The organism is Streptomyces flaveolus, assembly GCF_000716535.1.
GTDB lineage: Bacteria > Actinomycetota > Actinomycetes > Streptomycetales > Streptomycetaceae > Streptomyces > Streptomyces flaveolus_A.
The window spans coordinates 57,295-113,820 of the sequence record NZ_JNWV01000017.1 but is presented as its reverse complement, the minus strand read 5'-3'; the positions used below and the strand labels follow the sequence as shown (position 1 = coordinate 113,820).

At 69.5% G+C, this 56,526-nt stretch carries 52 protein-coding genes and 4 pseudogenes (2 of these 56 cut by a window edge); 30 read left to right on the top strand and 26 right to left on the bottom strand.

From position 1 onward, the window contains the following. Positions 1-189, bottom strand: the start of a protein-coding gene (locus OO52_RS19660; protein ID WP_030647894.1) for a glycoside hydrolase family 43 protein. The gene continues 1,422 nt to the left of window position 1, outside the view; only the first 189 of its 1,611 coding nucleotides appear in the window; its start codon is at positions 187-189; the stop codon falls past the left edge of the window. A 383-nt stretch (positions 190-572) separates the two neighbouring features. Between OO52_RS19660 and OO52_RS19655 the strand changes: the two genes are divergently transcribed. From OO52_RS19655 to OO52_RS19645, 3 genes and pseudogenes are all read left to right on the top strand, one after another. After that, positions 573-2,219, top strand: coding sequence for a glycoside hydrolase family 27 protein (locus tag OO52_RS19655; RefSeq protein WP_030647890.1), 1,647 nt, complete (start codon positions 573-575; stop codon positions 2,217-2,219). Positions 2,220-2,530: 311 nt separating this feature from the next. Beyond that, positions 2,531-3,679: pseudogene (locus OO52_RS19650) on the top strand (cellulose binding domain-containing protein); the annotation flags it as partial. Between the two features lie 486 nt (positions 3,680-4,165). Then, the gene (locus OO52_RS19645) at positions 4,166-4,378 is read left to right on the top strand and encodes a hypothetical protein (protein WP_234317215.1); all 213 of its coding nucleotides are present in this window, start codon (positions 4,166-4,168) and stop codon (positions 4,376-4,378) included. A gap of 481 nt (positions 4,379-4,859) precedes the next feature. Here OO52_RS19645 and OO52_RS19640 read toward each other — a convergent pair whose 3' ends face one another. After that, on the bottom strand, positions 4,860-7,127 hold the full coding sequence (locus OO52_RS19640; protein WP_030647877.1) for an N-acetylmuramoyl-L-alanine amidase: 2,268 nt from the start codon (positions 7,125-7,127) through the stop codon (positions 4,860-4,862). A gap of 426 nt (positions 7,128-7,553) precedes the next feature. Continuing rightward, positions 7,554-8,120, bottom strand: a complete 567-nt coding sequence (locus OO52_RS19635) for a TetR/AcrR family transcriptional regulator (protein ID WP_030647874.1) — start codon at positions 8,118-8,120, stop codon at positions 7,554-7,556. A 149-nt stretch (positions 8,121-8,269) separates the two neighbouring features. Here OO52_RS19635 and OO52_RS19630 point away from each other — a divergent pair, with 149 nt between their 5' ends. From OO52_RS19630 to OO52_RS19620, 3 genes are all read left to right on the top strand, one after another. Then, positions 8,270-9,736 carry an MFS transporter gene (locus OO52_RS19630; protein WP_030647871.1) on the top strand — a complete coding sequence of 489 codons (1,467 nt, stop codon included), beginning with the start codon at positions 8,270-8,272 and terminating at the stop codon, positions 9,734-9,736. A gap of 492 nt (positions 9,737-10,228) precedes the next feature. Further along, positions 10,229-11,005 (top strand): SAM-dependent methyltransferase, encoded by a 777-nt coding sequence (locus OO52_RS19625; RefSeq protein WP_030647868.1) that lies wholly within the window; start codon positions 10,229-10,231, stop codon positions 11,003-11,005. A gap of 448 nt (positions 11,006-11,453) precedes the next feature. Continuing rightward, entirely contained in the window at positions 11,454-11,807 is a 354-nt protein-coding gene (locus OO52_RS19620) for an antibiotic biosynthesis monooxygenase family protein (RefSeq protein ID WP_030647865.1), read from the top strand. A gap of 243 nt (positions 11,808-12,050) precedes the next feature. Here the strand turns inward: OO52_RS19620 and OO52_RS19615 are convergent, their stop codons facing one another. After that, entirely contained in the window at positions 12,051-12,272 is a 222-nt protein-coding gene (locus tag OO52_RS19615; RefSeq protein ID WP_030647862.1) for a helix-turn-helix domain-containing protein, read from the bottom strand. After that, entirely contained in the window at positions 12,272-12,763 is a 492-nt protein-coding gene (locus OO52_RS19610) for a DUF2975 domain-containing protein (RefSeq protein ID WP_030647859.1), read from the bottom strand. The genes OO52_RS19615 and OO52_RS19610 overlap by 1 nt, the downstream gene beginning before the upstream one ends. 962 nt (positions 12,764-13,725) lie before the next feature. Here OO52_RS19610 and OO52_RS19605 point away from each other — a divergent pair. From OO52_RS19605 to OO52_RS19590, 4 genes and pseudogenes are all read left to right on the top strand, one after another. Beyond that, on the top strand, positions 13,726-14,364 hold the full coding sequence (locus OO52_RS19605) for an RNA polymerase sigma factor (protein WP_030647856.1): 639 nt from the start codon (positions 13,726-13,728) through the stop codon (positions 14,362-14,364). Then, positions 14,361-15,425, top strand: coding sequence for a CU044_5270 family protein (locus tag OO52_RS19600; RefSeq protein ID WP_051818649.1), 1,065 nt, complete (start codon positions 14,361-14,363; stop codon positions 15,423-15,425). Before OO52_RS19605 ends, OO52_RS19600 begins: the two co-directional genes overlap by 4 nt. 97 nt (positions 15,426-15,522) lie before the next feature. After that, positions 15,523-15,930 (top strand): annotated as a pseudogene (locus tag OO52_RS47485) (transposase); the annotation flags it as partial. A gap of 405 nt (positions 15,931-16,335) precedes the next feature. After that, a pseudogene (locus OO52_RS19590) lies at positions 16,336-16,643 on the top strand (transposase); the annotation flags it as partial. 78 nt (positions 16,644-16,721) lie between these two features. Here OO52_RS19590 and OO52_RS19585 read toward each other — a convergent pair. Continuing rightward, a complete protein-coding gene (locus tag OO52_RS19585) occupies positions 16,722-16,937 on the bottom strand; it encodes a tautomerase family protein (protein ID WP_030647847.1) in 216 nt (71 codons plus the stop codon). Between the two features lie 425 nt (positions 16,938-17,362). Continuing rightward, positions 17,363-18,550, bottom strand: a complete 1,188-nt coding sequence (locus OO52_RS19580; protein WP_030647844.1) for an MFS transporter — start codon at positions 18,548-18,550, stop codon at positions 17,363-17,365. A gap of 88 nt (positions 18,551-18,638) precedes the next feature. Between OO52_RS19580 and OO52_RS19575 the strand changes: the two genes are divergently transcribed. Next, on the top strand, positions 18,639-19,400 hold the full coding sequence (locus OO52_RS19575) for a DeoR/GlpR family DNA-binding transcription regulator (protein ID WP_030647841.1): 762 nt from the start codon (positions 18,639-18,641) through the stop codon (positions 19,398-19,400). A gap of 47 nt (positions 19,401-19,447) precedes the next feature. Here the strand turns inward: OO52_RS19575 and OO52_RS19570 are convergent, their stop codons facing one another. Together OO52_RS19570 and OO52_RS53985 are read right to left on the bottom strand one after the other, a co-directional pair. Beyond that, positions 19,448-20,101 (bottom strand): NAD(P)H-binding protein, encoded by a 654-nt coding sequence (locus OO52_RS19570; RefSeq protein ID WP_030647838.1) that lies wholly within the window; start codon positions 20,099-20,101, stop codon positions 19,448-19,450. 565 nt (positions 20,102-20,666) lie between these two features. Further along, positions 20,667-20,789, bottom strand: coding sequence for a hypothetical protein (locus OO52_RS53985; RefSeq protein ID WP_267885026.1), 123 nt, complete (start codon positions 20,787-20,789; stop codon positions 20,667-20,669). 176 nt (positions 20,790-20,965) lie between these two features. On the opposite strand from OO52_RS53985, the gene OO52_RS19565 reads away from it, so the two are divergent. Together OO52_RS19565 and OO52_RS19560 are read left to right on the top strand one after the other, a co-directional pair. Then, a complete protein-coding gene (locus OO52_RS19565) occupies positions 20,966-21,361 on the top strand; it encodes a hypothetical protein (protein WP_158712526.1) in 396 nt (131 codons plus the stop codon). Positions 21,362-21,833: 472 nt separating this feature from the next. Then, entirely contained in the window at positions 21,834-22,457 is a 624-nt protein-coding gene (locus tag OO52_RS19560; RefSeq protein WP_030647833.1) for a histidine phosphatase family protein, read from the top strand. Positions 22,458-22,620: 163 nt separating this feature from the next. Here the strand turns inward: OO52_RS19560 and sigJ are convergent, their stop codons facing one another. After that, on the bottom strand, positions 22,621-23,535 hold the full coding sequence (gene sigJ / locus OO52_RS19555) for an RNA polymerase sigma factor SigJ (RefSeq protein ID WP_030647827.1): 915 nt from the start codon (positions 23,533-23,535) through the stop codon (positions 22,621-22,623). Between the two features lie 179 nt (positions 23,536-23,714). On the opposite strand from sigJ, the gene OO52_RS19550 reads away from it, so the two are divergent. Further along, positions 23,715-24,125: a cupin domain-containing protein gene (locus OO52_RS19550; protein ID WP_030647824.1), complete on the top strand. Its 411-nt coding sequence runs from the start codon at positions 23,715-23,717 to the stop codon at positions 24,123-24,125. A gap of 528 nt (positions 24,126-24,653) precedes the next feature. Further along, positions 24,654-25,124 (top strand): DUF4240 domain-containing protein, encoded by a 471-nt coding sequence (locus OO52_RS47480; RefSeq protein ID WP_078877031.1) that lies wholly within the window; start codon positions 24,654-24,656, stop codon positions 25,122-25,124. A gap of 146 nt (positions 25,125-25,270) precedes the next feature. On the opposite strand, the gene OO52_RS19545 is transcribed toward OO52_RS47480, so the two are convergent. The 3 genes from OO52_RS19545 to OO52_RS50885 all read right to left on the bottom strand — a co-directional run bounded on the left by OO52_RS19545 (position 25,271) and on the right by OO52_RS50885 (position 26,548). Next, the gene (locus tag OO52_RS19545; RefSeq protein ID WP_030647822.1) at positions 25,271-25,915 is read right to left on the bottom strand and encodes a LysE family translocator; all 645 of its coding nucleotides are present in this window, start codon (positions 25,913-25,915) and stop codon (positions 25,271-25,273) included. A 167-nt stretch (positions 25,916-26,082) separates the two neighbouring features. Continuing rightward, positions 26,083-26,325 carry a hypothetical protein gene (locus OO52_RS50890; protein WP_158712525.1) on the bottom strand — a complete coding sequence of 81 codons (243 nt, stop codon included), beginning with the start codon at positions 26,323-26,325 and terminating at the stop codon, positions 26,083-26,085. Positions 26,326-26,404: 79 nt separating this feature from the next. Further along, positions 26,405-26,548 (bottom strand): hypothetical protein, encoded by a 144-nt coding sequence (locus tag OO52_RS50885; RefSeq protein ID WP_158712524.1) that lies wholly within the window; start codon positions 26,546-26,548, stop codon positions 26,405-26,407. A 317-nt stretch (positions 26,549-26,865) separates the two neighbouring features. Here OO52_RS50885 and OO52_RS19540 point away from each other — a divergent pair, with 317 nt between their 5' ends. Further along, complete coding sequence (locus tag OO52_RS19540) at positions 26,866-27,402, top strand: SMI1/KNR4 family protein (protein WP_158712523.1); 537 nt, start codon at positions 26,866-26,868, stop codon at positions 27,400-27,402. A 258-nt stretch (positions 27,403-27,660) separates the two neighbouring features. Here OO52_RS19540 and OO52_RS19535 read toward each other — a convergent pair whose 3' ends face one another. The 3 genes from OO52_RS19535 to OO52_RS19525 all read right to left on the bottom strand — a co-directional run bounded on the left by OO52_RS19535 (position 27,661) and on the right by OO52_RS19525 (position 31,759). Next, on the bottom strand, positions 27,661-27,963 hold the full coding sequence (locus tag OO52_RS19535) for a putative quinol monooxygenase (protein ID WP_030647816.1): 303 nt from the start codon (positions 27,961-27,963) through the stop codon (positions 27,661-27,663). Positions 27,964-28,009: 46 nt separating this feature from the next. After that, complete coding sequence (locus tag OO52_RS19530) at positions 28,010-30,571, bottom strand: glycoside hydrolase family 32 protein (protein ID WP_030647813.1); 2,562 nt, start codon at positions 30,569-30,571, stop codon at positions 28,010-28,012. A 225-nt stretch (positions 30,572-30,796) separates the two neighbouring features. Next, the gene (locus tag OO52_RS19525) at positions 30,797-31,759 is read right to left on the bottom strand and encodes a carbohydrate kinase family protein (RefSeq protein WP_030647810.1); all 963 of its coding nucleotides are present in this window, start codon (positions 31,757-31,759) and stop codon (positions 30,797-30,799) included. 247 nt (positions 31,760-32,006) lie between these two features. On the opposite strand from OO52_RS19525, the gene OO52_RS19520 reads away from it, so the two are divergent. From OO52_RS19520 to OO52_RS19505, 4 genes are all read left to right on the top strand, one after another. Beyond that, a complete protein-coding gene (locus OO52_RS19520) occupies positions 32,007-33,029 on the top strand; it encodes a sugar ABC transporter substrate-binding protein (protein ID WP_030647807.1) in 1,023 nt (340 codons plus the stop codon). Between the two features lie 128 nt (positions 33,030-33,157). Further along, positions 33,158-34,171, top strand: coding sequence for an ABC transporter permease (locus tag OO52_RS19515; RefSeq protein ID WP_030647805.1), 1,014 nt, complete (start codon positions 33,158-33,160; stop codon positions 34,169-34,171). Continuing rightward, the gene (locus tag OO52_RS19510) at positions 34,168-35,001 is read left to right on the top strand and encodes an ATP-binding cassette domain-containing protein (protein WP_030647802.1); all 834 of its coding nucleotides are present in this window, start codon (positions 34,168-34,170) and stop codon (positions 34,999-35,001) included. Before OO52_RS19515 ends, OO52_RS19510 begins: the two co-directional genes overlap by 4 nt. Positions 35,002-35,074: 73 nt before the next feature. Then, complete coding sequence (locus OO52_RS19505; protein WP_030647799.1) at positions 35,075-36,106, top strand: LacI family DNA-binding transcriptional regulator; 1,032 nt, start codon at positions 35,075-35,077, stop codon at positions 36,104-36,106. A gap of 610 nt (positions 36,107-36,716) precedes the next feature. Here OO52_RS19505 and OO52_RS19500 read toward each other — a convergent pair. After that, positions 36,717-37,679: a zinc-dependent alcohol dehydrogenase family protein gene (locus tag OO52_RS19500; RefSeq protein ID WP_030647796.1), complete on the bottom strand. Its 963-nt coding sequence runs from the start codon at positions 37,677-37,679 to the stop codon at positions 36,717-36,719. Positions 37,680-37,845: 166 nt separating this feature from the next. On the opposite strand from OO52_RS19500, the gene OO52_RS19495 reads away from it, so the two are divergent. Then, complete coding sequence (locus tag OO52_RS19495) at positions 37,846-38,490, top strand: TetR/AcrR family transcriptional regulator (protein WP_030647792.1); 645 nt, start codon at positions 37,846-37,848, stop codon at positions 38,488-38,490. A 252-nt stretch (positions 38,491-38,742) separates the two neighbouring features. Here the strand turns inward: OO52_RS19495 and OO52_RS19490 are convergent, their stop codons facing one another. Beyond that, complete coding sequence (locus OO52_RS19490; protein WP_030647789.1) at positions 38,743-39,021, bottom strand: hypothetical protein; 279 nt, start codon at positions 39,019-39,021, stop codon at positions 38,743-38,745. A gap of 15 nt (positions 39,022-39,036) precedes the next feature. On the opposite strand from OO52_RS19490, the gene OO52_RS52780 reads away from it, so the two are divergent. Beyond that, the gene (locus tag OO52_RS52780) at positions 39,037-39,348 is read left to right on the top strand and encodes a DUF6233 domain-containing protein (protein WP_234338000.1); all 312 of its coding nucleotides are present in this window, start codon (positions 39,037-39,039) and stop codon (positions 39,346-39,348) included. Positions 39,349-39,674: 326 nt separating this feature from the next. Here the strand turns inward: OO52_RS52780 and OO52_RS19480 are convergent, their stop codons facing one another. After that, entirely contained in the window at positions 39,675-40,763 is a 1,089-nt protein-coding gene (locus OO52_RS19480) for a Ku protein (RefSeq protein ID WP_030647786.1), read from the bottom strand. Positions 40,764-41,412: 649 nt separating this feature from the next. On the opposite strand from OO52_RS19480, the gene OO52_RS19475 reads away from it, so the two are divergent. Both OO52_RS19475 and OO52_RS19470 read left to right on the top strand, forming a co-directional pair. Further along, complete coding sequence (locus OO52_RS19475) at positions 41,413-43,302, top strand: ABC transporter ATP-binding protein (protein ID WP_030647783.1); 1,890 nt, start codon at positions 41,413-41,415, stop codon at positions 43,300-43,302. Positions 43,303-43,539: 237 nt separating this feature from the next. Then, on the top strand, positions 43,540-44,742 hold the full coding sequence (locus OO52_RS19470) for a cysteine desulfurase-like protein (protein ID WP_030647780.1): 1,203 nt from the start codon (positions 43,540-43,542) through the stop codon (positions 44,740-44,742). A 203-nt stretch (positions 44,743-44,945) separates the two neighbouring features. Here the strand turns inward: OO52_RS19470 and OO52_RS52100 are convergent, their stop codons facing one another. Together OO52_RS52100 and OO52_RS19460 are read right to left on the bottom strand one after the other, a co-directional pair. Next, positions 44,946-45,305 (bottom strand): Lsr2 family DNA-binding protein, encoded by a 360-nt coding sequence (locus tag OO52_RS52100; RefSeq protein WP_234339794.1) that lies wholly within the window; start codon positions 45,303-45,305, stop codon positions 44,946-44,948. 485 nt (positions 45,306-45,790) lie between these two features. After that, the gene (locus tag OO52_RS19460) at positions 45,791-46,138 is read right to left on the bottom strand and encodes a MerR family transcriptional regulator (RefSeq protein WP_030647773.1); all 348 of its coding nucleotides are present in this window, start codon (positions 46,136-46,138) and stop codon (positions 45,791-45,793) included. A 1,065-nt stretch (positions 46,139-47,203) separates the two neighbouring features. Here OO52_RS19460 and OO52_RS19455 point away from each other — a divergent pair. Continuing rightward, positions 47,204-47,779 (top strand): AMIN-like domain-containing (lipo)protein, encoded by a 576-nt coding sequence (locus tag OO52_RS19455; RefSeq protein WP_030647770.1) that lies wholly within the window; start codon positions 47,204-47,206, stop codon positions 47,777-47,779. Positions 47,780-47,969: 190 nt separating this feature from the next. Here OO52_RS19455 and OO52_RS19450 read toward each other — a convergent pair whose 3' ends face one another. After that, on the bottom strand, positions 47,970-48,593 hold the full coding sequence (locus OO52_RS19450) for an NADPH-dependent F420 reductase (RefSeq protein WP_030647767.1): 624 nt from the start codon (positions 48,591-48,593) through the stop codon (positions 47,970-47,972). A 33-nt stretch (positions 48,594-48,626) separates the two neighbouring features. Further along, complete coding sequence (locus OO52_RS19445; RefSeq protein ID WP_030647764.1) at positions 48,627-49,361, bottom strand: SDR family NAD(P)-dependent oxidoreductase; 735 nt, start codon at positions 49,359-49,361, stop codon at positions 48,627-48,629. 144 nt (positions 49,362-49,505) lie between these two features. Here OO52_RS19445 and OO52_RS19440 point away from each other — a divergent pair, with 144 nt between their 5' ends. From OO52_RS19440 to OO52_RS19430, 3 genes and pseudogenes are all read left to right on the top strand, one after another. Further along, a complete protein-coding gene (locus tag OO52_RS19440) occupies positions 49,506-50,117 on the top strand; it encodes a TetR/AcrR family transcriptional regulator (protein ID WP_030647761.1) in 612 nt (203 codons plus the stop codon). Between the two features lie 125 nt (positions 50,118-50,242). Beyond that, a pseudogene (locus tag OO52_RS19435) lies at positions 50,243-51,012 on the top strand (transposase). A gap of 194 nt (positions 51,013-51,206) precedes the next feature. Beyond that, positions 51,207-51,866, top strand: a complete 660-nt coding sequence (locus OO52_RS19430) for a transposase (RefSeq protein WP_324608300.1) — start codon at positions 51,207-51,209, stop codon at positions 51,864-51,866. 68 nt (positions 51,867-51,934) lie between these two features. On the opposite strand, the gene OO52_RS19425 is transcribed toward OO52_RS19430, so the two are convergent. The 3 genes from OO52_RS19425 to OO52_RS19410 form a co-directional block, all read right to left on the bottom strand. After that, positions 51,935-52,369: a VOC family protein gene (locus tag OO52_RS19425; RefSeq protein WP_030647755.1), complete on the bottom strand. Its 435-nt coding sequence runs from the start codon at positions 52,367-52,369 to the stop codon at positions 51,935-51,937. Positions 52,370-52,497: 128 nt separating this feature from the next. Further along, complete coding sequence (locus OO52_RS52775) at positions 52,498-52,995, bottom strand: DUF6193 family natural product biosynthesis protein (protein ID WP_234339793.1); 498 nt, start codon at positions 52,993-52,995, stop codon at positions 52,498-52,500. A 450-nt stretch (positions 52,996-53,445) separates the two neighbouring features. Next, positions 53,446-53,667, bottom strand: coding sequence for a hypothetical protein (locus OO52_RS19410; protein WP_030647746.1), 222 nt, complete (start codon positions 53,665-53,667; stop codon positions 53,446-53,448). A 654-nt stretch (positions 53,668-54,321) separates the two neighbouring features. On the opposite strand from OO52_RS19410, the gene OO52_RS54585 reads away from it, so the two are divergent. Beyond that, on the top strand, positions 54,322-54,480 hold the full coding sequence (locus tag OO52_RS54585) for a hypothetical protein (protein ID WP_158712522.1): 159 nt from the start codon (positions 54,322-54,324) through the stop codon (positions 54,478-54,480). 259 nt (positions 54,481-54,739) lie between these two features. Next, a protein-coding gene (locus OO52_RS19400) for a glycosyl hydrolase (protein ID WP_030647740.1) crosses the window boundary here: on the top strand, positions 54,740-56,526 show its 5' portion. The gene runs 1,222 nt beyond the window's last position; only the first 1,787 of its 3,009 coding nucleotides appear in the window; it begins with the start codon at positions 54,740-54,742; its stop codon lies off the right edge, out of view.

The window sequence follows — 56,526 nt, the reverse complement described above, 5'->3', positions numbered from 1 at the left end:
GGCGTAGTACGTGTCGCCGACCCGGATGACGTCGATGTCCGCGAAGTCCTGCCAGATCACCGGGTTCGTGTACGTGGAGGCGGCCGCGAGGGCGGCGCCACGGGGCAGGAGGGCGCCGGCGGCCAGGCCGGTGGCGGCCGTCAGCGCACGCCGACGCGATAAATATTGTTGCGGCCATGACATATCCATCTACGGCCCTCTCCTTGGCTTCATTGGGGGTGGAGCGGCTCTACTGCGTTCGGCAGGTGCGTTCGATATGCCGAATGTGGGTCGGCTTATCGAGCATGCTGGATGATAGGAGACCGACCACGCTCGTCAAGGCCTCTCGCAATTTCGGCAAGTCGACCGACACATTCGGCACCGGCTGGCCCGCGCTGCCGCCCGCCACTTCGCCGTTGACCCAGGTAGCGGCCCCGCGACGGCCGTCCATCCGAAGCACAGTTGGCTGGTTCGCGTGATGTTGACATGTTCAGGCTCCTCTCTAGTATCCGTGAAAGCATCAGGTTTCCGAATGGCGATCGAAATTTCGAACCCCCAGCCGTCCCTTCCTCGCCGTGCCGAAGGAGCCCCACGTGCTCAGACGATCAGGCGGACGACTGCTCCGCCTCCTCGCGGCCGCCGCGTTGACCATCACCGCGACCGTGACGGCCTCCGCCCACTCCACCGCCTCGGCCGCGCCGGGCAGCCCCGCGCTCACGCCACCGCTGGGGTGGAACAGCTGGAACAGCTTCGGATGCGGAATCACCGAGGCACAGGTGCGCCAGGCCGCCGACGCGATGGTGTCCTCGGGCATGCGGGACGCCGGCTACCGGTACGTCGTGGTCGACGACTGCTGGTTCGACCCGCAGCGTGACGCGGCAGGCAACCTGCGGGCCGATCCGGCCAAGTTCCCGAGCGGGATGAAGGCGCTCGGGGACTACATCCACGGCAAGGGCCTGAAGTTCGGGATCTACCAGGTGCCGGGCGAACGCACCTGCGCGCAGACCAGCGGCGCCTATCCGGGCTCGACCGGCAGCAGGGGGCACGAGGCCCAGGACGCCGCCACGTTCGCCTCCTGGGGCGTCGACTACCTCAAGTACGACTGGTGTTCCTCCAGCGGCACCCGCGACGAGCAGGTCGCGCGGTTCACGCTGATGCGTGACGCCCTGCGCGCCACCGGCCGGCCGATCGTCTACTCCATCAACCCCAACAGCTTCCACGCCATCACCGGCTCGACGTACAACTGGGGCGAGGTCGCCGACCTGTGGCGGACGACCGAGGACCTGCTCGACATCTGGCAGAACGGCAACACCAACAGCTACCCGATGGGTGTCGGCAACGTCCTGGACGTCACCGCGCCGCTGGCGGCGCAGTCGGGGCCGGGACACTGGAACGACCCGGACATGCTGGTCGTCGGCCGTCCCGGCCTGACACTGACCGAGTCCCGCTCCCACTTCGCCCTCTGGGCACTGCTGAGCGCCCCGCTCATGGCCGGCAACGACATCCGCACCATGTCCGCCGACGTGAGCGCGATCCTGCGCAACCCGCGTCTGATCGCCGTGAACCAGGATCCGCTGGGCGCGGGCGGGCGCAGGGTGCGCGACGACGGCGCCACCGAGGTGTTCGCCAAACCCCTGTCGGACGGCTCGGTCGCGGTGGGCCTGTTCAACCGGGGAGGCGGCACCGCCACGGTCACCACGACCGCCGCGCAAGTCGGCCTCACCGGCGGCCCCTTCACCCTCACCGACCTGTGGACCGGCGGCACGTCGAGCACGTCCGGGCAGATCTCGGCGAGCGTCCCCGCCCACGGCGTGGCCGTGTTCCGGGTGACCGGCGGCAGCCCCCTGGCCGCCACCACCTCACGTCTGCGGGGCAACGCGTCCGGCCGCTGCGCGGACGTGGACAACGCCTCCACCGCCGCCGGTGCCACGGTACTGCTCTGGGACTGCCACACGGCCGCCAACCAGCTGTGGACCACATGGGCCGGCGGAGAGATCCGCGTCTACGGCGACAAGTGCCTGGACGCCTACAACCAGGGCACCGCCAACGGCACCCGCGTCATCACCTGGCCCTGCAACGGCCAGGACAACCAGAAGTGGACCCTCGGCCCGGACGGGTCGGTCCGCAACGTCCACGCGGGCCTGTGCCTCGACGTCGACGGGGCCGGCACCGCCAACGGAACGCCGCTGGTCCTGTGGACCTGCAACGGCCAGGCCGGCCAGAAGTGGACCCGCGCCTGAGCGAACGCCACCCACCGGCCGACCGGCTTTGCCCGCACCGACGTTCCCGACACCACGTGCGACGCCGCCGAGACCGCCGTGGCGGCCTCGGCGGCGGGGGACGGACGCCCGCGCTGCCCCGCACCCGCACGTCGACCCCTCGTTCCATGCCATGCCGGTCCGCAAACCGAAGGCGAGTCACATGATGACAAGGACAAGATCCCTCTTATGGCCCGCCGTGGTCGCGGTGCTGGTCGTCCTGAGCATGGGCGGCACAGCACTGGGCCAGGGCGACGACACCTCGCGCGGCCTCCTGGACCGCTGCCGCACCGGCTGGCGGCGCCGCGAGCTCCGGATGCGGCAAGACCCCCACGCTGACGAGCGGGACACACACGATCCAGACCAACGGCAAGAGCCGCGCCTTCATCCTGCGGATCCCCGACGGCTACGACCGGAACCGCCCCTACCGGCTGGTCTTCGGGTTCCACTGGCTGGGCGGCACCGCGACCGACGTCGCCACCGGCCGCACCGTGGAGACGGGCACCTGGGCCTACTACGGGCTCCAGCGGCTGGCGGACAACAGCGCTGTCTTCGTCGCGCCGCAGGGCCTGAACAACGGCTGGGCCAATGCCGGGGGAGAGGACGTCACGTTCGTCGACGACCTGCTCAGGCGGATCGAGGCGGACCTGTGTGTCGACACCACCCAGCGCTTCGCCCTCGGCTTCAGCTACGGCGCCGCGATGTCGTACGCCCTGGCGTGTTCCCGCGCGACGGTCTTCCGCGCGGTCGCGGTCCAGAGCGGCGGGCTGCTCAGCGGATGCAGCGGCGGCACCCAGCCCATCGCCTACCTCGGAGTGCACGGCCTCCGGGACAACGTCCTCGGCATCTCCGGTGGACGGGCGCTGCGGGACAGGTTCGTCACGAACAACGGCTGCACGCCCCAGAACCCGCCGGAGCCGGCACCGGGCAGCCTGACCCACCGGGTCACCGCATACTCGGGCTGCTCGGCCGGGCATCCGGTCGTCTGGGCCGCGTTCGACGAAGGGCACATCGCCGCTCCCCAGGACGGGGCTCCGGGTGACAGCGGTACCAGGACCTGGCTGCCGGCGGAGGTGTGGAAGTTCTTCACCCAGTTCCAGACCTCCGAGCCGCCACCGGGGACGGCGACCTGCCGGGTCACCGGCACCGTCAACGCCTGGAACACCGGGCTCACCTCGGCCATCACCATCACCAACACCGGCACCACGGCGGTCGACGGCTGGTCCCTCGGGTTCACCCTCCCCGACGGCCAGACCATCACCTCCGGCTGGAACGCGGACTACTCCCCCGTCTCCGGCCGGGTGACCGCCAGGAACGTAGCGCACAACGCCACCATCGCCCCCGGTGCCTCCGTCGAGATCGGCTTCCAGGCCGTCCACGACGGCAACACCGCGCCGCCCAGTGCCTACACCCTCAACGGCACTGCCTGCACGGCGTCCTGACCCCCTTCTTCGGCCACCTCACGTCGTCGCGATCTCCGGCTCGATCTGTGGCACCGCCTCGCCCGGCCAGGGCCAGGGCGAGTCCGGTGTTGAGCACTGGCTGTCGCGTGGCCCGAATCTGCCACGCCGGCCATCGGCTTCGGGGAGAGATGAGGCAGGCATCGCAGTCGGAGACCGTCATCTCCGGCACGAACCGCTGCTTGATCACGGAACCGCCTTGGCTAGAGCCGGCTCGGCACCTACACGGCACACGAGCAACGACGCATGAGCGTCGGCGACACCCGCGCCAGGGTCCTTGTCGCCGAGGCGGTCGAGACCTCGGCAGCGGTGCCGGCCCTTTGACCGTACCTTGGCGGCCTGACCTGGCCCTGGCAGGATGCCTGAATGCAGATCCGGAGCGTGGTGGGGTGCGTTGGCCTGCTGGTCGCGCTCGTGGGATGCGGTGGTTCCGGAGACGGCGCCGGCACCCCGCGTGAAGGAGAACGTGTGGGGGCGACAGCTTCGATGGACCCGAACTCGATCACGGTCCTGGTGACCTTCGTCGGCGGGCCGGCCGACGGTCGGTCCGAGCGTCTGCCTCTGCCCGAGGCGACGGGCGAGGTCACCATCGACGGTGTGACGTATCGGGGCGACCCGGGGCCGCCGCCGGAGGTGAAGGACACTCCGGAGGGCCTGGCCCAGGTGATGCGGCCCGTCTGAGGCAGGCGGGCCGTCCCGCCCGAGGGCCGGGGCTGGGGATCGCGGTGGCGAGGACCTCGTCTCCGAAGACCTGGCCCCACTCGCTGAAGCCCGCGTCTCCAGCCCGTGTCGTACCGCCCGGCATCGGCCCGCGCCGCCGGCTGGACCGCACGGTCGCATCCGGACACGTCCCGCGATCCCTGCCTGGGGGCGCGCAGTCCCGAGTAGGCTGGGTGTTGCCGTCCCGGTGGTCTCCCCCGTACCACCGGGACGCCGCATTCCGACCTCATCCCGGATCGGTGGATGCCGTCGGCCAGGTCGGCAGCCGGTCCCGGCAACCTTCCGGTCCCACCGCCGGCCAGGAGAGTCCCTGGAGCCGTCCCTGTCTGCTGTCGCTTTTTCCCTGGCTTCCCCGTTCCCGTCACCGTAGCGAGCGCACATGCTGATCGGCGCATGCGGTCCCGCATGCGCCGATCGGTTCGGCTCGGCTCAGCTCAGATGGCTACTTGATGTAGACGAGGCCATCAGTGGTGATGGTGGGGCGGCCGCTGGTGCCCACGACGACGATCTTGATCGTGTGCTTGGCGCTGCTGGACCAGCTCTTGGTCCAGATCGCCTGGCGGTACAAGGTGGTTGCCGACTTGAGGTCGACAGTGGCCACCTTGGTGCCGTCGACGTAGACGTACGCCTGGCCGGAGCTGGAGGCCCGGGACACCACCCAGCCCGCGGAGCGGCCGGTGAAGGTCCAGGTGAGGCTGGCGCCCTTGGAGGAGCTGGAGTAGGACTTGCCGCCGAGGTAGCTGGTGGAGGACCGGGTGGTCCAACTGCCGGTCTTCGTGGCGGAGCTCTCCTGGAGGATCACAGGGGTGTAGGCCGCGGAGGAGGTGCGGTAGTTGCCGGCGTAGTCGTAGGCCCGCATCGACCAGGTCGTGGCGGTCCCGGAGTTGGCGGTGCGGCTGGAGCTGGTGGTGGTCGCGTTGAACGTCGCCGTCGTCGGGGACAGCAGCTTCACGCTCTGCAGCGCCTTGTCGTCGGTGGCCTTCCAACCGAGAGTGACAGGTACGGCGGACGTGTTGACGGTGCCGGAACGCAAGGAGAGCTTCGGGGTGGTGGTGAAGGTCGGTGCGGTCGTCTCCGCCACGACGTTCAGCGCGGAGCTGGTCGCGGTCTTGCCGGACTGGTGTACGGCCCGAACGGCGATGGTGTGGCTGCCCAGGGGCAGGGTGGCGCCGACGGAGGTGGCGCTGCCGGAGGTGGTGGCCACGGTCTTGCCGTCGACGAGCAGTTGGAAGTTCTTGATGAGCGAGGCAGGTGTGGTGGCTGTCCAGTGCGCGGTGATCGCGCCCTTGGTGTAGTAGGTCGTCGATCCGGACGCGGTCGCGCCGCCCAGTGAGCTGATCTTCAGGCCCTGTACCGGTCCGGCCGCCCAGGCCCGGATGGTCGGCAGCTGAGGATAGAGGGAATTTCCGGGGCATTGCGTGTTGTAGCCGTCGCGGTGGCCGGAGATCCGCTGGAAGGTGTAGGCGCTTCCTGTGGTGAAACTGGTGCCGAAGTAGTTCTTCTGGGTGGCGCCGGCGGTGAGCTGGGTGGTGCCGGCCGGGTCGGCGCCGTACTGGCCGAGCTTCCAGGCCGCCAGACGGGCGATCGAGGCCAGCGCGGCGTTGGAGGCGCCGGTGGTGGTGTAGTCGCCGAGGACCGCGATGCCCGCTGCCTCCCGGTTCCAGCCGTAGGTGTGGGCGCCCAGCACGGGCAGTCCTACGCCGCCCTTGCGGCCCTCGAAGATGGTGCCGCACTTGTCGACGAGGAAGTTGTAGCCGATGTCCTTCCAGCCCTCGACCTGTACGTGGTAGGCGTAGATGCCCCGCACGATCGACGGGGATTCGGCGCAGGAGTAGTCGTTGGCGCCGTCGGTGTGATGGACGAACACGGCTTTCACGTCCGCGTTGTACTCCGGCGCCTGTGGGCTGATCGACTCGTCCGCGCCCCAGCCGGCGCGGTCGACGATCGGCGGTTCGGGCACCGTGGACGGCGGCGCGGTCGGCCCGGTGGGCGAGGGGTCGGCGGACGCGCTCGCCGTGGCGGAGGCGGAGCTCGAGTCGGTGGGAGTGGCCGTGGACGTAGTGGTGTCGGTCGGGGCCGGGGACGTGGCGGTTTGCGCCGCCGTGGGCGTCACGGCGGTGCCGTCGCCGGGAGAGGCGGGATCGGCGGGGGTGCCGCTGCTCGTGGCGCCGGGGCTTCCCTCTTCGACGAACGCGGCCGGCTCGCTGCCGTGCGCCTTGGCCTCGGCGTCTGTCACCACACCGGGATCGACCAGGTTGACCTCGAGTCCCTTGGGCAGGGAGGTCGTGGTGCCGTTCTTGCGGACGACCTGTACCTGAACACCGTTGGAGGACCCCACCCACAGCGGCTCGGACGCGCCGCGCACGCGGCGGCCCGGCTTCTCCAGCGGATCCACGTTCAGTTCCAGGTCGCGCCAGGCGCTCCACTCGCCGGTCGCAGTGCTGCGGGTGCGCACCTGCGCCGTGCCGTCCAGCCGCGTGGTGGCACCCGTCCAGGAGACGCCGAGCATCGAGAACTGCGAGGTGTCCGTGCGCGCCAGGTCCTGCCGGTCGGCAGCGGTGCCTTTCAGCGCGAGGTCGAAGACCTTGACCGGCCGCTTGGCCCGGCCAGTCGCGCCGGGATCGTCCGCCGGGCTGGCGACGGCGTAGGTCACCACCCCTCCGCCTCCCAGAACCACGGCACCCAGCGTCAGCCACACCCGGCGTTTCAGGTTCAGCGGTCTGTACGCATGCGACGTACGACGGCTCACGACGTATCCACCCCACACAGGGCCCGTAAAAGGCCGTTAGAAGAACACAGGAAGCACACCCGTCACACGGGGTGGCCCTCCGTCCAGCGCATCCCGGCCGTCAAACATCACGGGAACCGAGGATGGTGTGGTGTAGATCACTGCGACTTGTGCGGGTGCCACAGACGGCCGGTCGGGGCCTTGACGTCAGGAGGTGGGCGGTCGGCGTGTGGCCAGGCCAGGGGCAGGGAGCGTCTGGCTCCGGCGACGCGGACCACTGACCGAACGCATGCGGTGCTTCGCCCGACGCCTACGACCCGCACCCGGACACCGAGTTCACCCCGATCCGCGGCGACGGCCCGCAGACCTACGGATTCAGCCAGGCCGGTCCCGGGCGCCGGGTCGAGGTCACAGCAACCGGTCGACCAGATCGTCGATGTAGTCCGGGGTGAGCCGGCCAATGCCGAACAGGACGCGGATGTACATCGGGGCCAGGACGTGGTCCAGCACGTCGAGCGCGTCGGGTGCGGGCTCGCCGCGTTCGCGGGCGCGATCGAGCATGGACTGGAGTTGCCGGGTGCGTTCGACGCGGAGTGCGTCACGAGCCTCCAGGCCCTGCTGACCGTTGCCGGACAGGGCGACGGCCAGGTGCAGCACCGCCGGACCGTCGGGCCCGGTGATCTCGCGGGCCACTTGGGCCGCGTACGTGCGCAGGTCGCCGGCGAGGCTCCCGGTGTCCGGCATCGGTGACCGCGTGTTGAGGCGGGTGAGCGCCACGTCGGTGAGCAGGGTTTCCAGGTTGCCCCACCGGCGGTAGATGCTGCTGTCGGCTACCCCCGCGCGGGCTGCGACGTCGCGGACGGTGAAGTTGCCGTAGCCGCGTTCGCCGATCAGGTCGGTGACGGCCTGGTGCACCTCGGCGGCGACGCGGGCGCTGCGCCCGCCTGGCCGTCGCGCTCGCTGTCCCTCGTTCATGCCCTCACCTTAACGCAGTCGATACTTGCGTTTGTGGGGCCACCACCTTACAGTCACCTAACGCAGTCGCTGGCCGCGTTAGAGCGTTCCGGTGTATTGCCACCCGCGTCGACCGCGGCCGGGCGCAACTACCGATCGAGGGGGTAACCATGGCTGCGTCGCATGCGACCGCAGGCAGTCGATCAAACCGAACCGTGCTGCTCACAGTGGCCTGCCTGGGCCAATTCATGGTCCTGCTCGACAACACGATCGTTGGAGCGGCGCTGCCCGATATGCAGCGCCGGCTGCACACTCAACTGACCGGCCTGCAATGGATCGTCGACGCGTACGTACTGCTGGTCGCCATGCTGCTGCTGTCCGGCGGTGTCTTCGCCGACCGGTTCGGCCGGAAGCGGGTGTACCTGACCGGCGTGGCGGTGTTCACCGCCGCGTCGCTGCTGTGCAGCCTCGCGCCCTCGGTCGGCTGGCTGGTCGTCGGCCGGGTGCTCCAGGGCATCGGGGCCGCGGCGCTGAGCCCCGCCTCGCTCGCTCTGCTCGCCGCCGCCTACCCCGTGCCGCGAGAACGCGTCAAGGCGATCGGGCTGTGGGCCGGACTCAGCGGAATCGGTCTGGCCGCAGGCCCCGTGGCCGGCGGCGTGCTGACGGAAGCCTTCGGCTGGCCCGCCATCTTCCTGGTCAATCTGCCCATCGGCGTGGTCCTGCTGCTGGTCGGCCTGCGCCACCTCGGCGAGTCCCGCAATCCGAACGCCCCCGCGATCGACATCCCCGGCACGGTGCTGTCCGTACTGGCGGTGGGGGTGCTCACCTACGGGCTGATCGAGGGTGGTGCCCGCGGCTGGACCTCACCGGTCATCCTGAGCGGCTTCGCCGCCGCGGTGATCCTCCTCGCCGCCTTCGTCGCAGTCGAAGCGCGTCGTTCCGCTCCCATGCTGCCGCTGCGGCTGTTCGAGCGGCGCCTGTTCACCGTGTCCAACACCGCCATGGTCGTGGTGGGGTTCGCGCTCATGGGTTCGTCGTTCTTCTTCTCCCAGTTCTTCGTGTACGTCCAGGGCAGCTCGATCCTGCGCGCCGGCCTGCAGACCCTGCCGGTGTCCCTCGCCATGGTGATCGTCAGCCCGTACGCGGGCCGCCTCGCCGCCCGGTACGGCTTCCGCATCGTCGTCACGACCGGCCTGACCCTGGCCGGCCTGGGGCTGCTGGCGCTCGGCATGGTGCACGCCGACACCGGTTACGGCGACGTGTGGTGGCGGCTGGGACTCGCCGGCATCGGCTTCGCCCTGGCCATGTCCCCACTGACGGGCGCCGCCATCCAAGCGGTCAGCCCGCACGAAGGCGGCCTCGCATCAGGCATCAGCAGCACCACCCGGCAGATCGGCGCGGTGCTCGGCGTGGCGGTACTCGGAGCCATCGTCCGCACCCGGCAATCCGGCGGCGCCTCCTTCGAGACCGGACTCGACAGCGCCTTCCTCGCCGCCGGCACCGTCACTCTGGCCACCGCCGTGTTCAGCGGCCTGTGGCTGGCGAGGTCCAGGCCCGCGGAAGGCTCCGCGGCACCGCGTCGTTCCACCGGTCCGGACGCGGTCACCGCCTCGAACGAGGCATCCGTGAACAGCTAAGGGTATGTGGGGTCCCGCGCCGGCCGTGCGGAGGTGCCGGTGGATCAGAGGCTGGTGAACGGGCGGTGGTTCGGCGAGGCGAGCGCCTTGACGCCTGCGGCGAGGCGGACGGCGCGGCGGGCGAGGCAGCGGCAGGGGGAGGCTGTGACCGGTATGCGGCCGCCCAGAGGGCCGGCATGCGATTCATGGGCGCATGGCCACGGCGCGCTGGACCCGTGGGGCGGATCGTGGACGAACCTGGACGAGCTCGCGCCGGCGGGGGCTGTCCCGCACTGTGCCTGTGGGCCGGTGCCCGGCTGGCTTCCGTCCCTCCGCCATGTCCGTCTTCCGGGGTGCCGTCGATCTGTTCGGCGCCTACGGCCAGGCCCTTGGCCGCCGCTACTGAAATGGAACTCGTCATGTCGGGTGGTACGAGGCCGCGCCGTCACCGGCTCGGCTGCCCATCGGAAAACCGGTGGCATCGACAGCTGGGCCGTCCTTACTGTCCGGCCCATGGACGACACCGTTGCCCCGCCGCGACTGACCCGACTCACTTTCCACGGTCCTCTGTCAGAGGACCGGGCCGACAGAATGATCCGTCGGCTCGCCGATGGGGTCGGCCCGACCGCTCCGACTGCCGTCCTCGACATAGGTTGCGGCTGGGGAGAGTTCATGCTCCGTCTCCTGGAGGCCACGCCCGGCGCGACCGGCGTCGGAATCGACCTCAATGAGGACGACCTCGCACGCGGACGCGCCAACGCCGAGGCCCGGGGGCTGGCCGAGCGCGTCGACTTCGTCCGTGAGTCCGCCGTCGACACCGCCCGAGGCCCCGCCGACATCGTGCTGTGCCTTGGCGCCGGCCACGCGCTCAGCGATGCCCAGCCACCGGAACACACCACCGCCGCACTGCACGCCCTTCGCCGCCTGGTGAAGCCGGGCGGCCGTGTCCTTCTCGGCGAGGGCTTCTGGCAGCGCCCACCTGCTCCGAACGAGCTGTCGGCCATGTGGCCGGGAGCCTCGGCCTCCGAGTTCCACGACCTCTGCGGCCTCGTCGACCTCGCCATCGCCGCGGGCTTTCGCCCTGCCTGGATCGAGTCCGCGAACCATGATGAATGGGATCACTTCGAGTCCGCCTACCAGTCCGACGTCGAAGAATGGCTCGCCGCCCATCCCGATCACCCCCTGGCAAAGGAGACCCGCGACCGCGTGGATCACCACCGCAGCATGTGGCTCCGGGGTTATCGCGGTGTCATGGGCCTGGCCTACTTGACCCTCGTCCCCGTGAAGTAGGGAGCCAGGACCTCTGGGTTTCCCAGCGTCGTGGTCATGGCCAGCCGTCCGGAAGCAGGACGGTCGCGCCCGTCACGGCCGCCGGGGGCGCCAGCCCTGGCCGCGCGGGCGTTCGCGGAGCTTTCCGGTACCGCCCAGGCAAGACGGCCGGCTCCGTGCCGGCGTGCACACCGAGGTCGGCCATCGTGGCGAGGCGGGCAGCGTCGAGCCGGTCGCGGCTGGTGACCGGGCGGGGTCCTTCGTCCGAGCACCAGCGTCCGTAGGTCTCGTAGAGGAGTTTCCGCTCGACCGGAGTTCGGGGTTGGGCTGCCCGCCTCCCCCCTCCTGGTGCCCCGGCCGTGCACACCAATCGGGTGGGAACTCACCCGCGATCGCCTTCCATGCCATGGCGCGACATCAGCTGCCGACAGGTGGTCACAAATTCGGGGCGTCGTCGGTCACTGTGAGCATGAGTCAATCCCTGGAATCGAAGACGGGCACGGACGGGCCGGTCACTGTCATCAAGCGCTACACCGTGCCGGCGGACGAAGCCGACTATTTCGTCGAGGTGTACCAGGAGAACGCGCGGATCATGTCGACCCAGCCCGGCTTCCTCCGCTCCCGCCTGCACAGGCCGCTCGCCGACGCCCCTGAGGTGCGGTTCGTCCACATCGCCGAGTGGACCTCAGGAACCGCGCTCGACAAAGCAACCGGCAACCCCGAGTGGCATGCCTCGCTGCAGCGCATGTTCGACGACCCGGGCCTTCACATCACCTCAGAGCCTGCCAGCTACCGCGTCGTTGTCGAACTCCGCCCCTCATGACGCGGCGATTGCTGCCCGAGGCACAACCCAGCAATGGCCCAGTGATGGATGCATGTAAGGGCAAGCCTTGGGTCACCGACTCCTACTACCAGGCCATGTTCCTCACCACGAGGGACGCCGTCGTACTCGTCCGACACCCCACCCACCCCCGGGCACAGCCTGCTGCGGGCCATCCAGGAGGTGACCCGTGCCGGGCGGCAAGCCCTCCAAGGTCACGCACCTGGTGCCCTGCGGAAGGGCACGTCACGTGCCTGTGGCGTCCTCGGCCTCCCAGCGCAGCAGGTCGCCGGGCTGGCACTTGAGCACCTCGCAGAGCGCGGCGAGCGTCGCGAAACGCACCGCCTTGGCGCGGCCGTTCTTGAGCACCGCCAAGTTGGCGGGGGTGATCCCTACGCGGTCCGCGAGCTCCCCCACGGACATCTTCCGCCTGGCCAGCATCACGTCGATGTCGACGACGATCGGCATCAGATCACCTCGTCCAACTCGGCCTGCATCTGCGCCGCTTCGACGTCGCGCGCGACGGCCTGGGCGAGCAGCATCCGCAGCACGAGCACGATGAGGGCGACCCCCAGGATGGCCACGCCAACCCCGCCCATGATGACGGTGACGCCCGGGTCGTCCCGCTGGCCCGGCGCATTGATGGCCGTGACCGCGAACCACACGAGGGCAGCCGCCACGATCGCGCCGATCACGCCGTCCACGTAGCGGAAGGCGGCGTGGGAGAACACGGTTCCGCGTCGGACCATCGTCACCAGCCGCCATACGCAGACCAGGGCGACCTGGACCGACACCATGCCCAGGATCGTGATCAGGCGCAGCGCGGTCAGCGGGAGCGACCCGTCCTCCGGATCGCTTCCGCTGACCAACGTCCACACCATCAGTACCTGCACGAACACGGTGCCGGCGAGCACCACCCCGAGCACGGCGCGCAGTGCACGCACGGTCAGCTTTCCCATAACCCATCCTTCCATCGAATAGCGATGGGAATCTATCGATATTCGATAGGTGAAGCAAGGGCTGCGATGGAGACATGGCATGGCGGTTGCGCCAGGCCCCTGCTCCGGGCGATCCTCTCGGTCGGGTAGCCGAGCAGGTGGGCGCAGGTCGATCACGGTGAACTGGCAGGTGGGCAACTGCAGGATCGCCTCGTACACGTCACCGGCACTGGCGTTGAGGGCCGGCTGGCTGCGGACCGCCGGCCAACCGTGACCGACCGGAGCAACGGGCGTCGGACACGACAAGGCGTCAGGAACACCCCCCGTTATGTTTTCCGCGGCCCTGAAAGAAGACCGCTGGCCTCGGCAACGGGAGCGTGCGGGTTGTGCGTCAGCTGCGCAACGGCCCGGACGCCGGGGCGGTGTACGGCCAGCCTGCGAGCATGGACAAGTTGATCGAGCCGTTCAGCACGCTCGCCTCCGGGACGGTCATCGCCGTTCTGTCGTCGTGGCTGACCAACCGAGCCCGCAACCGCCAAGAGCAGCAGGCCGAGATCCGGGCCTTGCGGGTGCAGGTGGATGCAATGGCGGTGGTGAAACCGCACCGCACGGCCGCCGCCAACCGGCTGCTGTGGGAGGGGCCGGCCGAGCGCAGCCGGATGTTCCTGCTGACCGTGCTCGCCTTCGCTGATGGTGCCGTCCACGCGCCGATCGCCGGCGGAACAGACGTGCAGAGCGGGCCCGTGGGCTTCGGGCGCGCGGCCGAGCTGCTGAGCCGGGAACGGCTGACGAGCAGGCAGACAGCGCCCGCCGTGCGGGAGACGCTCAGCCGGGCCGCCACCGCCGCCACCCCCGCTGATGTGCTGTTCCTACCCGGCCGTCGTCACCGCCACCGAGCAGCTGCTGAACGCCCTGTCGGATACGGATGGGCGCCTGTGACGCACGCCACAGGAACCTGCACAGCCGCGTGGACAAGGCTGGACGTGGATTACTCATTGCACACCCGGATACGGGCAGGCGACCCCGAGGCGTTCCGCGAGCTCTTCCGTGACCACGCGCGACTGGTCCACCGGCACGCGGTCCGAGTGACCGGGGACTGGACCGTCGCCGAGGACGTCGTCTCGCTGACCTTCTTGGAGGCGTGGCGACTGCGCACCAAGCTGCGGGACGAGGGCGACAGTCCGCGCCCCTGGCTGATGGGCATCGCCGTGAACGTACTGCGCAACACCACCCGCGCCGCGCGCCGCCACCAGCGGGCTCTGCTGCGTCTGCCGGTCAAGGAAACGGTCCCGGACTTCGCCGACGAACTCGTCGGTCGGATAGCCGATGCAGACGAACTGGCCGCCGCCCAGCAGGCGCTGAAGAAGTTGCGCCGGAGTGAGCGAGAGGTCTTCACACTCTGCGTGTGGTCCGGGCTCAGCTACGCGGAGGCAGCGGCCGTGCTCGGCGTCCCGGTCGGCACGGTGCGCTCGCGTCTGTCCCGCGCCCGCAGACGGCTGAGCAAGCTGGCTGAGGAAGAACTGGAAAATCGCAGGGAACCACTGCCGCGCAACGGACAAGGACAGGGCGGCCGCACTCCTGCGGCCCGGTCACACGAGTCGTACGAGGAGAGGTCCGAATGATCCGCAAGAAGTCGCGGCGTGAGGAATCGCTCGACCACGCGGAGCTGGCCCGTTTGCTGCCGGCACCCGGAGACCCGCACCTGTCGCTCGACCGTCACCTGCTTCTCGAGGAGCACCTGATGAACGAGATTCGGCGAGCAACACCCGCCCCCGCGCCGTCCCGCCGCCCGGCACGCCGTGTCCTGCTGATCGGTGTCCCGGTCACCGCCGCCGCACTGGCCGGCGCGTTCGCCCTCGCCGCGCTGACCAATTCCGGGGGCAGCGACACGAACGCGACCACCCCGCTGCCGGTCGAAGCCCCGGTCGTCCGCATCGAACCCGGCAACACGGCCCGGCTCGCCTCCACCGTCGAGCACATCGCCGCCGCCGCCTCGGCCCGCAAGACGCCCGAACCCGGCCCGGGCCAGTTCATCTACATCAAGAGCAAGGTCTCCTACCTCACCGTCTCGCACACCGACACAGACAGGTCCAAGACCTTGGTCCAGCCCCTGCACATCCGTGAGGTCTGGCATTCCCCCGACGGCAAGCAGGGTTGGCTGGACGAGCCCGGCTACCAGCCCAAGGGCGGTGTCACCCTCGACAGCGACACCGAGCGCGACGTGAACTCCCCTTCCTACGACTACCTCAAGACGCTGCCCACCGACCCGGACGCCCTGCTGAAGAAGATCTACAAGGAGACCAAGGGCCGGGGAAACTCCCCGGACCAGCAGGCATTCACCACGGTCGGCGACCTGCTCGGTGAGCAGCTCGCACCGGCGAAGCTGAATGCAGCGCTGTACCGGGCCGCGGCCAAGATCCCCGGGGTCGTGGTGGTGGAGCATGTGAAGGACGCCGCGGGACGCGAGGGCATCGCCCTGGCCCACGTCGACCAGCAGAGCGGCGATCGCACCGAGTGGATCTTCGACCACAGGACATATGCCTATCTCGGCAGCCGCGCTGTGCAGGTCAAGGAGGCCAACGGCATCAAGCCCGGCACGGTCCTCGAGAACACCGCCGTGCTGGAGCGGGCCGTCGTCGACGCCCAGAAGCAGCGCCCCGGCGCGCAAGGTACGGATGCGTGAGGACGCGATCGTCCCGCTGGTACTGCAACGGTGCTTGCCTTGGCTGACGGCCAGGTCGGTCGTTGGTGTGGTTGCGGCTGGGGACCTTGCTGATGTCATGTCGTGGTCGGGTGCGCTGGAATCTGCTCATATGCGGTTCGTGCACCGTTTCAGCAGGTCGGAGCCGCGGGAGTCGGCGCCGGCTTGTACGCGGGGCTTGGTCGCTCCGCTGCAGCGGAGGAACGGCTGGACGCTGGCGGAGGAGGGCCGGCCATGCGGGCCGACACGGGCTTTCTGAAGAAGGGACGCGGTGGGCCGGGTGCAGCGGCAGCACTCCGGCACCGCCGGGCGGACGGAGAACCGCCAGGTCGGCGTCTTCCTCGCCTCTGCCACCGATCGCCGGCGGACACTGATCGACCGGCGCCTGTATCTGCCCACGTCCTGGGCCGACGACCGTGAGCGGTGCCGCCGGACCGGCATCGACGACGAGGTCGGCTTCGAGACGAAGGTGGCCCTGCCCAAGGCCGAGCCGAACAGCCCCGAGCGGGCCCACGAGGTCGCCGAGGCCGTGGCGAGAACATGGCTGGGGGGACCGTGAGCAGCCGCTCCCGTACCGCCCAACGGTCCTGGCCAGTGGCGCCCTGGGCATCGGGTGCCACCGCGCCGAGGAGTCCGACCGCCGCGCAGGGGTCGACCGGCAACGCCCGGCCCCGACGGCCCCCCTCCCGGACCCGTTCGTCACCCGGCTGCCCCGGTGACCACCTGACCCATCGGGTCCGGGCGGCCGACTCGGCGACGGCGCGGTCATCACCGCACAAAACCCGTGATCAGACAACAGACGAGTCGGCGCAACGCTTCATTGATGCCTGCTCTTCGCTCGCCGGTCGCCCCGAGGGACGCACCTGGGGCCGACGCGTGTGTCCGCAGGTGAGGGCGGCGCGCGGGACGCCGGTCAGTGGCCGGACTCACGGCGATGCGGCCCGACTCCCGTAACCGACTGTGCCACCGCCTGCCCATCCACCCCGCAGGCAAGGGCAAGCGCCGCGGTATGGGCGAAGGCGGCTTCGTCGCGCTGATCGACGGCGTCCACCAACTGGTCAAGGCACCGGTCGTGCTGGTGCGGGTCCGCGCGGGCACCACGTCTCCCACGCCATGCGTGAGCTGATCGCCGCCCGTGAACGGCTGACGGCGTTCCTGCTGCCCGCCTACTCGCCCGACCTCAGTCCCGTCGAGTGGGTGGGGAACGTACGTCTGGCGCAGCCTTCCCGAACTACGGCCGGACCCTCGACGATCCCGCGTCCCGTCGACAGGTCGAGGTCAGGAACCCCGCATGGCCTTGACGTCTTCGGCCTTCTTCGCCGTGCCACCGATCGCCCACTCGGCACTCGGGGTCTCGGTGATGAACGCGTGGGTGGCCTGGCGCATCGGCTCGCCCGCGACCTCGATGAGTGTTTCTGAAAGGCGTTCCACCAGTTGGCGCTTCTCCTCGTGAGTGAAGACGCCCTCAATGACCTTGATCTCCACGACAGGCATAGGGCCATTCCTTTCCTAGTGATCGTGCCTATCGGTGAGGCTAAACAGCGCATATGACCGCCGCGCGATGTACGGAGCCATTCAGCGCACCGGAGCATGTCCGGTCCATCGGTTCCTGGCACTCGCCCGGCTCACCGTTCCCGATGGCCGCCTCGCAGGCTGTCGTCCGGCAGCGCTCAGCCCGCCCCCATCGACGCGCCTCACACCACCGGACACAGCCACCGCACCGGGCGATCAGGGACCTCACGAGGATTCACCCTGACGAGCCAAGTCAGCAGCCGACGTCGCGGCCGAACCCGGGCGTGCGGGCGTCGGTGAAGCATGGCAAGCGCGGAGACAGTGACCGCGGCCAGGCCGAGTGCAGCACGTGCGGCAGGGGAGGAAGCCTGCGCGGCGCGGGGTCAGGCGGCGCGCCGCGCAGGCGGTCAGGGGGTCAGCTCGACCACGCGCGACCGCTCCGGCGAGGGGCGCAGGACGCCGGCCGCCGCGGCAGCCGTCACGCAGAACAGCGTGAGGAGCAGGAAGGTGTGGTTGAGGGCCATGAGATGGGTCATCCAGCCGATGACAGCGGGGCCCGCGAGCATGCCGATGTAGCCGAGTCCGGCGACCCGGGACACGTTGGTGCCCGCGGCCGCGGGGTCGGCGTGTCCCGCCGCGCTGAACAGTTGCGGGATACAGCCGGACAGGCCCAGGCCGAACAGCGCCCAGCCGGTCAGGGCAGCCGAGATCCATGGTGAGAGGGTCACGACCGTGATGCCGACGGCGGCCAGGGCCGAGCCGTACCGCAGGACGGCGACCGGCCCGAACCGGGCGGATATCCGGTCCGCCAGGAGCCTGCCGATGGTCATCGTCGCCGCGTACGTGCCATAGGCGAAGGCGGCGGTGCTCTCCGGCGCGCCCAGAACGGTCTTGAGATGCAGGACGCTCCAGTCGTTGGCGGCTCCCTCACACAGCATGATCAGCAGAGCCAGAACGGCCAGGAGCCAGATCCGCGTGGGAACGGAGCGGCCCCTCCCCTCGGGCTCAGCCTCCGTATCAGTCACGGGGGCGGCCGGCTCGGCGGGCAGTAGACCACGAGCCGATACCAGGGCAGTGATGACGCCGATGCCCGCGGCGGCGCCCAGCGTCGTGGCCGGGTTCCACCCGAGGTCGATGGCCACGGCGCCGGCGAGCGCGGCCAGGACGCCGCCGACGGAGAACGTGGCATGGAAGGCGGACATGACGGGCCGTTCGTACGCCTTCTCCACCTGCACGGCGTGCGCGTTCATGCTCACGTCGAGGGTGCCGTTGCCGAAACCGAAGACCAGCAGGGCCGCCGCGAGGGCCCACGGCTCCTGGGCGAGACCGGGCAGCACCAGGGTCACGCTGCACAGCACTCCGGCCGCCGGAACGACGGTGCGCGTGCCGAGCCGGTCGGACAGACGCCCGCCGACCTGCATGCCGGCGAAGGCCCCGGCCCCCAGCAACACGAGGAACCCGCCCAGGGCCGCGTGACTGATGCCCACGCGTTCCTCGACGGCAGGGATCTGTACCACCCACATGCCCAGCAACACGCCATTGAGGACGAAATAGACAAACGTCACGACGCGGGAGACGCGCAGCGCTCTTTTCATGTGGACACCATAACGAACACGTAGCCCGTTCGGAACATCAGCTTTCGATCATAAGGAATGTTCGCTCGGAGTGGTGTTGAATCACGGTATGAGCACCGTGGAACGTCATCGACTGATCGCCCAGGCCGTCCAGGAGGCAGGAACGGCCACGGTCGCCGAGCTGTCCGACCTGACGGGCGCCTCGGAAATGACCGTCCGTCGCGATCTGGACCACTTGGCCGCGCAAGGCGTCCTCGAACGGTTCCGCGGCGGGGCTCGCACCCTGCTCCTGCGAGGGGACGAACCGCCCTTCGCACTGCGCTCCCATGAAGCCGTCGACGCCAAACGTCGGATCGCGGCAGAGGTGGCTTCGCTCATCACCGACGGTGAGACCGTCCTGCTGGACAGCGGCACGACCTGTCTGGAAGTGGCGCGCCTGCTGCGCGGACGGCAGATCACCGTGATGCCCCTGTCGCTGCAGGCGATCGACGTCCTCAGTGGCGCCCCCGAACCGACTGCGCTGCTCGTGCCCGGGGGCCGGCCCCGCGCCGGCGAAGGCGCCCTCACCGGGCCGCTCACCCTCGCCTCACTGTCGGCGTTGCGGTTCGACACCGCCGTCCTGGGCTGCTGCGGTCTGACCTCCGGCGACGGCATGACCGCCTACGACCTCGACGAAGCAGCGGTGAAGAAGGCGGTCATCACATCGGCACGGCGCATCATCGCCGCCGCCGACGGCAGCAAGCTCGGCCGGACCGCACACGCCTACGTCGGGCCCTCCACCTTGGTCGACGTCCTCGTCACCGACACCACCGCGCCCGCCGACGAGACCACCGCACTCGAGAACAGCGGCACCACCGTCAAGATCGTCTGAATCCGGCCACCGCTTCCCGGCTCCCAGGCGGACAGCCAACCGGGCGGTCAGAAGCGGACGTTCGCCCGGACCGCCTCCTGGATGGGTGTCGATCCCGTGTTGAGTTCGAGGATCTGCCGGCCGATCCGGGGCTCGTGAAGCAGTTCAGCGAGCGTGGCGGCCACGTCCTCGCGAGCGATCTGGCCGTGGAACTCCGCCGGCCCGAGGGATACGGTGCCGATTCCCGGGTCGTCGACGAGGAGGGACGGACGGAGAATCAGCCAGTTCAGGTCGCTGCGGCTGACAGCGACATCCGCACCCTTCTTCACGGCGAAGTAGTACTCGACCTCGTCGCCGAGGTCACGTTCCCGCCAGGACTCCGGAAGCACCGACACCAGCACGAAACGCTCCACACCGGCGAGGCGCGCCGCGTCGATCGCCTTGACGACCCCGTCACCGTCGATGGCTTTCGTGACCTCCCTGCTGCCCCCGTTCGAGCCGGCACTGAAGACGATCACGTCAATACCGCCGAATGCTGCCGCCAGTTCTTCCACGGTCATGCCGGCGAGGTCGCCGACGGTTGCCTGCACGCCTTGTGCGGCGAGGGCGGCCTGCTGCTCGTCCCGGCGCACGAGCCCGCGGACGGTGTCTCCCCGGGAGCGCAGCTTCCGCGCCAGCAAATCGCCGATGCCGCCGGTGATGCCGATGATGAAGACGTCCACGTCGGATGCTCCGTTCTCCCGATGCAACTCTTCGGCTCCGCCACGAGACCGATCCCAGCGATCAACGACGCGTGTCCGCACGGGTATTCCGACCATTCCGGTCCTGGGTCTCGGCGCGAGTTTGGCCGACATTCGGGTCACGCCGTACAGGCCCCGGCTGTGGCGCGTTGCGGTGCTGCGAGGGTTCACCGCTGCCGATGGCGTCCCGCGGTGGCGCCCACTTGCTGATGCCGAGCTTGGGGAAGACATGGTCGTCATGCCGGACGCGGCCAGTCGCGCGATCTCGAGGGATCCAGGTTTCGGGCTCGGTCCCTGGGTCCCTGGGTCCCTCGGTCCCTGGGTCCCGCACACTGGCGATGACACGGATCGTGCCCTGGTTCCGTACTCTGCCCCCTCCGAGTGGTCACCGTCGGCGGATCTGGTCCCGCTTGCTCCCCTCGTGGCCTCCGAGCCCGCCTGGGGCAGAGCATCACGGGTGCTCAGCCTTCGCCTGGCGCGAGCGGACAGACGACTTCGCTGGGGAAGCCTCATCGGGGTAAGAGCCGGCTGGGTTCGACCCCACGCCTTACCGGCCGGTCTCCAGGTTGATCGCGCCGATCTGCTCCTCGGTGAAATGGGACCCGACCTCGTCCCAGATCTCGTCGGTGACACCCTGCGCACCGTCCCGCAACCAAGTGGCGGCCAGCACCTGGCCTATGAGAAAACCTCACCGGCTCCCGGACGTCTCAGCCGACGGGTGACCGGCCAGGTGGACGGTGCGGGGTGCTGCGTGCGCGGGAACCTGGCTGCCCTGGTCGCAACAGTCCTGCCTTCCGGTCGTTGTCAGTGTGATCACGTACCCGACATCCCGGAAGGAAGGATCACATGCTCCCTTCGGCTATGAGCCGCCTCGCAGCTGTTGTGCTGTGTGCCGCGTCCCTCACCGCCGCTCAAGCAAGTCCGGCGAGTGCCGCCGGCCGCGTCGACAAGAAGATCTCCTTCAGTTTCCTCAGGGAGATGGAGACCAGCACCTGGAACCAGAAACGCGGGTCGACCTCGTTCACACTGACTCGGTGCCGGTCACAGCAGACGTTCTACGCCGAACTGCGGCGCTCGGTGTTCGGGCCGGACATCAAGCTGGAAGGCCACACACTGAAGTGCGTGAAGGGGAAGCGGGCCTTCTTCACCGCGCCGGACCCCGGCACCTACTACTTCTACCTGAACAAGCTGCACGACGGTGAACTGGTCGAGGGCAACGCGACGATCGGCTACCCGAACTGACACACGCGAGCCGGACCACCCAGATTGGCAGTCCGGCTCGCGCCCCAGGGGCCTCTGGGCGGGCACATGCCGTCTTTGCGGGCCGGGGTGTCCCGTGGCGGTGCGGTGATCCGCGTGTTGTCCGGGGTGGGGATCAGGGGGCGATCGGTTCGGACGGTGGGTTTCCTCGGACGTGGCTCCCCGATCGCCGGCAGTGTCCTGACGAGCGTCGGGGTCTACCTGGGCACAAGTGCGTTCGGTCCCGGCTGTGTGGGGTGTTGCAGCCGGACGCGTGGTCGGACCTCCGTGCGGTGCTGTCCTAGACAGCTCCACCACACCGGATGTCTTCGTCATGATCAAGCCTGGCGATTGTCAACAACGCTCGTGGTCAATCAGCTACGGCTTGTCTCTGCGATACGTGCAGGGAACCAGCACCAGGGCGGACACCGTCCGTTGATGCACAAGATCGCCGCCACACCCAGAGGAGCCTGAAATGACCGGCATAGCCACCCGATACCTCTATCTTGTCCGGCACGGGGAGGCATCACCGGACGAAAGCGAGCTGACAGAGGCGGGTCGAAGGCAAGCCGCACTGCTAGGCCAACGCCTCCGGGACATCCCCTTCACTGCTGTTCACCATGGTCCCCTGCCGCGGGCGAAGCAGACGGCACACCTGATCGGCGACCAGCACAAGGGCGTACCTCTGCACGTTACGGAAGTCGCTGGTGACTATGTGCCCTACATACCGGAGAAGGACGAACTCCCGGCGGAATCAGCAGACTTCTATCTCCGCTTCCTTGCTGGTGCCACCGAGGAGGAGCGGAAGCATGGACCTGTGCTGGCCCGTCAGGCGCTGGATCTGTTCACCGGGCCGGTGGACGGTGAAGAGGACCGGCATGAACTGGTCGTCACCCACAACTTCCTGGTCGCCTGGCTCGTCCGGGACGCCATGCATGCGCCGAAGTGGCGTTGGCTCGGCCTCAACCACTGCAACGCGGCACTCACGGTCATCCGCTACGCACCCGGTCGGCCCGCCTCCGTCCTCGTCTCCAACGACATGCGGCATCTGCCCACCGAGCTGCGCTGGACGGGCTTTCCCCCCGAGCTGCACATCTGAAGTCGACCGTCAGGCCATCGCCGTGGCCCATAGCGCCGTGCGAAGGCGTCTACCGGCGTGTCCCTTCAGAGCGCATTTTGCGTACGGTTCGAAACCCCCGCAGGCCACGTCAATCCCCAGTCGCCGTCTCCCGAGCATCGGATGGCCATGTGCCGGACCGCTCTCAGGGGCGCCCCGTGAGCCTGCGACTCGACCGCTCGTAAGCCCTCAGCTTGTCGGGTGCCAGGACCCAGTACAGCCCGTCCACACCGTCCGGTCCCACCGTGACGCTCACCAGAGCCACCGTGACCCCGTTCTGGACGAGCAGCAGGCTGGGCAGGCCGTTCGCCTCGGCCACGCTGTACTCGGCGACGGGGAAGAACTTCTTGGCGAAGGCAGTGACCCTGGCCACGTGCTCGGCTCCCACGATCGCCACCCGTGCCACACCGCGCATGCCGTTCCCGTCCGCGTAGGCGACGACGTCCGCCGAGAGCACGCTCTCGAGCGCGGCGACGTCACCGTGCTGCGCGGCGGCGACGAAGGCCTCGGCCAGCCGTCGGTGCTGGGCCGCCTCGACGGGTTCCCGGCGCTCGGCGGACAGGCGTTTGCGGGCCCGGCTCAAAATTTGCCGCGTATTGGCCTGGCTCAGCTGGAGCATGCCCGCGATGTCGTCATACGCGTAGCCGAACGCCTCCCGCAGCACGTAGGCCGCCCGTTCCACGGGGTTCAGCTTCTGGAGGACCAGCAGCACGGCCAGCTCCAGCGCCTCGCCGCGCTCCGCGCCGACCTGCGGATCCACACTGGTGTCCACGGGCTCCGGCAGCCACGGCCCAACGTACGCCTCGCGGCGAACCCGCGCCGACTGAGCCACGTTGATCGCCAGACGTGTGGTGATCTTCGCCAGGAACGCCCTGGGATTCCGCACCGCGCTCCGGTCGGCGCCCTGCCAGCGCGGCCACACGTCCTGCACCACGTCCTCGGCCTCGGACACGCTGCCCAGGATGCGGTACGCGATACCGAACAGCTGTGGACGCAGTCGCTCGAACGCGTTCGCCGCTTCGTCGAGGGAGCCTTCGGTGAGCTGCTGATGCTCGTCCATGGTGCCGATGCCTCCGCGGTTCAACCGTCGTGCCCCCAGGCGGGCGTACCTCCGGCGCGAGGACGGCCCACCCGCTGCGATTCTACGGCGTTCGCATTTGCGGCTTCGCCACGTGGGCTGTCACAAACAGGGAGGCCGTCTTGTCCTTCCAGTGGAACAGTCCCTGCTTGGAGGAGAACATGAGCGCTGAGCACGCACACCTGCCCCCGGGCGTCGAGGTGATCGCGGCCCTGCCGGAAGCGGCGGCCCGGATCCCGGCCGGCGCCGAGGCCAGGACCATCCGGGTCACCCTGGCACCCGGTGACCCCGGTGCGCCGCCGCACCGGCACCCCGGGCCCGTCTTCGGCTACGTGACCCAGGGCGAGATCCTCTTCGAGCTGGAGGGACAGCCGCCCCGGGTGCTCAAAGCCGGTGACGCCCTCTTCGAGCCCGGGGGCGACGTGATCCACTACCAGGGCGCCAACAACCTTCCGGACGCGCAGTCACAACTGGTGGTGACCATGTTCGCGCCGCCTGGTACCCCGGTTCTGACCGTGGTCGGCGCGGAGGAGCTGGCCGAACGACAGCACCTACGGGTTGCCCGGCCCTGATGACCACGCCCAGAAGTCGATGTTCGCATTCGCGAAGGTGACGTACAGCCGGGCGACAGTGGCGGCCCGGGTCTCATGGGTGCCGAGGAGGGCCTCCGCCGACCAGAGCCGCCGCTTCCCATGTGACGGTCCCGCCCATGAACAGGGACACCCACCACCTGCCCCCGTTCTTGATTCGCGACCGGCTCACCGCGCGCCCATCGGGTGAAGCTGTACGCCTGGCTGCTCGTAAACCCCCTCGTCGACTGCGGCGGCCACGACAGGTCGACGCCGGGGTCCTTCCCCCTGGGGGCGGGACGGGAAAGGAGCTACACGTCCAGGAAGCGCCTACGACGGAGCCTTGCACGGAGATCGGCTGCACACACGGCCACACGAGGCGCTGTAGGCAGCTGTGAGCGCTGGGGAAGCCACTCGATCGTCGCCTCGTTCCTCGCTTCGTCGCCCTCGCGGCCACCTTGATCTGCCAACGTCGCCTGGTGAGCTGCCCCGCGGGCGCTGCCAGTATGCGACGGCAGTCATGCTCCGAACATGAACGAGAACGCCTTCTGGCAGCTCATCGGCGACTGCACGCCATCCATGCCCGACCCCGACGCCGAGCAACTGGCCGCAGCGGTGACCAACCGTCTGGCCGCAGGACCGCTGGCCACGGTGATGGGGTTCGCCGAACAGTTGTCGTGGGCGCTGTACCGACTGGACCGCAAGGAGTACGGGCACGACCTGTCGAGTGACAGCTTCCTCTACGCGCGGGCAGCCGTCGTCGCCGCCGGCCGTGAAACCTACGAAGCAGTGCTCCGCGACCCGCAGCTTTTCGTCCCTTATGTCGCCGATCTCACTTGGCAGAGAACCTGCTCTACGTGCCAGACGAGGCATACAGACGCATCACCGGTGAGGAGTGGGATCGCAACACCCGCTACTCCTACGAGTCCTACTCGAACACTGCTGGATGGACCGGCGCATAGCTCCTGCCGCTTCAACCGCCTTGAAGGAACGACCGCTTAGGACAGAGGTAGTCGGGCACGGTGCCGCACGGCATGGTGTCGTCGCCGTGGTCCGCGGGGCCGGGCCATCCTCCAGGTCCACGGTGATACACGGGGCACAGGAACGCGCGCCGGGACGCGCGGGTGTCACAGGCGCGCGGGCATGGCTCAGGCCGAGACGGGCGTACGGGACAGGGCGGTGCGCAGCGCGAAGACGCCGAGCAGGCCGCCCGACGCGAACCGCTGAGCGGTCATCGCGCGGGGTCGGGCGGCCAGAAACCCGGACACCCGTGCCGCGCACAGCATGACCAGAGCGTTCACGGAGAGACCCACGATGATCTGTACAGCACCGAGCTGGAGCAGTTGCGCCCAGTCCGGGCCCGCCTGCGGATCCATGAACTGGGGTAGAAGCGCGGCGTACATGAGAGCGATTTTGGGGTTGAGCAGGTTGGTGAGGAGCCCCATCGAGAACAGGCGGGCGTCAGACACCGGAGGCAGGTCCTGGGCCGGAGCGAAGGGCGAGCGGCCACCGGGCTTGAGCATCCCCCAGGCCAGGTGAGCCAGGTAGGCGGCCCCGGCGAGCTTGACCACCATGAACGCCAGCGGCACGGCGGCGAACAACGCGGACAGGCCCGCGGCGGCGGCCAGCAGGTAGCACAGGAATCCCACGGCGGTCCCGCTCAGGCTGACCAGGCCCGCCCTGCGGCCTTGGGTGATCACGCGGGAGGCGAGGTGGATCATGTTCGGTCCCGGAGTCAGGGCCATGCCCAGTTCGACCAGGGCCACTCCCCCCACCGCGGCCAGACTGATCACCGGTCAACTCCCGATCGTTTGCCGGGTACCTGCTACCCGGAGTGGGGCGCCGCCCGGCTGCGCCCGGCGGCTGCGACGCATCGGCAGTGCCTGCGTTCACCTGCCTCAGGATACGGCCCTGCGGTTCGGTGTCTCCGTGCACCCTGCCTCCAGCCGACCGATGAACATCAAGGACTCCAGCCGGGTGGCCCGCGGAGTCGTAACCCAGTGCAGGAGGGCCCGGGACGTACCGACTTGGGGATGGTGATGGCGCTGCCCTGGATCAGCCAGCGCAGGACGACCTGGGCGGCGGACTTGTCGTACGCCTTGCCGATTTCAGTGAGGGCGGGGTGGGGTGGGGTGGGTGAACAGGTGGTTCTTGCTTCGGTGAAGCCGCCCCAGGACGGGTGCTGGACGCCATGTTCTCGCATGAGGTCGTGGTCGGCGGGGCGCTGGAAGTAGGAAAGGGTGGGCCTCGCGGTTGGCGGCTTCCAAGACGCGCCAATGGCCTCACCGGATGCACGCCGCCGTCAGAAGGTTTCCGGTGCGCATCCGGCACGGCACGCCGGCCCGCTCCGGCAGGCCGGCGTCGGGCTTCATGACCTCCCATGCGGTCCGGTCGGCGTAGGCGGCGAATTCGGCTGTGCCGGCCACATGGTTGAGGATCCGTGCCCTGGCCGGCCGGATGTCGGCCGGGCTGACGTAAGCGAGAGCCGGGCCCTGCCAGGAGCTGTCCTGTTCGCCGTGGAAAGGTCCGTACGGCGCCGCCCGCCTCCCGGTCGCCGTGGGCGACGCCGCCGTAGAGCAGGCCGGACAGGTATGCGGCGACGCTTTCGACGTCCAGCCTTGGCCTGCCGCCGAACCAGGCGCTCAGGTCGGCGTGCTGCCGATCTCCACGAGAGCGACGAGGGGGTTGAGGGACATCGGAACGAGAACCGGTGCTAAAAGATTGTCGCATGTGGGTGCACCGAGTGATCGAACTGACCGGGTGGGAGCCGCTCGGGATCTCCGTCGACTGGGCGGCGATCGAGGGAGAGCTGGGGGTTCCGCTGCCGACGGACTACAAGGAGCTCTACGAAGCGTTCAGCGGCGGCGTCTTCAGCGATTCCCTCTACTTTCTGGGGCGCGACGAAGGCCGCGCGTTCGACTTCCTGACCCAGTGGCGGGTCGACCTGTCGGTCGATCAGGACAGCAGGCTCGGAAACGTCTCCGCCGTCGAGCCCTATGCGATCTACGCGCCGGGCGGCAAGGGGCTGGTCGAGTGGGGCTCCACCGAATGGGCCGACGAGTACTTCTGGCTGATCGACGCCGAGCGGCCGGGCGAGTACCCCGTCCTCGCGCGGTCCAATGACGTCGGTGCGTGGCACCGGTACGACATGTCCACCTCGGAGTTCCTCTACCGCGTCCTCGCCGATGCCGATTTTCGACCTTTCGGGTTCGCGCAGTACGACCTCGGCACGACGTTCACGCCCGGCTCCGGCGACCCCTTCGACGGCCGGCCACTCTGACGAGAGCCCGGCCGCCCCACGTTCGTTGACACGCCAGTGCCGTCGTTACTCATGGGCCATGCCCGGGGTGCGGTGAGAACCCTGTCACCAGCCGCAACCGGTGGTCCTCCGCGGCCTCCTTCACCGACCGTTCCCACTCCCCCTCCCGCAGGGTCACCCTGCAGATGATCTACGCCCCGGACTGCCGCCCAGCACGAGCACCCGGAAACGGGGGTCCCGTACGGCGATGGCCGGGCCCAAGGGGCGGGCCCGGCTGCGTCAGGCCGCTGGATCGAGTGGATCGAGGAACGTGAGCACAGAGGCGTCCTCCTCGATCGACGGCGTGAGGGCGGTGTTGAACGGGCCGCCGTACGGGGCGTTCAGGTGGGTCTGGAAAGCTTCCTCGTCGCGGTACACCTCGAAGATCCAGAAGGCGCGTGGGCTGGATGCCTTGGTGTAGACGTCGAAGACGAGGTTGCCTTCCTCCTCGCGCACCTTCCGGGCGTACTCCCGCAGCAGGCGGGCGACCTCGTCCTCAGTTCCCCTACGGGCGGTGAACTCGGCGAGCAGGGTCTTCTTCACTGTGTCGTGTCCTTGCGTCGTGGCCTGTGGTTGTCCGGTCGATCGCTCAGTCGCGGTAGGAGCCGAGGTGCCGGACGCGGGCCTGCTCCAGCTCCACCGAACCGTTCTCGGCGAAGACCCGCACTCCCTGGCCGGCCGGATCGGGGAAGATCTGGTCGGTGATCACGGTCTCGCCGCTGCCGCCGAAGACCTCGACGGACGACCGGTCGACGAGGATCCGCAGCTTCACCTTGCCGTTCCTGGCCTGGAGCGGCGCCCGCTGGACGCCGGGGAAGGCGCTGCTGAAGTCCACGGCTCCGGAATGGGTACGGTCCACGTACAGCTCCCGCGTCGTGGTGTCGTATCCGATGACGGTCTCCTGTCCCCCGGCGCCGGTGCGCACCTTCAGACCGAACCGTTCGGCGTCCTTCAGGGAGAAGGTCGCCTCGATGTCGAGTGCCTTGCCCTCGGCCTTGGGGCCGATCAGCGGCTGTGAGGTGTTCGTGACCATGACGCCGGTGGTGGTCGACGCATCCCCCTGGCGCAGGGAGGCCAGGCTGGTCACGGGCTTGCTGACCAGCCGGATCCTGCCGTCGATGGTGCGCAGGGCCATCTCCCGGGGGACACTCTGCGCGCTGCGCCAGGGTGAGGTGGGGATGGAGCCGCCGTACTCCCAGTCGTTCATCCAGCCGATCATGTACCGCTTGTCACCGGGGGCGTTCTCCCAGGACACGGCCGCGTAGTAGTCCTTGCCGTAGTCGGCCCAGTCGGCGCGCTGCACCACGGACCTGGCGGGGGCGTCGGCGGCGGTGAACTGATCGGCCAGTACATGGCCCCAGCCGCCGGAGTTCATGTCGGCGATCTGGATCTGCGCCTTCTTGCCCGCGTAGGGGCGCAGGTCGAAGGAGGCCCAGTCCAGGCCCTCGCTGTTGGAGCCGGTCGCGCTGCGCACCACCTTGCCGTCGACCAGCAGATTGACCGACGTCTCCCGGGAGACCGGCTGGGCCCGGGTGTCGGACAGCACGATGTGGTCGACGTTGATGTGGCCCCAGCCGCCGGTGTTCTCGTCGACGGTCCTGATCTGCGCCTCCTTGCCCGCGAGGTCGCGCACGTCCCAGGAGTCCCAGTCGAGGGCCTCGGCCTCGTCTCCGGTGGCGCTGCGCACCACCTTGCCGTCGACGAGGAGTTCGACGGCGGTGGGATCCGCGTCGCCGGCGGGGTGGTGGCCGCCGCCGATGAGGAAGTCGATGTAGTCCTTGTCGATGGTGAACCGGGGGGAGGTGAGCGTGCCGGTGGTGGAGTCGCCGTTCAGATAGGTGTTGACCAGGCCGTCGCCCAGCCATCCGGAGACCTCCTGCTGGTCAGGGAGGGTGCCGGTGGCCGGTGCGGTGCCGAAGGCGTCGCCGGTCTTCGTCCAGTCGCCGTAGGTGCCGCCTTCGAAATCGGCGAGCAGCGTCCCCTCGGGGGGAGTTCCCCGCTCCATGACGGTTCCGTCCACGTGCGGATGCCGTCCTCCGCCGACCTTGAAGTTCAGGTACGGGCTGTCGACGGTGAAGGAGGGTGAGGTGAGGGTCCCGGTGGCAAAGTCGCCGCCGTGGAAGCTGTTGGCGAGACGCCGTCCGTCGAATCCGTCGACGGTCCCCTGCCCGTCGACCGCACCGGCTGCCGGGCCCTGGCCGAAGGCGGTGCCGGCGGTCGTCCACGTGCCGTAGTCGGTGCCTTCGAAGTTCTGCACGACCGTACCTGCGGGCGGGGTGTACGTGCCCTTGTCCTCGGCCGTGAACTTCTTGCCGTCGAAGTCACCGATGAAGTACTGGGCGCCCGAACCACCGGTGATGCCACCGGGGTTGATGTTGACGACCAGGACCCACTTGACATGGTCCTTGTCCCCGTCGACCGCGAGGGGGAACAGGTCGGGGCACTCCCACACACCGCCCGTGGCGCCGGCCGGCCCGAACTCGCTGAGCAGTTCCCAGTCCTTGAGGTTCTTCGACGAGTAGAACCGCACCTTGTGCTCGGTGGACAGCGACACGGTCATCAACCAGCTCTTGGTCGGCTCGTACCACTGGACCTTGGGGTCACGGAACTCCTTGGACCCGATGTCGAGCACCGGATTGCCCTGGTACTTGGTCCAGGTGCGGCCGCGGTCGAGGCTGTAGGCCAGTGACTGCGCCTGCTTGCCCGTGTCCTTGTAGGCGCTGGTGTAGATCGCCACCATCGGCGGGTTCGACTTGGTGCCGAAGCCGGTGGTGTTGTTCCTGTCGACGACCGCACTGCCGGAGAACACCATCTCCTTGTCGTCGTACGGCAGGGCGAGCGGCAGGTCCTTCCAGTGCACGAGGTCCGTGCTCACCGCGTGCCCCCAGGACATGTCTCCCCATGAGTTGCCGTTGGGGTTGTACTGGTAGAAGAGGTGGTATTCGCCCTTGTAGTACACGAGACCGTTGGGGTCGTTCATCCAGTTCTTCTGCGGGGTGAAGTGGAACTGGGGACGATAGGTCTCGGAGTACGGCGGGGTGTCGGCGGCGACGGCCTGGGGGACGAGCGGGGTGGCGGAGAGGGCGCAGACGGTGGCCACCGCCGCGATCAGCCTCGTGCGGGCGGGCCGGGTTGTGCGTCCAGAGCTCATCGAGGTCTCCTGTGATGCGGCCGTCCGCGCGGCGATGCCGGCAGCCCGGGCACGGACGGACCGAGAAGTAGGCGACCTGGCCCGCGCCGTCGTCCACGTCGCCGGGCCAGGAATGTCATCGATGACTTGTGTCATCGATGACACCGAGTGGCCAGATGATGGGCACCATTCGATCGGCGCGTCAACCGTTCGGACGTGATTGCCCCGGCACGGGTCGTGTGCTCCTCATGCGGCGTGCGACGTCACGAGCTGCCCCGGGCGGCTCTGCCACGGCGGGTTGGGGCCGGCCACCGAGCAGGTCAGGGCCGCGACCTGGATGGCGAACGCAGCGGCTTCCGCGACCTCGTCCAGACGGAGGGCCGCCAGCCGGCCGCCGAGGAGTCCGCGGCCACCGAGGTGATGCAGCAGGCCGGCGGTGAAGGAGTCCCCCGCTCCCACCGTGTCGACGACCCGTGTCGCCATGGCGGGCAGTCGCAGCCGTTCACCGTCGAGTGAGACCAGCGCGCCGTCGGCACCACGCGTGATCACGACGAGCCGCGTCCCCGCGGCGTGCCAGGTGTCGCACGCCTGCTCGGGCGGGGTTCCCGGCAACAGGAGTTCCAGGTCGTCCTCGCTCAGGCGCAGCACGTCGGCGAGGCCGCACCAGCGCCGGAGTCTCGCGCGGTAGACCGCGGGGCGCACCAGCAGGGGCCGGACGTTGGGGTCGATGCTGACGGTGGCCAGGGAAGAGGCCGTCGCCAGGAACTCCTCCACCGCAGCCGCCCCGGGCTCCCGGACCAGGGCCAGCGAACCGGTGTGCACGCAGGCCGTCTCGGACAGGTCCACCCCGGCCAACTCCTCGTTCGTCCACTGCCAGTCGGCGGTGGCCTCCGCGTGGAAGGAGAACGCGGCCTGGCCCCGCGCATCCAGTTCGGCGACCGCGAGCGTGCTGGACTCCGCGGCCGGGACCGCATACGACAGGTCCACCCCGGATGCCTCCAGACGGGCCCGGAACATCCGGCCGAAGACGTCGCCGGACAGCCGCGCGAGGAAGCGGGCCGGGGTGCCGAGCCGGGCCAGGGCCACGGCCGTGTTGGCGGGCCCGCCACCGGGCAGCACCCGCAGGGCGAGTTCGCTCGACGCGCTCGCGGATTCGACGAAGGCGTCGGCGACGCACTCACCCAGGACGGTGATCTGACGCTGACTCATGGGCTGCTCTTCTCTGCGATCGTGTGGGCAAACCGGGGCGGCCTGACACAGGCCGCTGATCAGCCGCGTTCCGGAAACAAGCGTGTGCGTTGCCGATTTGTGACAGCTGCAAGGCATTGACGTTGCCGGAGCGGGAGTCCATCATCCTCGGCAAGCAGTGTCAACGATGACATAAGTCAACGATGACATCACCCGGACGGCACGCCTCGATGCCGGCCGCGCCGCCGCACTTCCGCAGGAGACAGTCATGCCTCGCACCCTTCGTCTGCCCCTCTCCCTCGTCAGAGCCGCCGCGTGCACGGGCATCGCGGCCCTCACCCTGACGGCCTGCGGGTCCGGCTCCGGATCGAGCGCCGGCGACGCCGGCTCGGGCGGCGTCAAGGTCGGTCTGATCACCAAGACCGACACCAACCCGTTCTTCGTGAAGATGAAGGAGGGCGCGGAGAAGGCCGCCAAGGACAACGGCGCCCAACTGGTCACGGCTGCCGGCAAGTTCGACGGTGACAACGCCGGTCAGGTCACCGCCATCGAGAACATGGTCGCCTCGGGCGTGAAGGGCATCCTGATCACTCCCAGCGACTCGAAGGCGATCGTGCCCGCGATCCAGAAGGCCCGCGCCAAGGGGGTCCTGGTCATCGCCCTGGACACCCCGACCGAGCCGCAGAGCGCGGTCGACGCCCTCTTCGCCACCGACAACCTCAAGGCCGGCGAGCTGATCGGCGCGTACGCCAAGAGCGCCATGAAGGGCAAGACCGCCAAGATAGCCACCCTCGACCTCGCGCCGGGCGTCTCCGTCGGAGTCCAGCGGCACAACGGCTTCCTCAAGGGCTTCGGCATCGGCGAGAAGGACCCCGCGGTCGTCTGCTCCCAGGACACGGGCGGCGATCAGGCCAAGGGGCAGACGGCGATGGAGAACTGCCTGCAGAAGGCGCCCGACATCAACGTCGTCTACACCATCAACGAACCCGCGGCTCTCGGCGCGTACACCGCCCTCAAGGCCAAGGGCCGGGAGAAGGACGTCCTGATCGTGTCCGTCGACGGCGGCTGCACGGGTACCCAGGCGGTCAAGGACGGCAAGATCGCCGCGACCTCGCAGCAGTACCCGCTGAAGATGGCCGCCGAGGGCGTCAAGGCCGTCGTGACGTACGCCAAGGACGGCAAGAAGGCGTCGGGTTACACCGACACCGGCGCCACGCTCATCGCCGACAAGACCCAGCCGGGGGCCGCCTCCAAGGACACCGCCTACGGCCTGGAGAACTGCTGGGGCTGAGCCGCCCGCCACCGAGCCGTCACCGTTCGAAACCCAGCAGCGGGGCGGCCGGCCCCCAACTCCCGACCCGGGACGGCCGCTTCCCTCGTCCTTCCTCAAGGACCTCTGTCTTCCGACAAGGACTTCGCATGACCGCCACGTCCACGCCACCCTCCGCATCGACGCCGTACGCCGAGCTCAAAGCACCGACCTGGGCCCGCAGGCTGCTCACCCAACCGACCACCGGACCGCTGCTCGCCCTCGTGCTGGCCTGCGTCTTCTTCTCCGTCTCGAGCGACCAGTTCCTCACGGGCGGGAACTTCTCGCTGATCGTGCAACAGGTCATGGTGGTCGGCACGCTGGCCATCGGCCAGACGCTGATCATCCTCACGGCGGGCATCGACCTGTCGTGCGGTGCCGTGATGGCGTTCGGCAGCATCGTGATCGCCAAGATGGCGGCCGAGGGCTCCCTGCCGCCGCTGGTCGCCATCGCTCTGGGCCTGGTCGTCTGCGGCGGCTTCGGCCTGCTCAACGGGCTGCTGGTGCAGAAGATCCCGCTGCCGCCGTTCATCGTCACCCTCGGCATGCTCAATGTGGCGTTCGCGCTGACCCACATCTACTCGGAGGAGCAGACGGTCACCAGTCTGCCCGGCCCGCTGACGGCCCTCGGCCAGACCTTCCCGCTCGGCCACACCGACATCACCTACGGCTCCCTGGTCACCATCGCGCTCTTCCTCCTCTTCACCTACGCGTTGAGCAGCACCGGCTGGGGCCGGCACGTCTACGCCCTGGGCAACAGCCAAGAGGCGGCCCGGCTGAACGGCATCCGCACGTCCCGGCTGACCATCGGCGTCTACACCGTGGCCGGAGTGCTCTACGGCATCGCCGCCCTGCTGCTCATCTCCCGCACCGGAGTCGGCGACCCCCAGGCCGGGCAGACCGACAACCTCGACAGCATCACCGCCGTGGTCCTGGGCGGCACCAGCCTCTTCGGCGGACGCGGGTCGGTCCTGGGCACCTTCATCGGCGTCCTCATCGTCGGTGTGTTCCGCAACGGCCTGCAACTGGTGGGCGTCGCCTCCATCTACCAGACCCTGATCACCGGCGTCCTGGTGATCCTCGCGGTGACCGTCGACCAGATCTCCCGGAAGAAGGCCCGATGACCGCCGTCACCCCCACCCCCGTCCTGCAGGCCCGCGGTCTGGTCAAGCGCTACGGCCACGTCACCGCCATCGACGGCGCCGACTTCGACCTGCTGCCCGGCGAGGTGCTCGCCGTCATCGGAGACAACGGAGCCGGCAAGACCAGCCTCATCAAGGCCCTCACCGGCGCCGTCGTCCCCGACGCGGGCGAGATCCGCCTGAACGGCGAACCCGTCCGTTTCTCCGGCCCGCAGAGTGCGCGCGCCCACGGCATCGAGACGGTCTACCAGGACCTCGCCGTGGCCGCTTCCATGGACATCGCCTCGAACATGTTCCTCGGCCGCGAGCTTCGCCGGCCGGGCGTCCTCGGCAGCGTCTTCCGCATGCTGGACAAGAAGCGCATGCGTCACGAAGCCGCCGAGCACATGGCGGATCTGAAGATCGGGCTGCGTTCGCTCACCCAGCCGGTCGAGACCCTCTCCGGCGGCCAGCGACAGGCAGTGGCGGTGGCCCGTTCCGTCGCCTGGGCGCGCAGCGTCGTCGTCATGGACGAACCCACCGCCGCCCTCGGCGTGCGGGAGTCCGGCCAGGTCCTGGACCTCATCCGCCGCGTCCGCGACAAGGGCATGCCGGTCGTGCTGATCAGCCACAACATGCCCCACGTGTTCGAGATCGCCGACCGGATCCACGTCCACCGGCTGGGCAGGCGGGCCGCCCTGATCAAACCCTCCGACTACTCCATGGCGGAGGTCGTGGCAATCATGACCGGGGCACTCACCGTGGACGAGGCCGGAGGTACTGTCGTAGCGGATTCCGAAGCGGCGAAGGCCGCCGGAGTCCAGGCCACCTGACTGACGACGAAGCACTCGCGGATTCCGGCCGAGGCCGAGGCCGGAACCGACGAGCACAGGAGACGTTTGCTCCATGGCAGCGAACCGCCGTCCCACCCTGGCCGACGTCGCACGCGAAGTGGGCGTCAGCGCCAAGACAGTCTCCCGCGTCCTCAACGAGGACGGTCCCGCCTCGGCGCAGACCAGGAAGCGGGTGCTCGCCGCCGTGGCCAGACTCGGCTTCCAGCCGAACCTCATGGCACGCAACATCCGCGTCGGCGGACCCGACACCACCATCGGACTGGTCGTGCCGGACCTCGGCAACCCCTTCTTCGGAGCCGTGGCCCGCAGCATCGAGGACACCGTCGGCGACCGCGGACTGACCCTCCTCATGGGCTCCTCCGCCGATGACCCCGACCGCGAACGCAACCTGACGGACAAATTCCTCGCTCGCCGCGTCAGCATCCTGATGATCACTCCGACGGTGGGCGCCGACCACGCCTACCTCCGGTCCCACCGCGCCGCCGGGATGCCCGTGGTCTTCCTCGACCGGCCGGGAGTGGGCCTGTCCACGGACAGCGTCGTCAGCTCCAACCGTGCGGGGACCCACGAGGGCGTCGCCCACCTGATCGCCCACGGCCACCGCCGCATCGGCTTCATCGCCGACCTCCCCACCAACCTCTACACCCGCCGCGAGCGCCTGGCCGGTTACCGCTCGGCCCTCCAGGAAGCGGGCCTCCCGTACGACCGCTCGCTGGTCGCCAACGCCCACGACCAGCACACGGCCGCCACCGCCACCTCCCAACTGCTCGCCCTGCCGAATCCCCCCACCGCGCTGTTCGCCGGCAACAACATCGTCGCCCTGGGCATCGTCACCGAACTCTCGCGCACCCGGCGCAAGGACGTCGCCGTGGTCGCCTTCGACGACGTACCGCTCGCCGAGGCACTCGAACCGGCTCTGACCGTCGTCGCCCAGGACCCCGAGGAGATCGGCAGGATGGCCGCGACCACCGCCCTCGCACGCCTCGACGGCGACCGCACCCGTGCCCGCACCCTCACCGTGCCCACCCGTCTGATCGTCCGCGGCTCGGCGGAGCGCCCTGCCCCGGTGGGACAGGAAGCGTGACCTGAGGCAGCCGGTTCTGGAGCACGTCTACGACGGCACGAACGCAGCAGACCCCGGTCCACAACGGTGCTGTCAGATCCCGGGCCTCACCCGCGGATCGGTCAGCCGGTGACCGGGGCTGGTGGAAGTCGGGGGCGACGTCGCCCGCAACCCGCCGACCGCCGGCCGCATCATCCCGCGCGCCGGCAGCGCGCCCGGACCGGCCTCTCCCCCGTCGACGTTCCCCGTCTGACGGTGCCGCCACGCTGACGATGCCGCCGCGCTGACGGCGGGACGGCGCGGAGGCCACGGCTGGTGCGCGACCGGCCGCCCGCGCGTCCCGGTTCCTGGCCGCGACGGGGATGTCTGCACCCCGACCAGCCGGAATCCGGTGGTGACCTGCGTGAACGCCCAGCGGCTGTGAGGGGTGGGGCGACGTGCATACGGGACGTCAGGGCGGGCGAGGCGTTCAGCGCGGTCATGAGGTCCGGCACCTGTACCGGCCGCTCGGGCTCCGGCGTCTCCGGCTCCGGCGTCTCCGACAGCGGCGTCTTCGGCAGCAGCGCGGAAACTCCTTCATCGGCTCTTCGCCATCTGCGCGCGCGCCGCAGGCGTAGCGTCCCCGCCCGGCTCAGGGCGCCAGCACGACCCTGCCGAAGACCTCTCCCGCGTCCATCGCGCGGTGGGCCAGCACGGCCCGGTCCAGGGGCAACACCTCGTGCACGACGGTGCGCAGGTTCCCGTGCGCGGCGTCGGCGAACTGGGACGACCGCACGGCCTGCCGGTCGGGGCCGGGCACGGTGTCGGAGCTGAAAGTGGCGAACGACAACGACCTGCGGAAGGCGTCCATCAACCGCATGCCGAAGTCCGCGGGCGGCTGCCCGCCGACCACGCCGACAGCCACGTACCGCCCGTTGGAGTTCAACCTGTCCAAGAAATAGGGCAGTTGGGGGCCTCCCACCACATCGATCACCACGTCGAAGCCCGCCGGCGCGTCCGGGCCGCCCTCGCCGGCGCGATCAAGGACATGGGTCGCGCCCAGGTCTCGCATGCGGGCGCCACGCTCCACCGAGGAGGTGGTCACCGCCACCGCGCTCGCGCCACCCCTGGCCGCGAGTTGGACCGCCGTGATCCCGATGCTGCCCGCCGCACCGCGCACTAGCACCGTCTCGCCGGGCGTGCAACGGGCCCGGTCCAGGGCGAAGTGGGCGACCACGCCGGAGCCGCCGAGAGTCACCGCGTCGGCGCCGGTCAGACCGTCGGGCAGCTCAAGGACGTCCTCGACCGCGGCGACGGCCTGCTCGGCATACCCACCGGACAGGCCGGTGAACGCCCACACCCGCCGCCCGGTCCAGGAGGCGTCCACGCCCTCTCCCACCGCGGTGACCCTTCCCGCGACCTCGCTGCCGAGGAGGTGGCCTTCCCGGAAACCGTAGGCCGCGAGCGTTCCCCGGCGGATCACGGCGTCCACGCCACCCACCCCGATCGCCTCCGTGGCGATCTGCACCTGCCCCGGGGCAGGAACGGGCGCGGGCACATCGACAACCTCCAGGCCATCTGGGTCGCCGAACGTCCTGATCACGACGGCTTTCATCTCTGCTCCTCGAATGGGTGGAGGGACGGAACGGGGCTGCTGCACCGTTCGGCGTCGAGCCGGCCCCCGTAGTCGGGGCACCAGCGGCGACGTGCAGGAACGGGGTGGCAGCACCGGTATCGGACCGTAACGGACGCCTCCGTCCGCTTGGCTAAAGTGAGAAACGATGACCGACCATTTGCCTCGGACCGTGCGCTCCGACGCCCGCGACAACCGGGCCCGCATCCTGGACGCCGCCCGTGCGGTGTTCGGCGAAGAAGGCCTGAGCGCGCCCATGCGCGAGGTCGCCCGGCACGCAGGCGTCGGCCCCGCCACGCTGTACCGGCACTTCCCGACCAAGCAGGCACTGATCCTGGAGACCTTCGCGGAGCAGCGGCGGGCCTGCCGTGCCGCCGTGCGCGAGGCTCTTGCGGACCCTGACCCCTGGCACGGATTCCAAATCCTGATCGAGCGGATCTGCGAACTCCACGCGCACAGCCGGGGGTTCGCCGACGCCTTCATGGCGGCCTTCCCCGGGGCCATGGACTTCGCCGCCGACCGGGAGCAGACACTGCACGCGGTCGGCGAACTGGCCCGCCGCGCCCAGAAGGCCGGCCGGCTGCGCCCCGGCTTCGTCGTCGACGACCTGATCCTCATGCTCCTGGCCCACCGGGGCCTCCAGGACACGCCCCGAGCCGCCCGGGTCACGGCCTCCCGCCGCTTCGCCGCCTACGTGATCGAGGCGTTCCGTGCCGCACCAGAGACAGGAGCGCCTACGTCGTTGCCGCCCGCACCACGCCTGCAGCTCACGCACTCGCCCGGCACGCCATGAAGCGAGGCGTTGGTACACGTCAACACCTTGCTCCTCAGGGACGTCCTCTCCCAAGGAGAAGCGGCTCACGGACGCCGACCGGCGGGCCCTGTCACCCAGCCGGTGGCCGCGACGGCAGGCTGGGTCCGAGGACCCGGCGGAGCGTCGGAAGCTTCGAGGGCGCTGATCGGCCTGCGGCCCCCTCACCTACCTGGTGCGGGCGTGGACGCCGATACCGCCGGAGACGAGCGGGGTGTCGCCCATTGCTGGGGCCTACAAACCACGCAGCGCCTCATACAGATCGGCGTAGATGCTCCAGCAGATGACGCTGCCGTCGTCGTTCAGGCTGCCCATGTACCAGTCGTCGTCATTGGAGACCTTCACGATGCAGAGTTCGCCGAACCCAAGGACGAGCGTGGGGTGAAGAACCTCGCCAGGGGCGTCGTAGTACACGACGGTTCGATCCGGGCTGAGTACCTCGGCTCGGGTATCCCCGGAGACATCTCGAATCTGTTGGAGCGTCCACCCGTCTGGCGGCTGGTGGCTATTCATGCGACCGATCGTCGCATGGAGGCCCGCAGGCGAATATGTGTGCCTGGGAAGCAGTCCCCAACTCGACCGCTGGAGCACCGAGGAGGAACGGCGGGAGGCGGAGCGGCACCGGGAGAGCGGGTGCGGCCGTCACCGGCAGCCTGGCTGAGCCTGTACGGCCTCGACCGGGACGACGTCGACGCGGTGCACGTCGGCGACTGCCGGGCCGCGAGGAAGAGCGGCCGCTGCCGGCCAGCCACGCGCGGGCAGGCTCTCGATGCACTCAGAAGCCAGGTGCCGCCGCGCGTGCACTGTCGACGGGACAAGGCCCTCGGCATCGTGCCCTGAAGCGAATGAGCTCAGGCCGGGGCAGAACCCGCGAGGGGTGTGATGGTGAAGGGCGGTCGCCTACGCGGCGAAAGGCAATGCGAGGCTTCAGCCGAACGATCGTCCTCGCATGCAATGGATGAGGCCCGGGGACACTGTCCCCTTCACCATCACGCCCGGTACAACCACACCGGCCCGACGAACATTCCCACGCGCCTACTGATTCTCGGCATAGGGCTGAGCCGGGCCTGGCCGCTGTAGGGCCGCGCTTCCACCTGGACGTGCGTCGAGAGCGCGGCCGTAGATCGCCGGCGCATGTGTACGACTGCGGGCGCGACCGGGAGTGGTCAGGCGGCGGTCTTCTTGCGGCGGCGGCCGCTGCGGGCGAGGGCGTCGATGAGTTCCTCGCGGTTCATTTTCGACCGGCCGGGAACGTCCTGCTCGGTCGCCCGCTGGTACAACTCCGCCTTGCTCAGCTTTTCCAGCTCCCTCTTGCCGCCGGCACCCCGGTCGCGGGCCCGCGCCGCGCCCGCCTTCTTCGGCGGAGCCTTCCGCGCAGACGTCTTCACCGACGTGCCTTCCGACGACCTGGCAGCCGCCTTGCGCGGCGCGGCTCTCCCCTTCCGCTCGCCCGCCTGTTCCTTGCCGCCGCGGCCGGATCGCGCCGACCGCAGGCTTCCTTCGAGGACCCTCATCAGATCGATCACGTTGGTCGCCTCCGGCGGCTCCTCCGCCGCCGCGATCTGCCGGCCCTCGGCCTTGGCCTTGACCAGCTCGCGCACCTTCTCCTGGTAGGTGTCGTGATACTTCCTGGGATCCCAGTCGGAGCTGAGGGCATCGACCAGTTGCAGCGCCATGTCCAGCTGCTTGCCCCGCCCTGCCCGGCCCGAGGGCAGTTCGGGAAGCTCCTGGCCCGGGTCACGGACCTCATCCGCCCAGTGCAGCGTCTGCAACACCAGCACCTTGTCCTCCGCGCGCAGCGCGGTCAGGTACTGCTTGTTCCGCATGACGAAGGTGGCGATCCCGGCCCTGTTGGACTCGGCCAGGGCGGCGCGCAGCAGCTCGTAGACCTGGGTGTACTCCTTGCCGCGGGGGGCGATGTAGTAGGTGCGGTCGAAGTACACCGGCTCGATCCGGTCGAGGTCGACGAAGTCGGTGATGTCGATGGTCTGGGAGCGGCCCGGCGCGATCTCGTCCAGCTCGTCGGGCTCGACCACGACGTACTGGCCCTCGTCGAGCTCGTAGCCCTTGACGATGTCGCTGGTGTCGACCTCGTCGCCGGTGCGTTCGTTCACCCGCTTGTTGCGGACCCGGTCCGAGGTGCCGCGCTGCAACTGGTGGAAGTGGACGGTATGGTCCCCGGTCGCGGTGTACAGCCCCACGGGCACGGTGACCAGCCCGAAGGTGATCACTCCTGTCCAGATCGCCCGCGCCATGATCGTGCTCCGTCCCTCAGGCCACGGCATGCCCCGGTGTCCGGCACACGCCTGTCGTATCCACGCTCGCACCACGCTCCGTACCGCGCCCGCTGGGCCGCAGGTCAGGCACCCGAACGGCGGCCGGGCAGGCGGTCCGGCAGGCAGGCGGTGACGTCCTCGGTGAACAGTGAGCCCGCCGACTCGGAGCCCTTGACGGTGTCGTCGAAGTCGTCGTCGCTCGGTTGGCCGACGAAGCCGCTGCCGTCGAGCTTGTACGACCGCGGGTCCCGGGCCGGCTGCCCATCTGCCTCATGTGCCGGTCCTCCTCGGAGGGGGGCGCCGTGCTATTGCCGGAGAAGCGGGCGAGGGTCTCGTGGTTGACCCGTTCCGTCTCCCGCCGGGCCAGGGCACAGCAAGCCCCCCGGGCCGATGCCGCCGATTGCCGGACCGGATCCACCGACGTGCTCTGCGGCCGGGCGGACAGCGGCGTTTCGGCCAAACCCCGTTCCTTCCACACCTGTTACCGGAGACGGGTTGATGCATGGTCCACGCTCCGACATGCGCTCTATCTCGGGATTTCGAGAGCGACCGAAACAAATGTGTTCGATATCCCAGCTGGGTCGTTGAAGCTCACGACCACGCCGGACGACCGTCAAGGGGGACCACGTTGACCTCGGCCGCTACGAGTGAACAGCAGGACACCGCACCGCCTCCTCCGCCGCCGGCGGAGATCACCTACAGCGGGCAGTACTCCGTCAACCCACTGGCGGAGGCCTCCTTCCGGCGGATGTGCGGGCAGATCCCGACTGTCCTGGGCCGCATCGCCCGGCTGTCGTGGCGTACCGACCGGAGCGCGGTGCAGCTCCTGTTCGGCTGCCAGGTGGTCACGGGCGTCTCGGCCGCCGTGCTGCTGGCAGCCACCTCCCGCGCGATGGTACCGGTCCTCGGGTCCGGCTCCGCCGGGGAGAGGCTGCGCGGCGCCTTGCCCGCGCTCCTGGTGGTGGCGGTCGCCGCCGCGCTGGGCCGCGCCGCGGGGGCCGTGGCCGCGTACGCCGAGCGACGCGTCACCCCGCGGTTGATCACGGAGACGGACACGGCCCTGGTCGAGGCGGTCTGCCGGGTGGAGGCGGCGGCATACGCGGAGGACGGGTTCTCCGACCGGTACGAGGCGGCCGAGATGGGCGTGATCCGCACGCACGTCATGGTCTCCGACGCCCAGCGGTTCATGTCCGCGTTGATCCGCATGATCACCGCCGGCGGTGTGCTGTCGGTGCTGAACCCGCTGATGCTGCCGCTGCTGCTGCTCGCCGTGCTGCCGGCCGGTGTCGGTGCCGTCCTGACCGCCCGGGTCGATTACGAGATCCACTACGCCAACGTCGCCGACCGCAACGTGCGCGGCATGATGCGCTGGTGGGCGACCACGCCCAAGTACGGCGACGAGGTCCGTGCCAACTCGATGACCGACTACCTCGTCTACTGGTACCGGGCCCTGTCCGACCGGTGTGACCGGCGCACCCTGGCCGCGGCGCCGCGAACCCTGCGGATCGCCCTCCTCTCTGCGCTGGCCGGCGGTGTGTTCGTCGTCGCGACGTGGGGAGCTCTCGCGTGGCTGGCCGTGACGGGCCGGATCGAACTCGCGGTCGCGGCAACGGCCGTCATCGCCGTCCAGACCACACTCGCCGCTCTCTCGCAGGTCGTCGTCAACGGTGCCGCCGTCTTCCACACCAGCCTGTACCTGAGCGACATGCAGGCCTTCCTCGACGACGCCGCCACCCGGGCCCCCGAGCGCGGGCCCCGTGAACTCGCCGCACCCGTCGGGGAGATCCGCCTCGAGGAAGTCGTCTACCAGTACCCGGGCAAGGACAAGCCCGCCGTCGACGGTGTCTCCCTCACCCTTCAGCGGGGCCAGATCCTCGCCATCGTCGGAGCGAACGGCTCGGGAAAGTCCACGCTCACCCGGCTGCTCACCGGGATCTACCTGCCCGACAAGGGCAAAGTCACCTGGAACGGCACCGACCTCGCCGAGGTCGACCCCGCGACCGTCTGGCGCTGCACCGGCCTGGTGCCGCAGATCTTCGCCCAGTGGCCGCTGCGGGTCCGCGAGAACATCACCCTCGGCCAGCCCCGCACCCACCACGACACCCCGGTGTGGGAGGCCATCGACGCGGTCGGCCTGCGTGAAGCCGTCGAGGACCTCCCCGCCGGCCTGGACACACTGCTGTCCCGCGAAGTCTTCGGCGGCTCAGAGCTGTCCGGCGGCCAGTGGCAGCGCGTCGCCTGCTCCAGGGCCCTGTACCGGCAGCCCGAGCTCCTCATCCTCGACGAGCCCACCTCCCAGATGGACCCGCGCGGCGAGCACCAGATCTTCGAACAGATCAAGGCCATCGCCGCCGACCGCGTCACCATCGTGGTCACCCACCGCCTGGAGAACACGAAGATCGCCGACCACATCATCGTGATGGAGCACGGCCGCATCACCGAACAGGGCAGGTACGACGACCTCGTCCACGCCGGCGGAACCTTCGCCGAACTCCTGGAGCTCTCCCAGGACCGCTGACGACCCCTGGGCCGCCGAGCCGTGCGCCCTTGCCCATCAGCGCCGGCGCACGGGAAAAGCACCTGGGGGGCGGGTCCACAACAGAAACGTCCGAGAAGTTCGCCCCCGATCTCACGGTGGGGGGACGGCCGCAGCCTGCCGAGCCCACCGCAGGGACGGCCCCGGCAGGCATTCCGGCAGGCCACGCGGCATGCGAGGCTGTCACCGGGCAGACACCCGACACCTCCAGGAGCACCCATGGCCCTCGACGTCGCCGCGATCCGCGCACAGGTACCCTCGCTGAAATCCGGTACGGCTCGCTTCGACGCACCCGGCGGCACGCAGACACCGCAGCCGGTCATCGACGCGATCGTGGACGCACTGTCCCGTCCGCTGGCCAACCGAGGGCACGTCACGGAGGGCGAGCGCAACGCGGAGGCCATCGTCGCGGCGTCCCGCGCCGCCCTCGCCGACCTGCTCGGCGCACAGCCGAACGGCATCGTCTTCGGCCGCAGCTCCACGCAACTCGCCTACGACGTCTCCCGCACGCTCGCCAAGGACTGGGGACCCGGCGACGAGGTGGTCGTCACCCGCCTCGACCACGACTCCAACATCCGGCCGTGGGTCCATGCGGCCAGCGCGGTCGGCGCCACCGTCCGCTGGGCGGACTTCGACCCGGCCACGGGCGAACTCCACCCCGAGCACATCGAGACCGTGCTGTCGCCACGCACCCGGCTGGTCGCCGTGACCGCGGCCTCCAACCTCATCGGCACCCGCCCCGACGTCCCCACCCTCGCTGCCCTCGCACACGACGTCGGCGCGCTGCTGCACGTGGACGCCGTGCACTACGCCGCCCACGCGCCGGTCGACCTGACCGCGCTCGGCGCGGACACCCTGGGCTGCTCGCCGTACAAGTTCCTCGGACCGCACCTCGGTGTCCTGGCGGCCCGGCCGGAACTGCTCGAGACGCTGCGCCCGGACAAGCTGCTGCCCTCCTCCGACGCCGTGCCCGAGCGTTTCGAACTGGGCACGCTGCCCTACGAGTTGCTGGCCGGGACCCGCGCGGCGGTGGACTTCCTCGCCGATCTGGCACCGCAGCCGTCCGGCACCCGCCGCGAACGCCTGCTGGCCGCGTTCGCGGAACTGGAGGCGCACGAGGACGCCCTGCGCGAGCGGATCGTGCGGGGACTGAGGGACCTCCCCGGCGTCACCGTGTACTCGCGCGCCGCACGACGCACCCCGACGCTGCTGTTCTCGCTGGACGGTCACGACTCCGCGCAGGTCGCGGCGCACCTCGCGGCGCAGGGCGTCGACGCCCCGGCCGGCTCGTTCTACGCCCTGGAGGCTTCCCGCCGGCTCGGCCTGGGCGACACGGGCGCCGTACGGGTCGGGCTCGCCCCCTACACCAACGAGGAGGACGTCGACCGGCTGCTGGCTGCGCTGGCGAGCCTCGTGGCGTGAAGGCGTCCAGGGCCCGACCGGGGTCATAGCGCGGAAGGGGCGGATCGGGTCCTCCAGGGCGAGCTCCTGGTTGTGGCCGATGCCGACGGTAGCCGGGGCGAACGCCGCGCCGCTTCGGTTTCCGCTTCGGCTTCGGCTTCGGCGCGGGATCACCGCGGCTTGCCGGACGCAGACCTGCTCTCCATCCTGGCACTCCGCCGTGATCAGTTGTTTGGGTGTGCTTGTTCCCACGCCTGTCGGACTCCTGCGGGAATGCGTCCGCGCATCGGGACGTCGTATCCGTTCGCACGCCCCCATGCTCGGATGTCCTGGGTGTGGGAGGGGGCACGTGCTGGTGGCAGAGGTGGGGACCACTCGTCCAGGCGTGACGGCTCGAAGCAGATGCCGCCTTGCAGAAGCCCCCTGGGAACTGGGGAACGGTCGTGTCGCCGCTGAGGACGGAGGCGAGGAACCGGGTCAGGATCCAGAGGTAGTTCGCGAAGCGTCCCGGGTCGTAGGTCGCGGTGAGCCTCCTGTAGTCCTCGGGAAGGCGCAGGCCGAGTGTGGATTCGACGCTCGGCCACTCCACAGGCGGCTCCTCGGCGGGGGGCAGAGCTCAGTGAGGTACTCAAGAGGGCTCATTGGATTCCGTCCCTGCGTCTGACCTGCTGTGCGGAGTGGTCTGGGTTTCTGAGGTCTGCGGTGAGGTGGAAGCCGCGGTAAACCATCCCCGTACCTCTCCCCCGTGTGCACACCCGCCCCACGGAATACGACCACCCCGTTCGCGATCATGAACCCTAGTGGCTGCTCACCGCCTGGTCAGTCTGCTCACGATGCGCGCCAGGAACCGGTCAGCGCCGAGTGGCACCACGCCGCCGAACCTCGCCGCCTCGACAGGCAACCACCACCTGGACGGCTTCGCCTGGCTCACCGACACCGCCTTCGCGTACACCGACGACTCCCTGGAGCCCCTCGCCCGCCGGGGCGCACGCCGCTGCCCAAGCCCGGCGCCGGCCACGATCCGGACACTTCCGCCAACGCGGTGGCCGAACTCCTCGCGCCGTCAGGGTCAGGCCGGGGTCTTCGGCTGCCGGCTGGTGCCTTGAGCTGCGCGGAGTTCCTCGTTGATGCGCTGCGCTTCTTCGAGCTGGTCCTCGAGGATGATGATGCGGCAGGCGGCCTCGATGGGGGTGCCCTGGTCGACGAGTTCGCGGGCGCGGGCGGCGATGCGCAGCTGGTAGCGGGAGTAGCGGCGGTGGCCGCCTTCGGAGCGCAGCGGGGTGATCAGGCGGTGTTCGCCGAGGGCGCGGAGAAAGGCGGGGGTGGTGCCGAGCATGTCGGCGGCCCGGCCCATGGTGTAGGCGGGGTAGTCGTCGTCATCGAGAGGGACGACGGGGCGGGTACTGCGAGGGGGCATAGACCTCTTCTTCCAAGGGGACGCGTCGAGGGGTCCGGGCGCCGTGCGGCGCCCGGACCCCGAGCTTGCAACACCATCTACCGGCGCACTGCGCCGGCCTTCTGTGTCCGCAGGTTCCGCCCGGGAGGGCAGGGCTGCGGGGATCGCGGATGCGTGACCGGGGACCACCTTCCAATCCGGGGCCTGCGGTACCCGGGCGGACTGCTTCCTCGCCCGGGCGATCCTGATGGCGTTCTGCTCCTTTACCTCGTTGAACTGCTGGGATACGCGGTACTGCTGCGCGGCCCCTGGGGCCGCCCGGCCCGGCAGCCGGTGGAGGAACCGATCACTTCCGACTCCGCCCCTCCGCTGCCGGACCGCCCTGCTTGCACGGCAGTTCGTCTCTGCCGCGCCCTTCGACTTCTGGACTACGCACCAAACAATAACCCCCTCGGCTGGCAATGTCTACACTCGCCACTACAGATTTCCTCTCAGCTCAGGTTCCGAGAATCTTCCTCTCTTGCGCCCGGAAGAGTTACCTGGCTGATTGAAGGGCCGCGGTGATGGAGCACAACCCCGCTCTGGGAGGCCGTCGCCTTGGCGGTGTCCGAGCCGGCCACCGACGTTCCGCGCCGCGGCGGCGGCCGCTGCCGGAAGGAACTGGGCGCCGACACGAACACGGTGCACGTCACCGCGAACGCCCTCGCCCCTCACCTCTCGCCCCTCGCCCACGGCGGCCGGGGGATCGCCCCTCGGGACCGATCCGGCCCCGCTGCTCACAGCCAGGAGCGGCGGGGCTCGCCCAGGCCCGCGTCCCGGGAGCGCGTACCGGCGCGGCGCGGCCACCGACCTGCCGGAACTGTGATCGACGCGGTCCCACGCCTGGAACTCCGCCCCGCCGCGGATGTCGTCGGCCAGGTACTCGTGCCGCGATGCCTGGCACGCATCGAACCGGGCTGCTCCTCGAGGTAGCCCACGGAGGGCAAGATTCCCTATTTGCCCCTGTCTGACGTACAACCTTCCGGTGCGGCGGCCCGTCTCACCGGTATCAGAGTTCCGCGACCAAGCTCGACCAAGGGGGACAGGATGCGACGTATCAAAACGGCAGTGGCGGTGCTCGCGCTCGCGGGCGCCACGCTGTGGACGGCGGCGGGCACTGCGGGCGCGGCCCCGGCGGAGGGACCGCGCGCGGCTGCGGCCTGCCCGACGGGCTGGGGCAGCGGCGCCAAGGGTGGTGCCGCCATGGGGGCCGATCACCTGGAGGACATCAGGACCGGACAGCACGAGTGCTACGACCGCATCGTGTTCGACGTGCCCGGCGGCGGCGACAAGATCGGCTACCAAGTCCAGTACGTGGACCGGTTCCACACGGACCCCTCGGGCGAGTACATACCCGTTGCCGGCGGGGCGATCCTCGACATCCGCGTCGGCGCGTGGAGCTACGACCTGGAGGCCGGCGCGCCGACCTACCCGGGCAAGGTGGGCGAGGCCCTGCCCGGCGTGAACATCAGTGGGTACCGCACCTTCCGGGACACCCGGTTCGGCGGCACCTTCGAGGGGCAGACGCAGGTCGGTCTCGGCGTACGCGCCCGACTGCCGTTCCGCGTGGTCCAGTTGGAGGACCGGGTCGTGGTCGACGTGGCTCACAGCTGGACGAGCTAGCCCACGCCCGGCCCGGCATGGACGCCAGCGTTCTGTGTCCCTTGCCGCCCAGCTCAAGGGCTCCCGTGCTGCTGAGATGAGACTTCGAACACCTCCCTCAACAGCACGGGAGCCCTGTCCGTTGCGCCGGCTCGCGCCGGCTCCGTCCCCCGATCGGTGGCCGCCCTGAAAAGGCGCCATCGACGTTCGCTCAGGCAGGAAGGGCGGTGACGCCGAGGGCGAAGTCCAAGTTCCCCACCCCGTGGTTGGCGAGGCCCACCGTGACCACGCCCGCTCCTTCCAGCCAGTGCGCCATCTTCAGGCCGCCCACGTCCAGCGGGCGCAGTCCGAGGGTCTCGATGAACGCCTCCACACTCGCCTTGGCCTGCGCATTGTCACCGGCGATGAAGACGTCGGGCCGACCCTTCTCCAGGACATGGCGGAAGACGGTGTTGAAGGCCTTCACCACGCTGGCGCCGGCCGGGGCCGCTTTGGCGACTTCCTGCGCGATCGAGGTCTCCGCGCGGTGGGCCAGCCCGTCGAACGTGGAATTGAAGGGATTGCTGATGTCGACGATGACCTTGCCCGCGAGAGCGTCTCCGTACTGGGCGACGGCCGGCACGACGCCGTTGTACAACAGGGCCACGATGACGATGTCCCCGGCCGGGGCGGTGCCCCATTCTCCGGTCGTGGCGCCGTCACCGAGAGCCTTGGCCAGGTCAGCGGCCTTGGACTGATCGCGGCCCATGACCTCGACGGTGTTGCCGCCCGCTATTGCGCGCGCGCCGATGGTGCGGGCCATGTTTCCGGTGCCGATGATGCTGATGTCGCTCATGAGATGTCCTGCCCTGGTTGTGGGTTGTTCGGTTCAGATGGCGGTGGTGCCGCCGTCTGCGACCAGCTCCATGCCGTTGACGTAGCTGGAGTCGTCGGAGGCGAGGAAGAGGGCGGCGGTGGCGATTTCGTCGGGGCGGCCCATCTGGCCGCGGGGGATGAGGGACTCGAACTGGCGCTTGGTGGCCTCGTCGAAGAGTTCTTCCTGCTTGGCGGTGGCGACCTGGCCGGGGGTGAGGACGTTGACACGAATACGGCGGTCCTTGAGCTCGTTGAGCCAGATGCGGGCCCAGGCCTGCTGGACGGCCTTGCTGCCGGCGTAGACGCTCCAGCCGGGGAAGGCGCCGAGGGAGGCGTTGGAGCCGGTCATGAGGATGGAGCCGCCGTCGTTGAAGAGCGGAAGGGCCTTCTGGACGGTGAACAGGGTGCCGCGGGCGTTGAGCCCGAACCAGGTGTCGAACTGGGCCTCGGTGATCTCGCCGAGCGGGGCAGGCTCGCCGCCGCCGGCGCTGGCCCACAGCACGTCGAGACTGCCCTTCTCCCTCTTGACGGTGTCGTAGAGGCGGTCCAGGTCGTCCAGGTCGGCGGCGTCGCCCTGGACTCCGGTGACGTTGCGGCCGATCTGCTTCACGGCCGCGTCCAGGGCGTCCTGGCGGCGGCCGGTGATGAAGACGTGCGCTCCCTCGTCGACGAACAGCTTCGCGCCGGCCAGCGCCATGCCGGTGGTGGCGCCGGTGATGACCGCTACCTTGCCGTCGAGCTTGCCCATAGTCGCTCCCTTGGGTCGGTGGTGCCGTGCGCACCTGGGACGACGGTGTTATGTACACCGCCCTGTGTACGTACCGTACGGGGCGGGCGGCCGGGGCGCAAACTAAGTACACCGGTCGTTACCAAGCCGGGGTACCATGGAGCCATGACGGAGTTGGAGAAGGGCCCCACGGGCCGCCGCCGCGGCCGGGGCGCCCGCGAGCGCATCCTCAGCGCGTCCCAGCAGCTGTTCCGCGAGCAGGGCATCAACCGCACCGGCATGGACCAGCTCTGCGCGGCGGCCGAGGTGTCCAAGCGCACGGCCTACCAGCACTTCACCAGCAAGGACGAACTCGTCGCCGAGTACCTGCGCCGGTTCGACCCCTCCGTTCTGTCCGGCGTGTTCGACCGCACCGACCTCACGCCCCGCGAACGGCTCCTCGCCGCCTTCGACATCCCTCCGACCACCCCCCTGTGCCCCTACATCGCCGCCGCCGTCGAACTCCACGACCCCCAGCACCCCGCGTCCCAGTACGCACGCGACTACAAGAAAGCCGTCGCCGCGCGGTTCGCCGACACCGCCCGCGAAGCCGGCGCCGCCGACCCTGAACAACTCGGCGAGCAGCTCGCGCTGCTCCTCGACGGCGCCGCGGCCCGCACCCGGGTCCTCAACGCCGACGCCTTCCCCACCGCCGCCGCCATCGCCGCCGTCCTCATCGACAACGCCATCCCCGCCACAGCCAGCGATGACCGGCGACGGGAGGAAGTGCCAAGCTGAGTTGGCACTACGCGGCCGGGCTGGACGCGCTGCCGGTCGCGCGGCTGCACCCGCTGGTACGCGACATCAGCCGCCCGGCACCTAAAGGGTGTTGCAGAAGGCTTGGTGGCGGGTGTTTTGCCTGTATGGGTGGGGTGTTGAGGGCTGAGCCGGTGTGGGTGGAGACGTTCACCGGGTTGCGGATGGGGCGGTTCGAGAAGCTGCTTCGGGTGGTGCGGGAGCGGGGCGGCAACGGCCCCGGTGATGGTCGGCCGTGGTGCCTTCCGCTGGCCGAGCGGGTGCTGCTTGTGGCGTGTACTACCGCACGAACCTCACCATGCGGCAGCTCGCACCGCTCTTCGGCTGCTCACCGGCCACCGTCTGCCGCGTCATCCAGCGTCTGCGACCGTTGCTTGCACTGGAGCCGGCGCCCAGGCCGGTGGCGGGCGTGGAACGGTTATGGATCGTGGACGACACCCTGATCCCGGTCCGTGACCGAACGGTCGGCGCCTCCTCACGCAACTACCGGTTCTCCGCGAACGTGCAGGTCATCATCGACCCCGACACCCGCCTGGTAGCGGCGTCCGCCCTGCCGGCACCCGGTAACAAGGCAGACGCGCATGTCTGGCGGGAGTCCAACCCGCCCGCCCTCGCAGCGGGCACGATGGTGATCGCGGACGGCGCTTACCTGGGCACCGGGCTGATCGTCCCGCACCGCAGGAGAGCCGGGCGCCCCCTCCTGCGCGGCCAGGAGAAGGACAACGCCGAACACCGGCGCGTCCGTGCCCGCGTCGAGCACACCTTTGCCCGGATGAAGAACTGGAAGATCCTCCGCGACTGCCGCCAAAGGGGCGACGGCCTCCATCACGCCGTCCAGGCCGTCGCCACCATGCACAACCTCGCCATGGCAGGGTGAAACAGCAGGTCAGCCATCACCCAGACACGCCGCCACCAAGCCTTTTGCAACACCCTTTGAAAGCTGTCCCGTAACTGCTGGTCACGGGTGAGATGATCTTGTCGTGTCTGGTGTGATCACGGCGTCGGAGCCCTCCTGGACAGCTCCGTTCGCCGGGCTGAGCCCGCGTCAGTTCGACAAGAATCATCACCGCGTTGCGGCGTGAGGGTGCAGACCTGGTCCGCAAGGGCCGACCGTGGCGCCTGCCGCTGGTTGCCGCGTACTGGCGCACGAATCTCACCCTGCGCCAACTGGCCCCGCTGTCCGGGGTGTCGAAGTCGGCCGCCGACCGTGTCATCGACAACCTCGGGCCGTTGCTCGCGCTCCAGCAACGCAGAAGGTTCCGCATGGATGCCGTGCTGATTGTGGACGGCACCCTGGTCCCGACCCGCGACCACACCATCGCCGAGCAGTCGAAGAACTACCGGCACTCCACCAACCACCAGGTCGTCATCGACGCCGACTCCCCTCGTCGTCGCCGTCGGCCGGCCGCTGCCCGGCAACCGCAACGATTGCAAGGCGTGGGAACTTTCCGGCGCGAAGGCCGCCGTCGGCCGGGCCACGGTCATCGCGGACGGCGGTTATCGGGGACCGGCCTGCTCATTCCGCACCGCCGTGAACGCGGCCAGACCGAACTGCCAGCTTGGAAAGAGGGGTACAACACAGCGCACCGCAAGGTCCGGACCCGCGTCGAGCACGTCTTCGCGCGGATGAAGACATGGAAGATCCTTCGTGACTGCCGCCTGAAAGGCGACGGCGTTCACACCGCCATGCTCGGCATCGCCCGGCTGCACAACCTCGTCCTCGCGGGGTAACTCCCGCCCCATACGAGACCAGAGAGGCCCAAGGGAGGTGCCTCCCCACCTCGCCGGCTCGAGAATGTTCAGTCGATACAGAACTCGTTGCCCTCGATGTCCAGCATCGGGATGCACGACTCGTTTTCCCCATCGGCATACAGCGTTTGCACGTGGGTCGCACCGAGCGCAACCAGCCGTGCACACTCAGCTTCGAGCGCGGCGAGGCGCTCGTCCCCCACGAGCCCGGTGCCGACCCGAACGTCGAGATGCACCCGGTTCTTGACGATCTTGCCTTCCGGGACGCGCTGGAAGTACAGGCGCGGGCCCACGCCTGAGGGATCACTGCAGGCGAACCATGATCCCTGCTTCTCAGGCGGCAGGGTGCCGTTGAAATCGTCCCAGGTCGTGAACCCCTCAGGTGGCGGCGGCATGACGTACCCCAACACTTCACACCAGAAGCGAGCGAGGCGCTCAGGTTCTGCGCAGTCAAAGGTGACTTGGAACTTCTTGATCTCTGACATCGGTGCACCGTACCGCGTACCAGGGGGACCCGGACAGCTCAACGGCATGGAAGCCCTGTCCGTTGCGGACCTCGCTCTCACCCTGCCACCGTCACCCGATCAGTGGCCACGCTGAAATTGCTCGGTATCTACCTGTTGTCCCGCGATCTCTCGTAGGCGGCCAGCTCCTCCGCGTTGCCGATGAAGGCCGGGCCGCAGTGTGATGGCAGACGATCGACGACCATCGCTACCGCAGCTTGCGCGCTGTCTGTCTCGGCGATCCGCGGGCTGGTTCGGCTCGGCCCTTCGACGTAGTACCGGCCGTCTCCCAGGGTTCCGATGTAGGGGATGTCCCAGGTGTGGCGGATTTCCGTGCACCTGCTGAAGTGCAGCTCCCACATGCCGGCCCAGGGGTAGAGCTGGCGAAGCAGCGGCTCTGCATGCGCCACCAGCACCAGCTTGGCAAACGGAGCGGCAAGCGGCGATCCTTCCGGTCGGCGAGGTTCGCCGGCCGTGGTGAGGATTTTGTGCCAGGCCGCTTCAACAGTATTGGTCATGCCGTGATTGTGCGGGCACTGCTGCCTGTCATCAAAGATCATTTCCTGGCAGATCATGGTCGGATGCGCCGACACGAACTCAGTGACCAAGAGTGGGACAAGGCATACAGCTCTCGCGCATTCCGCGCCTACCTGCGCAAACGCCACACCACCCCCGAGAAGGCCGACCAACAGCGACACCGACACAACCGCGGCCGCCAAGGCGGCCGACCCCCCAGCTTCGACCGCGAGACGTACCGTCGACGCAACACCGTGGAGCGGTGCTTCAACAGACTGAAGCACTTCCAAGGCGTCGCCACCAGGTACGACAAGACCGTCACCTCCTACGAAGCGGCGATCAGCCTGGCATCGTTCCTGCTCCGGGCGAGATCCGTTTAAGACGGGGCCTAGATCCGCGTTTCCGCAGACAGCCGAGAACTGGAGCGGCGGCCTGGCAACCCGCTACCGGAAGAACACCACCGTCTTTCGAGCCGGACTTCACATCGCCGGGGCATCTTCATCGGCTCCACTCGCTGACCCATGCGAACCCACCTGACGGAGTCAGTTCCACGGTTCCCTGTACGGATTTTCGCCCAGCACCTTCGCTGCGGCCACACAGAGGTCTTCGCCGTAGAGCTGGTTGCTGCCCCATCCGGAGCCCCACAGGTCGGACGCCGCCTGGGCCACAGCGCGCCAGGAATAGTCCTCATCACAACGCCACGTGCGAATTTGCGCAGCCATCTCCGGCGTGATCGTCGCGGGGTCCACAGCGTTGTGTGCCATTCCAGCGATCCTAGAGACGTCACGAAGAAGGCGGCCACCGGATTACGTCCCCTGCCGCCCATCGGGCGGTCACGCCCCAGGGCTTCACTTTCAGGACTCGGCGGGCGCACGCCGTCGAGGGACTCCAGCACATCGGGTGCTGAGAGTTCTGTGCGCTGCTCCGCTCCGCAGGTTGTGGAGGCCGGCGATGCTCTCCAGGTGGAGCCTGATGCCTTGCGGGGTGGGGCCGCACGTACTGGATACCGAAGGGGGGTTCGAGGAGGAGTCGCGCGTACTGGGCCCTCTTCTACAGGCTGCGCCGAGCAAGGAGTACGCCCTCGCAGAGCCCGGCGTCCGGCGCCCGAAGCCCGACGCCTGCAGTCCAAAGCCCAGCCCCCGGCCCTCGAAGCCCGACGTCCGCCTGCTGATCGCGCAGCAGGCGATCGGCCAGGCCGACGAGCCCGGCATGCCCACCACGATGCCCTCGCTCAACAGCCGCCCCCGGCCGTTCCAGGTCCGCGACCGTGCGGCACCCTTCGACGTCCCCGCCACCGAGAACGCCAACCGGTCCAACCCCGGCCACCTCGCCGCCCCTTCGCCCGTGTCGTCACCCTCTCGGTCCCCGCCGAGGGCGACGACGCGGAGGCAGGTGCCACGATCGCCACCGTCGAGGTGATGAGGCTGGAGGCCGCCGTCACCGCCCCGAAGTCCGGCACGTCTCCCGTCCCCCGTCTCCCGTCTCCCGTCTCCCGTCCCCCGTCCCCCGCCTCACCCATCCGCATCCAGCAGATGGAGGTCGGCGACCTCCTGCTCGAACTGCTCGAACTCACCTGAACCCCACCGCTGTCACCCCTCCCGAGCGCGAACCGCGTTCGGCCGCTGCCGTTTTCACCGCCAGTGCCCCGAAACAGGCAGCATTCGCCCCGTCGCGAACGACACGCGAACCCGGCAGTCGGGGCACTCGTTCGGGCTGCGCGCCAAGTTACTGGCCGGCCACGTCTTGACCCCCCGCACCCACAGGCTTAGCGTTCCGGCGTTCCTACGGAATTGAAACGATTCAATCCCGTGTCGAGTCATCTTGTGGGGCGCACCTATGCCTGAATTCCTCTCGCGACGTGGCGGGATGTCCCGGCGCACGGTCCTCGCCGTCGCGCTGGCGGCCGGCACCGTGGACGCCGTCGGTACCGTTTCAACCGGCGCCGCCGCCCTTCCCGCGGCCGGCAGCGCCGGGCCGGCCGCCGACTGGTTCGCGCGTCCGCCGCGCTCCGTGCGTCCCAAGTTCCGCTGGTGGTGGCCCGACGGCCTCGTCGACCCCGACGAGATCGCCCGCGAGATCGACCAGATCGCGGACGCGGGCTTCGGCGGGGCCGAGATCACCGCCGTCCACCACAGCGTCAAGAACAAGTCCCTGCTGGACACCGAGCACCACGGGTGGGGCAGCGCGCCCTGGCGCGCCGGGGTCGAGGCGGCCTTGAGCCGGGCGGCCCGACGCGGCCTCACCGTGGACCTCACCCTCGGCCCGAGCTGGCCCGTGGCCGTGCCCGGCGTCACCCCCGACGACGAGGCCGCCGCCCAGGAACTCGCCCACGGCCGGGTCACGGTGACCGGCGGAGCCGAATACCAGGGCCCGGTCCCGCCGCCGGTGCACGCGGCGGCGGCCGGCGTCACCCGCCGGAGTCTCCTCGCCGTCCAGGCCGCCCGGATCAACCCGGCCCACTCCACCCGCAAGGAGACCGGGCTCGACCTCTACAGCGTCCGCGACCTCACCTCCTCCGTCACCGACGGCACGCTCTCCTGGACGGCCCCCGCCGACGGGGACTGGGTGCTGATCTCCTACTGGCGGCGCGGTTCCGGCCAACAGCCGGAGTCCGGGCCGCACTCCGCGCCCGCCGCCTACGTCGTCGACCACTTCAGCGCGGCCGGCACCGCCGCGGTCACCGGCTTCTGGGAGCGGGCCGTGCTGACCGGCTCCCTGCGCGGCCTGCTGAAGGCGGCGGGCGGCGCGTTCTTCGAGGACTCCATCGAGATGGAGACCGATGGGCTGACCTGGACCCCGCTGCTGCCGCGGGCCTTCGAGGAGCGCACGGGACGGCCGCTGCTGCCGTACCTGCCCGCCCTGGTCCTGGACAACAGCAACCAGGTCTTCGCCTTCGAGGCCCAGGTCACCCGGCAGATCCGGCACGACTTCTGGGCGACCGTCTCCGACCTGTTCAACCGGCACCACGTGCGCGCCCTGCGGGACTGGGCGCACTCTCTGGGCATGGGTCTGCGCGCCCAGCCGTACGGGCTGCAGACCGACGCCATCGAGTCCGCCGCACTGCTGGACATCCCCGAGGGCGAGTCCCTCGGTTTCAAGAACCTCGACGACTTCCGCTGCCTGGCCGGTGGCCGGGACATGGCCGGTCACACCGTGCTGTCCTGCGAGTCCGGCGCCTACAGCGGTTCGGCCTACAGCACCACCTGGGACCGCTTCCTGCGCACCATGGGCGGCGCCTACGCGGCGGGCGTCAACCAGACCGTCGTGCACGGCTTCTCCTACGCCACCGCCCCGGAGGCCCAGTGGCCCGGCTTCGCGGCGTTCAGCCCGTACAACGGCGCCCCCGGCTACGGCGAGTCGTGGGGGCCGCGGCAGCCCACCTGGCGGCACGTCGAGGACATCGCCGGCTACCTGGGCCGCGTGCACCGCGTCCTGCAGTCCGGCACCGTCCGCGTGGACGTCGCCGTCTTCCGGCAGACCGGCTACACCGCCACGGGCATCGGCGCGTCCTGGTTCACCGCCACCGGCGTCCCGCTCGGCTGGACGCACCAGTTCCTCAGCGGCCCCCTGCTCGACCTGCCGAACGCCACGGTCGCCGACGGCCGGCTCGCCCCGGACGACCC

Bases quoted from the DNA above. Each gene is read 5' to 3' on its own strand.
- OO52_RS19575 (WP_030647841.1), top strand. From the start codon at position 18,639: ATGAGCACCGTGGAACGTCATCGACTGATCGCCCAGGCCGTCCAGGAG.
- sigJ (WP_030647827.1), bottom strand. From the start codon at position 23,535: ATGGACGAGCATCAGCAGCTCACCGAAGGCTCCCTCGACGAAGCGGCG.
- OO52_RS19455 (WP_030647770.1), top strand. From the start codon at position 47,204: ATGCGACGTATCAAAACGGCAGTGGCGGTGCTCGCGCTCGCGGGCGCC.
- OO52_RS19620 (WP_030647865.1), top strand. From the start codon at position 11,454: ATGAGTCAATCCCTGGAATCGAAGACGGGCACGGACGGGCCGGTCACT.
- OO52_RS19565 (WP_158712526.1), top strand. From the start codon at position 20,966: ATGCTCCCTTCGGCTATGAGCCGCCTCGCAGCTGTTGTGCTGTGTGCC.
- OO52_RS19600 (WP_051818649.1), top strand. From the start codon at position 14,361: ATGATCCGCAAGAAGTCGCGGCGTGAGGAATCGCTCGACCACGCGGAG.
- OO52_RS19635 (WP_030647874.1), bottom strand. From the start codon at position 8,120: ATGAACGAGGGACAGCGAGCGCGACGGCCAGGCGGGCGCAGCGCCCGC.
- OO52_RS19505 (WP_030647799.1), top strand. From the start codon at position 35,075: ATGGCAGCGAACCGCCGTCCCACCCTGGCCGACGTCGCACGCGAAGTG.
- OO52_RS19450 (WP_030647767.1), bottom strand. From the start codon at position 48,593: ATGAGCGACATCAGCATCATCGGCACCGGAAACATGGCCCGCACCATC.
- OO52_RS52780 (WP_234338000.1), top strand. From the start codon at position 39,037: ATGGAGGCCCGCAGGCGAATATGTGTGCCTGGGAAGCAGTCCCCAACT.
- OO52_RS50890 (WP_158712525.1), bottom strand. From the start codon at position 26,325: ATGCGAGAACATGGCGTCCAGCACCCGTCCTGGGGCGGCTTCACCGAA.
- OO52_RS19460 (WP_030647773.1), bottom strand. From the start codon at position 46,138: ATGCCCCCTCGCAGTACCCGCCCCGTCGTCCCTCTCGATGACGACGAC.
- OO52_RS19480 (WP_030647786.1), bottom strand. From the start codon at position 40,763: ATGGCGCGGGCGATCTGGACAGGAGTGATCACCTTCGGGCTGGTCACC.
- OO52_RS19580 (WP_030647844.1), bottom strand. From the start codon at position 18,550: ATGAAAAGAGCGCTGCGCGTCTCCCGCGTCGTGACGTTTGTCTATTTC.
- OO52_RS19440 (WP_030647761.1), top strand. From the start codon at position 49,506: ATGACGGAGTTGGAGAAGGGCCCCACGGGCCGCCGCCGCGGCCGGGGC.
- OO52_RS19585 (WP_030647847.1), bottom strand. From the start codon at position 16,937: ATGCCTGTCGTGGAGATCAAGGTCATTGAGGGCGTCTTCACTCACGAG.
- OO52_RS19515 (WP_030647805.1), top strand. From the start codon at position 33,158: ATGACCGCCACGTCCACGCCACCCTCCGCATCGACGCCGTACGCCGAG.
- OO52_RS19470 (WP_030647780.1), top strand. From the start codon at position 43,540: ATGGCCCTCGACGTCGCCGCGATCCGCGCACAGGTACCCTCGCTGAAA.
- OO52_RS19495 (WP_030647792.1), top strand. From the start codon at position 37,846: ATGACCGACCATTTGCCTCGGACCGTGCGCTCCGACGCCCGCGACAAC.
- OO52_RS19510 (WP_030647802.1), top strand. From the start codon at position 34,168: ATGACCGCCGTCACCCCCACCCCCGTCCTGCAGGCCCGCGGTCTGGTC.
- OO52_RS19610 (WP_030647859.1), bottom strand. From the start codon at position 12,763: ATGGGAAAGCTGACCGTGCGTGCACTGCGCGCCGTGCTCGGGGTGGTG.
- OO52_RS19525 (WP_030647810.1), bottom strand. From the start codon at position 31,759: ATGAGTCAGCGTCAGATCACCGTCCTGGGTGAGTGCGTCGCCGACGCC.
- OO52_RS19625 (WP_030647868.1), top strand. From the start codon at position 10,229: ATGGACGACACCGTTGCCCCGCCGCGACTGACCCGACTCACTTTCCAC.
- OO52_RS19500 (WP_030647796.1), bottom strand. From the start codon at position 37,679: ATGAAAGCCGTCGTGATCAGGACGTTCGGCGACCCAGATGGCCTGGAG.
- OO52_RS19445 (WP_030647764.1), bottom strand. From the start codon at position 49,361: ATGGGCAAGCTCGACGGCAAGGTAGCGGTCATCACCGGCGCCACCACC.
- OO52_RS19410 (WP_030647746.1), bottom strand. From the start codon at position 53,667: ATGGCACACAACGCTGTGGACCCCGCGACGATCACGCCGGAGATGGCT.
- OO52_RS19520 (WP_030647807.1), top strand. From the start codon at position 32,007: ATGCCTCGCACCCTTCGTCTGCCCCTCTCCCTCGTCAGAGCCGCCGCG.
- OO52_RS19530 (WP_030647813.1), bottom strand. From the start codon at position 30,571: ATGAGCTCTGGACGCACAACCCGGCCCGCCCGCACGAGGCTGATCGCG.
- OO52_RS19560 (WP_030647833.1), top strand. From the start codon at position 21,834: ATGACCGGCATAGCCACCCGATACCTCTATCTTGTCCGGCACGGGGAG.
- OO52_RS19615 (WP_030647862.1), bottom strand. From the start codon at position 12,272: ATGCCGATCGTCGTCGACATCGACGTGATGCTGGCCAGGCGGAAGATG.
- OO52_RS19630 (WP_030647871.1), top strand. From the start codon at position 8,270: ATGGCTGCGTCGCATGCGACCGCAGGCAGTCGATCAAACCGAACCGTG.
- OO52_RS54585 (WP_158712522.1), top strand. From the start codon at position 54,322: ATGAGGCTGGAGGCCGCCGTCACCGCCCCGAAGTCCGGCACGTCTCCC.
- OO52_RS19550 (WP_030647824.1), top strand. From the start codon at position 23,715: ATGAGCGCTGAGCACGCACACCTGCCCCCGGGCGTCGAGGTGATCGCG.
- OO52_RS47480 (WP_078877031.1), top strand. From the start codon at position 24,654: ATGAACGAGAACGCCTTCTGGCAGCTCATCGGCGACTGCACGCCATCC.
- OO52_RS19490 (WP_030647789.1), bottom strand. From the start codon at position 39,021: ATGAATAGCCACCAGCCGCCAGACGGGTGGACGCTCCAACAGATTCGA.
- OO52_RS19425 (WP_030647755.1), bottom strand. From the start codon at position 52,369: ATGTCAGAGATCAAGAAGTTCCAAGTCACCTTTGACTGCGCAGAACCT.